The organism is Pseudomonas sp. 58(2021) (assembly GCF_017491585.1).
Classification (GTDB): Bacteria; Pseudomonadota; Gammaproteobacteria; order Pseudomonadales; family Pseudomonadaceae; genus Aquipseudomonas; species Aquipseudomonas fluorescens_BT.
In genome coordinates, this window is sequence record NZ_JAFGYZ010000003.1 from 173,015 (window position 1) to 230,685 (window position 57,671).

The window sequence follows — 57,671 nt, forward strand, 5'->3', positions numbered from 1 at the left end:
GAACGATCAGTCACGATCAGTCAGAACTGCCAGTTCAGGCTCAGGCCCACGCCGTGCTGTTTCTCGCGGCTGGCCAGTTGTCCGTTGTAATCCAGGTTCACCCGCACGTCGCGGCTCAGGGCCAGGCTGGCCTGTACGCCGACCAGCGCGGCGTCGCGCACCAGCGGTGAGCTTTCAACGCTGTACGGCGCGCTGCCGCTGGAGAAACGCAAATGTTGTTCGGATTCGATGTCGCCAAGGCTGTGCTGCCAGCCGAGGCGACCGCTGAGATCGAGCTTTTGCGAGCCTGACAGGTTGATCGTCTTGATCGCCCTGACGCCGAGAGTGCCGAGCACCGCATCGCGCTGGTCGCCATTGCTTTTCAGCGCGGCAGCGTCGCCCTTCTCGGTGAAACCGTCGCTGTCCAGGTGTACGTAGGCCAGATTGGCGAACGGCTCCAGAGCCAGCGGTTGCAGATTCAGTCGATACGCCGCTTCGCCGAACACCTGAGTGGTGGCGGCGTCGACCTTGGCCTTCTGCTTGGCGCTCACGTCGCCGTATTGCAGGTCGCGCTTCACGTCCGCGCGATGCCAGCTGTAGGCCACGCCGGTGCTCAGGCGCCAGTCACCGATAGCGTGGCCGGCGTAGGCACCGAGGTGATAGCTGTCGACCTTGGCCGAAGAGTGCGTGCCGGAGCCCATGCTCAACGAACTGTCGCTGTAACCGGTGACCAGACCGATGCGAGTCTGCTCGTCCAGCGCGCCGTCGACCCCTGCCAGCAGGCCGCCAATCGAGGTGCTGTAGCCGGCGGTGTCGTGTCGCGAATCGGTTGTCCCCCAGGCACCGAGGGCCTTGATCCAGCCATTGCTCTGCGAGGTGTTCGCGTCATGCAGGCGTTCACCCAGCGCATCGCGTAACTGGCGGCTGTCGTTGATCAGTACCGAACCGAGGGCCGGGTAGATTTCCCCGCTCAGTTGCTGGAACGCTTGCCGTGCATCGTGGGTGGTAGCCGACAGCAACAGGCTTTCGTAGACGGCATTGCCTGCGCCCATCCCCTCGACCGCGCTGGCCACAGCCCGCTGGTTCGGGGTCTGGCCGACACTGGCAAAAGATGTCGCGTTGCGTTCGACACTCAGCGTGATCCCGGTGCCGGTGGACGCGAGGCTGCCACCGATAAACAGGTAGTCCGGCACCACAGCGCCGAACTGGCCCTGAATGCCACCGGCGGCTTGCAGAACGTCGTACTGATGACCGAGCAGGCTTTTCGCTTCGGCGGTACTGAGCAAGGTCGGGCTGTTTTCCAGAGACAGGCTGACAGTGGCACCGCTGATGGTCGCCGTGCCGCCGGCGACGATGCGGTCACTGGCCGTCGGTGACAATTCCACCGCATAAGTCGAACCTGGTGTGAAGGTCACGTCGCCGGCGACGTTCAAGGTGGCGATGGAATTGCCCGGTGCCACACGACTGCCGTTATTGGCGATCAACGCGCCAACCCGTCCGGAACCACCGAGGGTGCCGCTGTCATTGACTGTGACCGCAGAGGTCAGCGAGCCGTTAACGGTCAGCAGGCCGCCATTGACCGTGGTCGGACCGCGATAGGTGCTGTCACCGGTCAACAGCAGGCGGCCGGCGCCGGACTTGATCAGACTGCCCTGATACACCCGATTGGCGGCGGCCGCATCCCGGGCCGTGCCGATGGCGTAATCGGTTTGATCCTGCTGACTCGCGCCCGCCGGAACACCGTTCTGCCAACCTTTGGCTTGCAGGGTTTGCTGCCACGCACTGTGTTCGGCGAGGTCTTCGCGCTGACGCTGGATCAGGGCCTTGTCGGAAATGTCATTGCTCCACACATCGCTCTGCCCGGCCGCCAGACGCGCCTCGAACGCGCCGAGCAATTGCCCCGGCCCGCCCATCGCCCGTTTCAGGTTGGCCACGCCCCAGCCGACTCGTTCGGTCGGTGCATCAGTCACCGAACCATCAAGTTGGGTGGCGGTGGTCAGCAGCACTTCCAGCGCCTGCTGATTGCTCATGTACGGGTAGCGCTCCATCACCAGCGCCAGGGCCCCGGTGGCGTGCGGCGCGGCCATCGAGGTACCGGACTTGATCGCGTAGCCACCGTCGGGAATGGTGCTGTCGATCTTCGCGCCCGGTGTGGTGATGCACCAGTATTTGGCGAGGCCGCACTGGTTGTATTTTTGCTGATTGCTCTGGTCCAGCCCCGATACCGCCAGCCAGTGGCCTTCCAGGTCCGGCTGAAAATACGGCAGCGCCGAACGCACGCTGGCGTTGGGATAACCGCTGTTACCGGCGCTGAACACATTGATCACGCCGCGGCGCGAAACATCGGAGGCGGCATCGAGCCAGGTCCCCTTGTTCCAGTGCTGGGCGTAAGCGGCATGCAGATCTGCAAGGGTTCGATAACTGACATCCGGTGGCTGACTGCCCCAGCTGTTGTTGATGGCCCGCACGCCGGCATCGGCCAAGGCATCGTACGCTGCTTTGAAGTAGCGCGGATCGGGATTGGGGCCGAACAGGAAACTGTCGTTCTTGTTGGTGTTGGCAACATAGATCTGCGCATTGAACGCCACGCCGTGCATGCCAATGCCATCACGCGAGGCACCCATGGTGCCGACCACGTGGGTGCCGTGGGAGTCATTGTTCGGATTGAGCGTGCCGTTGACGCTGAACAGCGAGCCATCGACATAGCTGCCGCGGCTCAACACCGGGTGATAACGGTCGCCGGCGAACTCGGGATGGGCGGCGTCGAAACCGGAATCCAGCGCACCGACCTTCACGCCTTTGCCGGTAATACCGGCGGCGTAGGCCTGATCGGCCTGCATCCGGCCCAGGCCCCAGTCGCGCAGGAACTCGGCGGATCGCCAACTGGCGGCGTCGCCGGGCTTGCCAGACTCAAGGTACTGCGCCTGGGCCTGGCTGACAGAAATTGCGAGCAACAGCGTGCCGACCGATGCCGGCTTGAAGCGTACGTCCATGTTCACCACTCGTTTTTGTTGTTTTGTGTAAAAGTTACGGCGTTATTGCGTCCGTGGGCCCTGCCCGAATGCTTCGTCCACCCGCGCCAGATCCTGCTCGCTCAAGGTGCCCGCGTAGTAATGCAGCTTGGTCCAGGCCATCAGGTAGTCGTAGCGTGCCTGGGCCAGATCGCGGCGGGTGGTAAATAGTTGTTGTTCGGCGTTCAGGGCGTCCAGATTGGTCCGCTCGCCGCCCAGAATGCTTTGTTTGGTCGAGACCACCAGTGCTTCGGCCGACGCAAGCGCCTTCTGATAGGCACGCAGCTTGTTGACGCCGGACAGGCAGGCACTGAACTGACGGCGCAGTTCGATGAGCGTCTCGCGGGTCTTGCCATCCAGTTCGTATTCGGCCTGTTCCATATTGCGACTGGCCTGACGGGTCGAGGCCGACACACCGCCACCGGCGTACAACGGCACGCTGACTTCGAAACCGATTGTGTTGGTCTCGTAGCGCTGGTTGTAGGTGTTGCCGCTTTCCGACTCGTTCTGGCGCATCGCGGCGTAGGCATTCACTTTCGGCAGATGCCCTGCACGATTGCGTTCGACCTCGTAACGGGCCACTTCCACGGCCTGGCGTTGCGACGCCAGATTCGGGTTGTTGCTGATCGCCAGTTCATGCCAGGTGTCGTAGTTGGCCGGCATCAGGGCGAACGTCTGGAAGTTCTGATCCAGGGGCGCCAGGTCAGTGATGTCCACCGCCGGCACGCCCACCAGTGCGCCGAGCTCGCGCAAGGCCGCATCCTGTTCGTTACGCGCCTCGATCTCTTCGGCGGTCGCCAGCTCATAGCGGGATTCGGCTTCGAGAATGTCGGTTCGCGTGCCCTCACCCTGCTTGAACATGTGCTCGTTCTGCTGGAACTGCTGCTCGTAGGCCTTTTTCTTGGCTTGGGCGATGTCGATCTGATCCTGGGCGAACAGGGCCTTGGTGTAGTTGTCCAGGACGCGAACCAGCAGCTCCTGACTCTTGCCGCGAAAGTTCTCGTCGGCAAACAGCGACTGCGCCACGCCTTTGCGATAGGCCGCGTAGGCTTCGTAGTCGAGCAATGGCTGCTGTAGCGTCAGGGTCGAGCCGTAACTGTTGTAGTTGCGCTCCTCGGTACGGTTTCGGGCACGCTCGTCGAGGGAAGTGGCCTTCGATGTGTTGTGGCCCTTGTTGTAGTTGTAACCCAGTTTTGGCAACAACCCGGCGCGGCCAATGGCCCGATTTTCAAGGCCTGCATCACGTTCCTTGATCGCGCCGAGAAACACCGGGTCGTTGCGTAAGGCCTGCTCGTAGATTTCGAACGGCCCCATGGCTGCCACTGCACTGTTGCCCGCGAGCAGCGCGAACGCTGCCGCCAGCATGGAAAGCTTATTCATACAGCCGAACATCCTTATTCTTCAGTCAATGCGGAGCCGGCCCGGTCGAGCAACGGTTTGAACAGATAGTTGAGGAGTGAACGTTCGCCCGTGCGCACGAACATTTCCGCCGGCATGCCCGGCTTGATGACCAGGCCATTGAGCTTCTCCATGGCCTGATCGCTGACGCTGCTGCGCAACACGTAATACGGCGCGCCGGTTTTCTCATCGACCATCTGGTCGGCGGAAATCAGGCTGACTTCGCCGGGAACCCGCGGCGTCTTGCTCTGGTTGAACGCGGTGAAGAGGATGTCCACCGGCAGGTGCGTGCCGACCTTGTCGATCAGGTTGATCGGCAAGTGCCCTTCCACTTCCAGACGGGTGCCTTGCGGGACGATTTCCAGCAGGGTTTCGCCCTGACGCACCACGGCGCCTTCGGTGTGCACGCCAAGATTGACGGCGATGCCGTCCGAGGTGGCGAGGATTTCGCTGTGTTGCAGGTCGAATCCGGCGGAGGTCAGTTGCTCGGACAGGGTGACGCTTTTCAGTTGCGCATCCGCCAGCTGGCTGCGGACTTCTTTCTGGTATTCCTCGCCGTGCTGTTGCAGTTTCAGGCGCGACTCGAGAATGCCCTGCTCCACGCGGCCGCTTTCGCCGGTGTTTTCCGCCAGTTGCTGCTGCACCTGCGACAGCTGACGCTGGTATTCCATCAAACGGTTGCGCGGGATGTAGCCGTTGTCCGCCAGCGGTTGCAGGTTGCTCAACTGCTGTTGCAGGGAAGCGGCCTGGGCATTGAGATCGGTACGGGCGCGGCGCATGCCGGCCAGCTGCGCAGTAGCGCCTTCGATGCTGGCACGCAGCGCAGCCTGCTCGCGGGAGAACGCTTCACGGCGGCTGCTGAACAGTTGTCGCTGGCCCTCCAGCACCAGGGCCAGACGCGGGTCGGCGTTGTCGCTCAGCTCTGGCGGAAACGTCACCTGCTTGAGGTTGTCACGCTCGGCCTGCCAGCGCGCCAGGCTGGCCCAGGCCATGCGGTACTGGGCCTGCAGCGATTGCACGTCGGCGGCAACCTGAGTCTGGTCGAGGCGGAACAAGGGCTGGCCCTGCTTCACGATCTCGCCTTCGCGCACCAGGATCCGGCTGACCACACCGCTGCTCATCGACTGCACGGCCTTGCGTTTACCGGATACCACCACCGTGCCTTGCACCGGAATCCCCTGATCCAGCGGCGCCAGTGCCGCCCAGGCAAAGAAACTGCCGGCGCCGGCCAGCGCCAGAATCCAGCCCATCCGGGCGAAGAACTTTGCGTCGCGCTCCGGGCGTTCGGTGATGTAGGCGTGTTCCATGTTCGCTTCGTTTTCTGTGTTCATGCTCGCGCTGCTCATACACCCGAGTTCCTTGTCGAGGGCTGGTACTGCCGGCTCATGCTGAGTCCGCCCGGTGCCTGCGCGGTTTTTTCTGTTTGTTGTGGCTGTTGTGGCGGGTTGCCGGACAGCGCCTTGAGTACGTCATGGCTCGGACCGAAGGCTTGCAGACGGCCCTCGTTGAGCACCAGCAGCTTGTCGGCCTGGGCCAGCACCGAAGACCGGTGCGTCACCAGCACCACCGTGGTGCCCTGGGCTTTGAGTTGCACGATGGCACTGGACAATGCCGCTTCGCCGACGGTGTCGAGGTTGGAGTTCGGCTCATCCAGCACCACCAGACTTGGCGTGCCGTAAATCGCTCGCGCCAGCGCCACACGCTGTTTCTGGCCACCGGACAGACCGCTGCCGTCCTCGCCCAGTTGCGTGTCGTAGCCTTGCGGCATGCGCAGGATCATTTCGTGGACCCCGGCCTGTTGTGCGGCGGCCACGACTTTCTGCGGATCGGTTTCGCTGAAGCGCGCAATGTTCTCGGCGATGGTGCCGCTGAACAGTTCGATATCCTGCGGCAGGTAGCCGATATACGGACCGAGTTGGTCGCGGTTCCAGCGGTGGATGTCGGCACCGTCCAGGCGCACTGTCCCGCCAAGGGTCGGCCATACACCGACCAGTACCCGCGCCAGCGTCGACTTGCCGGAGCCGGAGGCACCCAGCACGCCCAGCACTTCACCGGCCGCCAGATTGAAATTGATCATGTGCAAGGTCGCGGCCCGTTGCCCGGGCGGGCCGGCACTGACCTGTTCAAAGGTGATCTGGCCTTTCGGCGCCGGCAGTGCCATGGCGTCGTCGCTCGGCGGAAATGCCTGCAACAGGGAATCGAGACGGCGGTAGGCCAGCTTCGCCCCGCTCCACTGTTTCCACACGGCGATCAACTGGTCGATCGGGCTGAGCACCCGGCCCATGAGAATGGAGCCGGCGATCATCATCCCGGCGGTCATGTCGCCCTTGATCACCAGCAAGGCACCCAGGCCCAGCACCAGAGATTGCAGGCACAGACGCAAGGTCTTGCTCAGGGAGCTGATGACCGCGCCGGTGTCACTGGCCTGGTTTTGCAGACCGAGAAAGCGCGAATGCACCTGGAACCAGCGCTTGCGCAAGGAACCGAGCATGCCCATCGCCTGAATGGTTTCGGCGTTGTGCAGATGGCTGGTGGCCAACTGGCTGGACTTCTGTGAGAAACCGGCGGCTTCGCCCAGCGGCTTTTTGGTCATGTATTCGTTGAGGCACGCCAGGGCGATCAGCAGCAGCGCGCCGGCGGTGGCCAGCACACCGAGCCAGACGTTGAACAGATAAATCACGAACAGATAGACCGGGAACCACGGCGCATCGAAGAAAGCGAACAGCGCCGGCCCGGTGACGAACTGGCGAATGTGGGTCAGGTCGCCGAGGGACTGACCAGCGTTGCCTTCCCCCTTGAACAGGTTGCGCTCGAACGCGGCCTGATAGACCCGCAGGTTGAAGCGGCGCTCCAGCTGGCTGCCGATGCGGATCACGATGAAGCTGCGCACCACCTCCAGCAGGCCGATGAACGCAAAGAACCCCACGACCATCAGAGACAACATCGCCAGGGTGGTTTCGTTTTGCGAAGACAGCACTCGGTCATAGACCTGGAGCATATATATCGAGGGCACCAGCATCAGCACGTTGATCAGTGCGGTAAAGCATCCGACGCTGATCAGAATGCTTTTATAGTCACCCAGTGCCTTGAATAAGGGTGCGGTGGCTGGGGCCTTCGCCATCTTCATTGATTATTCCTGAAATGATATTCCCCGCCGTACTTGGCGAGTCTTCTATTAATTAGCCCGCGCTCGGAGCGGGACATACACCGACAGCATCCGCTTACACTTCAACAACAACTTTCGCGACCAAGTACCACGGCAGAGTTATTGAAGGCAGGCTTATAACTGTAACGAGGTGCCTTATATTTAAACTGCGTGCCGGTTCCGATAATCAAGGCTGCTTTGCAACTCGCTCCAGGGTAATCACCAGACCCGACTTCAAAGCACTCAGATAAAGCCCGTCACGTTGTCGGCTGAAAAACTGGATTCTTGAACCCTCTTTACCGGTGATGGAGAGCCCGTCGGGATCGGGAAACCAGCCGATGGCACTCTCTTGCAGCCACGCGCTCAGACAATCGGCGCCCTTGCCCAGGGTCTGATTGGCCTCAAGGTCGACCTGGCAGGTGTTCGACGGTTTGTCCTGCATCGCTAGCGCTTCGGGGGTGTCACTGCGGGCGCTCAGTGTCGCCTGCCACGGCCCGGCAAATACCGATGGGTCTTCGAGTCTCAGGCTGCTTGCCATGGTTGTTTCTCCAGAAATCATCATCAGCATCGGCAACAAGTACGCCGCCGCATTGCGGGTAAAAGCGAATTGGATCATAGGAAATTTCACTCCGGCACGTAGCCTTGCTCACCGGCCAAGACGATGCAAGCAAAGAAAGCGGCGCATGCGCGCCGCTTTCCCGGATCACATCACGCCACGATGTCGCTGATCGCTGCCTGGCCAACGGTGCTGACCTGGAAGTCCGCCACGCCGTGCCCGGAGAAATCCACCGACAACAGGCTGTTGCCGCCCGAGGAAGTCAGGATGGCATCGCCCGCCGCGCCGGTGAAGGCGCTGACGAAGTGCAGGCCCGAACCATTGGTGATCGCGCTCAGGTCGATTTTGTCCAGACCGCTGACAAAATCGAGGATCTGATCGATCGCACCCGGCTTGGAATCGGAGCTGGCCGCGAACAGGAAAGTGTCCGAACCCGAACCGCCCCACAGCTTGTCGGCACCGCCGCCGCCCCAGATGATGTCGTTGCCGGCACCGCCCTTGAGCTCGTTCGCGGCACTGTTGCCGATGATCAGGTCGTTGCCCGAACCGCCGATGGCGTTCTCGATGGTGACGCCCTTGGCGATGGACACGTTGCCCACCAGGCCGCCAACGTCGGAGAACGAGGCTTCATTGAGGTTGATCTTCTGGTTCTGGGTGAAACCCGAGAAGTCGAAGGTGTCCTTGCCGCCCGCATCCCACACCGAGAACACCAGCTTGTCCGTCGACGAAGTCGCGCTGAGGAAGTCGCGGCCAGCGTTGGAGTTGAAGCCGTAGGTGGTGTCACCGGTACGGGTGGTCAGGTTGGCGCCGTAGAGCTTCTGGATCGCTGCGATGTCATCCATCAGCGGGCCGGAGGCATAGGCTTCGACGCCGCCCTTGCTGAAGTTCTGGCTGGTGTTGCTTTCGCTCCAGTAACTCATGAGGCTGTAGCCGCGGGTGTCTTGCCCGTAGGAAGCGTCATTGTAGGTCGGGTTGCCCGTACCGGCGTTGTAGTCGCCCGGGTGGGACAGGCCCAGGGTGTGGCCGATTTCGTGGGTCAGCGTCTGACGCCCGTAGTTGTTCACACCTGGAGTTTTGTTGACGTCGTATCCACTGCCGGTCAGGTACCAGGACTGACCGTCATAGCCTGGCTCGGTGCCTGGCAGGAACGCGAATGCCGCAGCGCCTTCCTGACCGCCGCTGTAGTTGCCGAAGGTCATGTGGCCGTCGCCACCTCTGGCCGCTTCGGTAAACGTCACGTTGGCGACATCGGCCCAGGATTGCATGGCGAGCACCGCCTGGGCTTTTTGCAGGGAACTGAACTGACTGAAACCGGTAACGCCCAGGCCACCAAAGTTGGCGGTCTTGGAGGTCAGAAAGGTGTAAGTCAGTTCGATCTTGCCGCTACCGTCGAGGTCGTGCCAGGAGGCACCATCTCGCAGCAGTTGGGTGGCGGCTTGATCCACCGAGAAGGAGGGTTTGCCATTGACCGTGAGGTTGCCGCCACGATCGTACTGATGGCTGAAGCTATTGATCTGGTTATACGCCGAGCTTGGCGCAGCCAGGGGGGCCGCGTTCAGCTGGAAAGCCTGTTCGGCGGTATCAATAGCATTCGCTTTTACTTTCGACATAAACACACTTCCTTGTTTAGCAATGGAACAGTTTTTGTCCGATAGCGACAACCTCTGGCGAGATTGTCCTATCACTCGCCCAATGAAGGCATCAGAAACCTGACACAATTTGAAATCTGTCGTCTAGCGTTTTTTCGAGATCAAATTGAAGTCTTCCGGAAAAGTCCCGTAAACAAAGCGCGTGCCGCTGGAAGAATGTTGCAAGTGTGGTGAGTTTGCCTAATTGTCTGACGATTTCTTATTTAAATATTAAATATCGGTAAGTTGCTTTTTTGTTGGATACGTCTCACTTTCCCGCACTTTATTAGTGCGGTGCCAGCGAAGTGATATCAACCAATTAAATAGACGTTGCCAGCTATCGGAGCGGGATAACCCGCTCCGACAGATTGTCAGCTGCCGGTGCGGATCTTGTTCCACACCCGCGTGCGGATCCGGTCGATGTTCAGCGGCATCGCTTCCAGCGCAAACAGCTTGCCCATCATTTCCGGGCTGGGATAAACCTTGGTGTCGTTCTTGATGGCCGGGTCGATCAGGCTGTCGGCCTGTTCATTGCCGTTGGCGTAATGCACGTAGTTGCTGATGCCGGCCATGACGTCGGGCTGCAGCAGGTAATTCATGAAGGCGTACCCGGCCTTCTCGTCCGGGGCGTCGGCGGGCATGGCGACCATGTCGAACCAGATCGCGGCGCCTTCCCTGGGAATCGCATAGCCAATGTCGACGCCATTCTTCGCTTCTTTGGCGCGGTTCTCCGCTTGCAGGATATCCCCGGAGAAGCCGACCGCCACACAGATATCGCCATTGGCCAGATCGCTGGTGTACTTCGAGGAATGGAAGTAACTGACATACGGCCGCACTTTCATCAGCAGTGCTTCGGCTTTCTTGTAGTCTTCGGGATTCTTGCTGTGGTGCGGCAATCCCAGGTAATTCAGCGCAGCCGGCAGCAATTCCGGGCCATTGTCGAGGATCGCCACGCCGCACTTCTGCAGTTTCTGCATGTTCTCGGGCTTGAAGATCAGGTCCCAGGAATCCACGGGCGCGTTATCGCCCAGTACGGCCTTGACCTTGGCGATGTTGTAACCGATGCCAGTACTGCCCCACAGATAAGGGAAGCCGTGTTCATTGCCCGGATCGTTGGTCTGCAAGGCCTTGAGCAATACCGGATTGAGGTTTTTCCAGTTCGGCAACTGGCTCTTGTCCAGTTTCATCAGCGCCCCGCCCTGAATCTGCCGCGCCATGAAGTGGTTGGACGGAAACACCACGTCATAACCGGATTTACCGGTCATCAGCTTGCCGTCGAGGGTTTCGTTGCTGTCGTAGACGTCATAGGTGACGCCAATGCCGCTGGCCTTTTCGAAGTTCTTGGCGGTGTCCGGTGCGATGTAATCGGACCAGTTATAAACCTTGACCGTATCCGCGGCCTGAGCGAGGGACACGGCGAGCATCAAGGGGGCGAGAGCGAGGGTCTTTCGGATCATGGATCGATTCCTGTATTGGCTGTTGTTGTTGGCAGGCAATCAAAAGGATCAAAACGTCAGAAAATCAGGACATAGGTCTTGCGCACGGTCTCCTGGATGTCCCAGATCCCGAGCGTGTTGGCTGGCAACATCAGTGCGTCGCCACCTTGTATGTGCAGGGTTTCGCCGCCATCGTCCGGGGTGAACGTGCAGCGGCCGGAAATGAAGTGGCAGAACTCCTGGGCGGTGATCTGCCGCCGCCAGCGTCCGGGCGTACATTCCCAGACGCCGGTTTCGACGCCGTCGTCGCGCTCGACGCTGGTGGTCGATGCCACCGCGACCGGAGTGCCGAGCGGCACGGCCACCGGATTGGACTCGTCCAGTTGCAACGTGGGGGTGTTCTTGAATTGGGTGATGCTCATGGCGTTACCTGTCTGATAGTAAACAACGTTCAGTGCATGAAACCTTCCATGAACCCGGCCACCCGGCTGGCAAGCTTGCGCCGCCAAGGCGCCGTCGCCGGGTTGGCCAAGGTCTGGTCTTCGTGGACGAAGCTTTTGATGATCGCGTTGTAGCCGAGCCAGCGGCACGGCTCCGGCTCCCACGCTCGCAACGCGTGGATTCCACCGTCGGGGAGAACCCATGGCTGACGGGTCAGTTCGGTATCGCGCTCGAGGATCAGATCGGCCAGGGTGCGTCCGCCGAGGTTGCTGGCCCCCACGCCTTCCCCGCCATAACCGCCTGACAGCGCGATGCCGTTGGCCCGATCGCAGAGCATGTGCGGTTTGAAATGCCGTGACATGCCGAGGTTGCCGCCCCAGGCGTGGGTGATCTGTACGTTTTTCAGTTGCGGGAACAGTTCGCCGAACAGGTAGCGACGCAGTTCCACTTCGTCGCGGGTCAGGTCGAAGTTATGCCGCAGTTGGCCGGCGAACTGATAACCGCCACGGGCGCCGAAGATCAGGCGGTTGTCGGCGCTACGCTGGCCGTAAGTGACCTGACGGCTGAACTCGCTGAAAGCCTGGCCCCGATTGAGGCCGATTTCATCCCAGGTCGCAGCGGGCAACGGCTCGGTGGCAACAATCAGACTCTGCACCGGCAATTGATAACGGCCCAATGGTGGCAGCGTCACCGAATAACCTTCGATGGCCGGGACGATCCAGCGGCTGCGCACACTGGCCTTGTCGGTGCGCAGACTGCCCGCCTGCCAATGGATTACGGGGCTGTTTTCGTAGATTTTCACGCCCATGCCCTGAACGGTCCGGGCCAGGCCGCGCACCAGTTTTGCCGGCTGAATGGTCGCCACATGGGGTGCGTAGATGCCGCCGTAAGGTCTGGCGATACGGATTTGGCGAGCCAATTGCTCAGGATTGAGCCAGCGATAATCGTCGTCAGTCAGGCCCTGTGCATGCAGCTTGCTCAGGTACTCACGCAGACTGGCTTCCTGCTCGGGATAACGGGCCGCGCAATACAGCACTCCCCCCTTGCGGTAATCGCAGTCGATGCCCTCGCGTTCGAGGATGACCTCTACCTCATCGGGGATGCCGTGCAGCAGATCGAACGAAGCGCGACGCCGCTCGGGAGACAGGCCCGTCAGCAGGCGATCTTCGCCCAGCAGATTGCCCATCAACCAGCCACCGTTGCGACCCGAGGCCCCAAATCCGGCGGTTTGCGCCTCGACGATGGCTATATCCAGTCCCGGCGCCAGTTTCTTCAGGTAATACGCCGTCCATAACCCGGTGTAGCCGGCGCCGATGATCGCCACGTCGACGTCCAGGTCCTGCTCCAGTGCCGGGCGCGCGCTGAGCGGCTCGTCGAGTTGATCCATCCACAAACTGATAGTGCGCCACGCCGGCATGCAAGACTCCGCCAATCCAGATTTCGATGGCGTCGATCCTAGTGGCTGACCTCAAGGACTGTCTTGCGCGCGTGTCCGCAAAGAAATTTGTTTGGCGTAGGCCTTGGGCGACTGCCCGGTGTGCTGGCGAAAACAGCTGTAGAACGCCGACAACGAGTTGAATCCGGCAGCGAACGCCAGTTCATCAATGCGCAGCGGCGGCGCGGCGTTATCCAGCGCTTGCAGCAAATGCTGGAGTCGTGCCTGGTTGACGTAGCGATAGAAGCTTTGCCCCAGCACCTGATTCAGCAGATAAGAAATCTGATTGCGGCTGTAACCGCACTCCTTCGCCACGCGTTGCAGGTCCAGCTCGGGATCGAGGTACGGCTGCTGACGCTGGAAATACTGCTGCAGGTCTTCGGCCATGAAACTCAACTGGCGTGGCGACAGGCCCAGTCGGCTCGCCGCCGGACGCTGACTCGGCGTCGAGGTACTGGAGCCCTGCTCGCGCACCAGTGAAGCGTATTCGTTGACCCGCCAGATTTTGGCGTCCTTGACGGTAATCGCTTCGCTGGAACGGAACGACACCAGACCATTGCCGCCACGCAGGGTCACTTCGTATTGGATGAACGCCGTGTTGCCGTCGATGCGGATCCGGTCGCAATGCTCCAGCGCTTCGTCGGATTCACGGGGCATGCTGACGCGAACGTACTCACGCAACTCGTCGAGACCGAGCACGCGGTTCTGGAAAAAATCGTTGTACTGAATGTCCGGATGGTACAGCGCCATGACGCCGTCCAGATCCCGGTGTTTCCAGCACAGGTGATAGCGCATGACCGTTTCGGCCGTGGCCGGGGTCTGCTGCGGGCCATCATCATCGGCGTGCATAAGCGACTCTTGGCAAAAGAACCGAGCTTGCCCAACTTCGCGTGCGTCATCAACCAAGCGGCGCATAGTGGCATTTTGGCGACATTTTCATCAGCCGTGACTTACATCAAAAAAATCCCTGCAATCGCCAAACGGCCTGAAAAATCTCACAGGTTTTTCACATCCAGGTGCTACTTTTAAGGACAGTCACCGGTTGAGCCAATGAAGGCTCTTCCCACCTACCATGAGCAAACGGAAGCGCTCGATGAAGAAGGCGGGCAATACATGAACAAAGGGTCAAGCAAAGTCACGTTCCCCAATGCCTGCCAGCTGATGCGCTGGCATTTTCATCCTATGGGTTTCGAGGCCACGATGGACGCGCCGGGCAGCATGATTGCCCGCCTGTTCGACCGGGCCAGCGGCGAAACCATGATCGCCATTGCCGGCATTCCCTGTGCCACGGTGATGAATGCGGCGGATGTCGAGCGAATAATCGAGGCCGTTGAGGATGAGCTGGAGGCCTTCGTACCTCCGGATTCCCTCAAGAGTTACGCATAACCTGATGATTTAAAACAAAAAAGCCCGCCGAGTGCGGGCTTTTTCGTGGGCAATCGATTCAAGCGGTTTTCTTTTCCGATCGGTGATCGACGAAGAACGGCTTGCCCTTGGCGACCCGGTCCGACGCACGCGGCATGTTCACCGCTTGGGCATCCTGCGGCTCGACGTACCAGTAGCAATGGCTCACGGCACGGGTGATGCCGACGTAGGCCAGACGCAGGATTTCGTCCTTCTGCGCCGTGTCGTAAGGCTCGTTGTCACCGGCCTTGCCCAGTCCGGCCATGCGGTAGACCTGATTCTTGTAGGGCGAACTGGTGAGGTGCTGGCAGTCACCGAGCAAGAACACCGCATCGGCCTGCAAGCCTTTGGCGCTGTGATAGGTCAGCTGTTTCAAGCGTCGAGACTCGTACGGCAAGCTCGAATCAACATTAACTACTGACTGAATATGCTGTTTTATCAACGACTTATCGCTACTTTTTCGATAAAGCATCAGGATCGAATCGCCGTTCCTGTAATGCTCCGCCAGGCGCTGGCCGAGTGCCTGATCATCGCGCTCCAGCACGTTGACCGGTTGCAAAGGCTTCTCTTCGCCACTGGCTTTGGCTTTCTTGCCCGGGATCGCCGGTGCGGCACGGACAATGTGTTCGGCGGCATCGATGATGTGCTGATGGCTGCGGTAGTTGTCGCTGAGCATCACCCGCGTGGTACTGGGCGAGGGAAATTCCTTGTTGAACTCCATGAAGTAGCTTGGCGAACTGCCGCGCCAGCCATAGATCGACTGCCAGTCATCCCCCACGCACAACAAGGACGAACGCTGCGCCCCGCGTCCGACGTGCATGGCCGGGCCACGGCTGCGGATCTCTGCAAGGCTGGCGCGGATCCACGAGACGATCTGCGGTGAAACGTCCTGAAACTCGTCGATCATCAGGTGTGACATGGGGCGCAGCAGTTCATCGCTCAGTAGCTTGAGGTTTTCCGGCGAGTGCTCGCTGAACAGCGCGAACATGCGGTTGTAGGTCATGATCGGCGGTTTCTGATCGAGCAAGTGATCTTCCAGCGCACGCCAGAACAGGCTTAGCGCCTCGAAGAAAAACCGGTCAGGATCGTCCTTGGCGAAACTCATGCGACCAACGGCCTCCGGTACGTCCAGCCCCAGGTTCTCGATAAACCCGGCGGCGGCGACAAAACAGTCGAGCAACGGGGCAGACACGAGTTCGCCCTTGACCTTGTAATCGAACCCCGGACCGGCACTCGCATCGCCGGCCAGGGAAGCCAGAACTCGTCGTGAAGATTCATAACTGTCGAGCCATATCAATGGCTTACGACAGAAAGCTTGAAACAGGGTGCGCTTGACTGCCCATTCTGCACGGACCGTCAGCCTGGCATCGGGACGACAGACTTGCGGGTTTTCCTTCGGGTCGAAACCCAGGATGACCCAGGCATCGAGACTCGGAATATAGCCATGACAATGGAAGGTCGAGCCGTTGATGTCGAACGCCTGGCGGTTCGGGTCGACACCTTTTATCGGCCAGGCACCGGCACGAAACCACAGGTCTTCAATCACGTCGCACAGTTCTTCGTCGCGCCTGGCGGCAAGCTCGGTCACTGCCATGCGTTTTTGCACGTCGGGGTGATCGCGCTCCAGCTCCTTGAGCTGCAAGGCATGCCGGGACAACGGCTGGACCAGCTGGCGAAAGCGCTCGTTATCTGTGTAGAGGCGGTAATAGCAGGCATTGAGCTGCTGGCGCTGGGCGTCGTTGATCCGCAGATCGAACGGGTTGCTGTCGACGTCGTCTTCAGCACCCTGCGGCCGGTGGCTGAGATTCTCGAATGCCTGCAAGCGCTCGAACCCTGGCAGGCTGCGCACCATCGGCAGAATCCGCGAGTGAAAGGTGCGCACCAGATCCCGGGCGGTTTTCTGGCTGATGGCCTGTCCCCACAAGGCGAACAGTTCGATCAGTTTATTGATGAAGTCCTTGCGCGACTCCCGGGTGAAGGTCACCACGGTCATCGAGTCCAGCTCAAAGCCCAGATAGTGTGTCAGCAGCAGAATACGCAGCACCAGCGTGGTCGACTTGCCAGCCCCGGCGCCAGCGACTACCGACGTTGACGGCGTATCGCTGAAAATCATTTTCCATTGCGCAACGCTCGGCTGGGCACGGGCCGGCAGCAAACGGGCGACGTCAGCCTTCATACGTTTCTTCAGCTCGGCCGTCAGTGGCAGGCGCCAGTCATCGAACAGGTGGTTGTCGATGCTCGGCGCACGATGCTCAGTGCTGCGGCTGTCGCGGATCAACAGGACCTGACGGCCCTCTTCCAGCCCCTCAGCCTTGCCTTCCTTGTAGCCGTAATCGAACCCCGCGGTGTGCCCGCTGCGAAAGCCGTCGGCCTGACCGTGCAGCCACGATGCCCGATGCTGGGCGCGTAATTGCGTCAGACCATGCCCGAGGAAACGCGCCGCCAGGCGTTTGAACCACGGCATCTCGGCCAGGGGACGAAGTTCGGGAGGAAGATCGGGGGTATTTTGCGCCACGCTGACGGACTCCAGAGGCTGAGGCTGTTGAGGGCTATGGTGTCTGCATTTGCCGTTGAGTTCTAGCGAAATGCTTACAGGTCATTGAGTTAGGCGATGAACTGAAGGCTGCATGAGAGCGTTTCGAGATTTATAACATCAGTAATTTCGATGGGAATGCGGCACTTTTTACGCTTTTTCTCGATTATTGGTTGATAGATGATGCTCGCCATCAATCACCGGTCTCGCTTCGTGGCTGCGGCCGAAACGCCCCATGACGAACCTTTTGAGGAGAAGATCATGCTTGAACTCAGACCCTTCAGCTCGCTGGGCGGCGCCCATCACGGCTGGCTGGATGCCCATCACCATTTTTCGTTCGCCGAGTACTACGATCCGCAGCGCATGAGCTGGGGCAATCTGCGGGTATGGAACGATGACATCATCGCCCCGGGAACCGGCTTCCCCACTCACCCGCACCGGGACATGGAAATCATCACTTACGTGCGCGAAGGTGCGATCACCCACCAGGACAACCTGGGCAACAAGGGCCGCACTGAAGCCGGCGACGTTCAGGTAATGAGCGCCGGCACCGGCATCGCCCATAGCGAATACAACCTGGAAGCGACCGCCACCAAAATCTTCCAGATCTGGATTCTGCCGACCGAAACCGGTGCACCGCCTTCCTGGGGCGCCAAACCGTTCCCCAAAGGTGAGCGCGAAGGTTTCGTGACGCTCGCCAGCGGCAAGGACGGTGACGATGAAAGTCTGCGGATTCGCGCCAACGCACGTTTGGTGGCGGCCACTGTCAAGGCCGGGGAAACCGCTGAATATCGACTCGACGAGGGGCGTCGCGCCTACCTTGTACCGGCCACCGGTGTGATTGAAGTCAACGGCTTGCGTGCACAAGCTCGAGACGGTGTGGCGGTGAGCCATGAATCGGTATTGAGCGTCACCGCGATTGAAGACTGTGAAATCGTGCTGGTGGATCTGGCCTGATCGGCTAAATGACGGGCAAAAAAAGGGCGACCTCTGAGGTCGCCCTTTTCTATTCAGCACTGATCACTGGGTGGAAATTGCACCATCGACCAGCGTTTGCGCTTCGGCCACCAGTTGCTTGAGGTGGTCATTGCCAATGAAGCTTTCGGCGTAGATCTTGTAGATGTCTTCGGTACCCGACGGACGTGCAGCGAACCAGCCGTTCTCGGTCATGACTTTCAGACCGCCGATGGCCTGATCGTTGCCCGGGGCCTTGCTGAGAATGCTCTGAATCTTTTCGCCGGCCAGTTCGGTGGAAGTCACCTGCTCCGGCGACAACTTGCTCAGCAGGGCTTTCTGCTCCGGGTTGGCCTTGGCGTCTACACGCACCGAGAACGGTTCGCCCAGCTCATCGGTCAGCGCACGATAGGCCTGGCTTGGATCGCGGCCGGTACGGGCGGTCATTTCAGCCGCCAGAAGCGCCGGGATCAGGCCATCCTTGTCGGTGCTCCAAACGCCACCGTCCTTACGCAGGAACGAGGCGCCAGCGCTCTCTTCACCGCCGAAACCCAGTGAGCCGTCGAACAGACCGTCGGCAAACCACTTGAAGCCGACCGGCACTTCGTACAGGCGTCGGCCCAGGCGCTTGGCCACGCGATCGATCAGGCCACTGCTTACCACGGTTTTACCCACGGCAGCATCGGCGCGCCATTGCGGGCGGTTCTGGAACAGGTAGTCGATCGACACCGCCAGGTAATTGTTCGGCGCCAACAGACCGCCGGACGGCGTAACGATGCCGTGACGGTCGTGATCAGGATCGCAGGCGAACGCGACATCGAAGCGCTCCTTGAGACCGATCAGGCCCTGCATGGCGTGGCTCGACGATGGGTCCATGCGGATCTGGCCATCCCAGTCGACAGTCATGAAGCGGAACGTCGAATCGACTTCCTTGTTCACCACGTCGAGGTCAAGACGATAGTGCTCGGCGATGGCTGACCAGTAGCGCACCCCTGCTCCACCCAGAGGATCGACGCCCATACGCAGTTTGGCACCGCGGATGGCATCGAAATCGATGACATTGATCAGGTCGGCCACGTAGGTGTTGACGTAATCGTGACGATGCGTGGTCGGGGCTTTAAGCGCCTGCTCGTAGCCGATGCGTTTAACGCCTGCCAGCTTGTTGGCCAGCAGTTCGTTGGCCTTGGCTTCGATCCACTTGGTGATGTGGGTGTCGGCCGGACCGCCATTGGTTGGGTTGTATTTGTAGCCACCGCTTTGTGGCGGGTTGTGCGACGGCGTGATCACGATACCGTCAGCAAGGCCGGTGGTGCGGCCGCGGTTGTAGCAAAGAATGGCGTGGGACACGGCCGGCGTCGGGGTGTATTCGTCGCCTTCGGCGATCATCACGGTCACGCCGTTGGCTGCCAGCACTTCCAGGGCACTGGCTCCGGCCGGCGTAGACAGCGCGTGAGTATCGATGCCGACGAACAGCGGGCCGGTGATGCCCTGGGCTTCGCGATACAGACAGATCGCCTGGCTGATCGCCAGAACGTGCCACTCGTTGAAACTCAGGTCGAAGGAGCTGCCCCGATGCCCGGAAGTGCCAAATGCCACGCGCTGGGTGGAAATCGAAGCGTCAGGCTGCCCGGTGTAATACGCCGTTACCAGTCGCGGGATATCGACCAACAGTTCTGCCGGTGCCGGTTTGCCCGCAAAAGGACTGAGTGTCATGCAAAACCTCTGAAATAGAGTGGTTCAGGAAATTACAGCGGAGTTTACTGGCAGTTTGACCGTAGTGCGATGGTATCTATCCCGTGCATCCCCGATGTTTTTTAACAGCTCAGTCACCGGGGGCCAGCCGCAATGCATCGCCAAGCAGACCGACGACCCCGGCCAGCTCAGGCCCGCTGCTGCCGATTGCACTCAGGCGCATGTGCTGCCCATGCATGCCCTGGGTACTGAACAGCTCCCCCGGCGCGATTAACACGTGTTGTTTGAGCAGGCGCTGAAACACCGCCCCCATCACCACCCGACGGGACGAGCGCACCCAGATCGTCGCCCCACCCTGCGGCTCGTCGATGTGCAATGCATCGCCCAGCCCGTCTCGCAGCAGCTCGATCAACTGCGTTCGGCGCTCCTTGAGCAGACGCTTGAGCACCGGCAAGTGTTGATCGACACGACCGCTTGCATACAGGCGGGCAATGGCTTTCTGGCGAATCGGCGAGAGACGGAACGAACGCAGCAGGAAGTGCCGTTGCAGATCGGCCCGCCACTGGCGAGCAAGTACAAAGCCGTAAGGGGCTTCGACACCGATCACCTTTTCAAAAGTCGAGAAAACCAGCAGGCGATCGGGGTCCAGCAGATCACGCAGAGGTCGCCGATCACTGTCATCTCTCAGCTCGCTGTAGCTGTCGTTTTCCAGCACCCAGATGCCGTGGCGCGTGAGCAGGCTCGCAATAGCCTCGAGATTATCCTGAGGAGCCAGACTTCCGTGGGGCATGTTCAATTGCGACGACAGCAAGACCAGCCGTACTGGCTCGGTTTCCAGCAACAATGCCAATTGCTGTGGATCGAACACCCCGCCGGGCTGCACCGGCAGCTCGATGATCCGCACATCCGCAGACTGAAGCAGGCGCAATATCATCCAGTCACAGGGCGACTCCACCACCACGGTAGCGTGGCGCAGCTCAAGGACAGCGATCAGGATCTCGAGAACCCCTCTTGCGTCGGCGCCAATATAGACATCTTCGGCATGCCAGCAATGGGTCGGTGAGGAGGTATAACGGGCGGCAAGCAACGTGCGCAGCTCCAGTTCGCCACAGGGCTGAACCACGGCCTGAGGTTGCCGGGGGTACTGGCGCATCAGCTCCCGCTCAAGCGTCAGCAGCGGACCATCCAGCGGTTGTACCGATGCCGGGTCATCTGCGCTCAGCACGCGCATCCCCGAACATCTGGCATTGACATAGACGGTTTCCAGCAGGTCGCTGCCCCGACCGGGCGGCATGACCGTACTGGCTGCTCTTGCGAAATAACCGGACTTGGCAACGGAGTAAACCCGACCTTCCTTTTCCAGCAAGGCATAGGCGTATTGAATGGTTGAAATCGAGACGCCCAGCCGTTCGGCCAATTGCCTCAGGGATGGCAATCGAATCGCACCTTCGCCGCCAGGCTCTTCGATCAACTGGGTGAGGTATCGATAGACGGCCTGGTAGGCGAAGTCGGTTTCACGTGCGGCATTCATGAGCGGGCATCCGCCGGCATGTTTTCGCCTTCAGGCAATACACTCACGCTCAACCTTCCGCGGAGCGGTCGCCCACGGCAACCTCGACGTCGGAGAGCTCCGGAGCCCGCCTGACCTGCTCATCCATGGGAATGGAATCCATGGCATACAACCGGCTGATCAGGTGTACGGGCAACCCGCTGACTTCGGTCATCCATTGCAGAACCTGCTCCGGCGCATGCAGCCCTTGCATCGCCCGGTGCAGATCCGGCATGGCGATCAGCATGCCCGGATGGCAAGTGCGCAGAAAACGTTCAAGGCCGGCACCGCCTTCGATAAAAGGCGCAAACAACAGACAGACGAGTTGCGATTCACTGATTCCGACATTTCTGTTCAGTGCGGCCATCGCCACCGATCGGTGTTCGGTCAGATCGGACAGGTTGCCGAATGACGCCAGAAACCGCTCGCAAATCTGTTCGGGAACGTTCCTGCGGCGCATCGAAGCCAGACAATGCTGCACATACTCCGAGACGCCCGCCTCGTAGCTGCGCCCTTCGACATGACAGACTTGCAGGCCGTGCAGGTAGGCAGCGATTACAGGGTCTGTCGACTCGTCGGTGCCCGTTTCGATCTGCAGTTCATTGGCCTGAAAACCAAGAAAATCGCTGAGCAACGGCCACCGCTCGTCCATCTTGCCCACCACGATATCGTCGATGCCGATGTAACTGGTGCGCCGACAGGCTTCGAACTGGCCAAGCGGGCGCCAGGGCTGCAGGTCGGCTTCCGGGTAGAGTTCCCGATAGTAATCGCCGCCCATGCCATCGAGCAGGCTGAACAATTCATCGAAACCGTTGCCCCGCTTTGGCAGTGCACCGATGCCGGCTTTGCGAGCCGCCCGGTCGAGGCCATGCAGAAAAGCCTCCTGACTGCGTGCAGAGTCACTGCTGAGCAGTGCATCGACGCCGTTGTTCCATCGAGCGACCTGGCCGAAAAACTCGCCCGTTGCCAGGTAGTTGTCGTCCCATAGATAAAGCTCTTCATTCCAGCACCGACGATGGCCGACCATCAGCAAATTGATGCAGCTTGCCTCGCGCCCCACCTCCGAGACGGGTGCCTGGTGATTGAAGGGCAACACCTCTCGATGATCGACCATCAACAGTTCGACCCTGGGATCATCATAAAGAAACAGTGCACTGAAGCTGCGATGCATGTTGTGCAGTGCCGACGCGGGTACGGCACCTCCACGCAGCGTCGCAACCCGCAGCTGAAGGGTGCCCGGAGCGCGCCCGGCGATGCTCAATTGGGCGGCGCGCATAAGGGCCAGGCTGTAACAACAGTCTCGGGTTCCGGATTGAGTCACCAGCACCTTGAATTCGCCGATACGATCCATGCCCCCGGCCGCTACCGCCAGCCGCTGAATCAACAACTGCAATGCCGTGCGCTCGGCACGGGAAAAGAAACTCAGCAATCGCTGCAATACTTGCTGGTAGACATAATTCATTGCCTGATCATGGATCGTGCTCATCAGTACTTCACCCGATATCAAAGGTTTCATATTGCGCAGCCAAGAACATCGGACGCGCAATCATTCTTCATTAATTAATAGACGCTAAAATGCTAACACTTAAAGTTTTGTAGTTATTTGAAACAGTTGCACTTGAAATAATTCACGCCCGCGACACGATTGGCGCAACCCCCTGTCTTTACGGAGGTTTCCCTGGCTTCAAGTTTTCTTAGGAAAATTCTTACAATGACCTGCGCACGATGAGCACAGGAAAAAAAGAAGGGATTACATAGCCGCCCTACAGCAATTAAACAGAAACCGGAACATCGATCTTCAACAGCCGTTTGGTATTGCACAAAGCAAATAGAATGCACAGACATCGCTCATTCCTTGAGATGAAAGTAGTCATTCAATTATCAGGGTCTGGAGGGCGATTAGAAGATACAGATCACGAGTAAAAACCAGTTCAGTTGCTGAACGTCCCCAGGCATCGCGCCCAGGGTTTCTCATGGTCTGAAGGAAAGAACGCACAAGAGTCCGTGGGCCACGGACTCTAAAGGTAAAGGTCAGGCAGGTTCGACTTGCAGCGCAACGCGCTCACGGCAAGGGCATTCATCCATGTAACGATGCGCTTCGACAAACTCGTTGAACGGGAAGACTCGCGTCTTGAGCGGCACCAGCACGCGATCGGCCGTCAACTGATTGATGTCGCGCAGGGCACGTTGCAGCGCGACGTGATCCTGGACGATGCCCAGCTCCGGCTTCCCGGTGAAGTTGCCGATGCAATGCACGAAGAACTGGATGTTCTTCTGGAACGCTGCGCAGGCCGGGAATGGCGTCTGGTTGCCACCCTGCAGGCCATACAACACCAAGCTGCCACGAGGTGCCAGCACATCGCCCAGCAGTGACATCTGAGGGCCGCCGAGACCGTCGAACACGACGTTGACGCCGCGGTTGTCGGTAATCTTGTTGACCCGCATCAACAGGTCTTCTTCTTCGGTGACGATCACTTTCTCGGCACCCAGAGACAGCAGGTATTCGCGCTCTTCTGCGGTTTTTGTAGCGGCAATCACTCGCACGCCCAGCGCCTTGCCCAACTGGACAAAGGACGGACCGGCGCAATGACTGGCGTCAGTGACCAGGGCAAACTGTCCGGGTTTGACGCGTGCCAAATCGACGTAACCGAAGTACGCGATCAACAGCGGCGTGTAATGCACGCTGGCTTCGATCGGGTTCAGCACGTCCGGATAACGGGTCAGCGCGGTACGTGGCAGAACGATCAGTTCGCCGTAGACCGGATAGTCGTTGGGACTTTCCGCCGGGAAACTGGCTACCTTGTCACCGACGATGAGGTCTTCGACACCGTCGCCGATCGCCGTGACCACACCGGCCATCTCATGGCCCAGGCCGGACGGCAGGCGTGCCTGGGACGATGCCAGATTCTGACGCCAGAGTGTGTCGTACCAGCTGATGCCGATTGCCTCGACACGCACCTGCACTTCGCCAGGACCTGGCTGAGCGGCCGCATGCTCTTCGCATTTGAGCACCTCGGCCGGACCAAACTTGTGAAAACGGATCGTGCGGGACATCGCAAACCTCGTCAAAGTAACCTCTAATGCCCTGAACTCTATCTGGGCTTTCCAGCCAAGACCATCAGTGGCTATTAATAGTCGACATGCCTGTCATTGATTCCGCAGTATGGCCAGCATTGAGAAAATCCATGAAAAAACTGCCACTGCCTTCTCAGTAAAGCTGAATTACCCGGTGCAGACTACCAGCCTTTCCCCGTAAGATTCATGCCGGCCATTGTTCTCATATGGCTGCCCTCGTCAAGCTTGATGACTCTGCCAGGACTCCAGATGAATCGTAATGACCTGCGTCGTGTCGACCTGAACCTGTTGATCGTATTCGAAACCCTGATGCACGAACGCAGCGTGACCCGCGCTGCGGAAAAACTGTTTCTCGGCCAGCCGGCGATCAGCGCGGCGCTCTCGCGCCTGCGTGGTCTGTTCGATGATCCGCTGTTTGTACGCACCGGGCGCAGCATGGAACCATCCGCTCGGGCGGTGGAAATCTTTGCCCTGCTCTCCCCGGCCCTGGATTCGATTTCGACTGCCGTGAGCCGCGCGGCCGAATTCGACCCGGCCACCAGCACGTCGGTTTTCCGCATCGGCCTGTCGGACGACGTCGAATTCGCGTTGCTGCCCATGCTGCTCAAGCGCCTGCGCGCCGAGGCGCCGGGCATCGTGCTGGTGGTCCGGCGCGTCAACTACATCCTGATGCCTGGCCTGCTCGCCTCCGGCGAAATCTCCATCGGCGTCAGCTACACCACCGACCTGCCGGCCAATGCCAAACGCAAGGTCTTGCGCCGCAGCCAGCCAAAACTGCTGCGCGCCGACACCGTACCCGGGCCGCTGAGCCTGGACGACTACTGCGCCCGCCCCCATGCGCTGGTGTCGTTCGCCGGCGACCTCAGTGGCTTTATTGATGAGGAGTTGGAAAAACTCGGACGCAAACGCCACGTGGTACTGGCCGTACCGCAGTTCAATGGCTTGAGCACGTTGCTGGCCGGAACCGATATCGTCGCGACCGTGCCGGATTACACGGCTGATGCGCTGACGTCTGCGGGTGGCGTTCGGGCGGAAGATCCGCCGTTGCCGACGCGCACGTTCGAACTGCATATGGCTTGGCGCGGGTCGCAGGATAACGATCCGGGGGAGCGGTGGTTGAGGTCGCGGATTCAGATGTTCTTCGGCGATCCGGACAGTCTCTGAGCAACCTTTCCGAAACCGCTTTGCTGTCGTCAGCAAAGCGGTTCAAAAACTCAAACACAAGCCCCGGATCAAGCCACGCGATTGACCGACAGACAGTAGATCAACAGCGCCAGCGCCGCCAGCGTGCCACCCACGATCCCCACATAAGCAAAGCCGAGCTGGCTGCCCACCCAGCTCCCCATCAGGGCCCCGCCACCAATACCGATGTTGTAGATCCCTGAAAACAGCGCCATCGCCACATCGGTCGCGTCGGGTGCCAGCACCAGGACCCTGGACTGCAGCGCCAGGCCGAATCCCATGATTGCCATTCCCCAGAACACGCTCAGTGCGCACAGGTACGAAACGCTACCGCTCAAAGGCAACAGCAGCACCAGGCACAACGCAAGCAACGAAACGGCGACGATCAGAAAACGCGGCGGGCTGTAGCGGTGCAGCCAGCTGAACAGCAGGGACCCGAAAATACCCGCGCCGCCGAATAACAGCAGGATCAGCGTGACCGTCTCGCCACTCATGCCCGCCACGACCTGCACGAAAGGTTCGATGTAGCTGTAGGCGGTGAAATGCGCCGTCACGACCATGGCCGTCAGGACGTAGATCGCCATGAGCGCAGGTCGCTTCAATAAAATGGGCAGACTTTTGAGCGAGCCAGAGTTCTGGCTCGGCAGCAACGGCAAGACCCTGGCCAGCCAGAACACCAGCGTAGCGGCCAGCACTGCGATCACGATAAAAGTGGTTCGCCAGCCCATCGCCTCGCCCAATATCCGGCCAAGGGGAATGCCGAGCACCATCGCCAGTGAAGTGCCGGTTGCCAGCAGGCCCAACGCTTGAACCTGCTTGCCCGGCGGCGCCAGGCGCACAGCCAGTGAAGCGGTGATGGACCAGAACAGCGCATGCGACAACGCCACGCCAATCCGGCTTACCAGCAGGACAGCGAAGCTGGTCGCCAGACTCGACAGGATGTGACTGAGGATGAATATCCCGAACAGTACGATCAACAGCTTGCGCCGCTCGACATTGCGCGTCAGCAGCATGATCGGAAGTGACGTCAGCGACACCACCCATGCATAAATGGTCAACATCAGGCCGACCTGAGCCGATGTCATGTCGAAACTGCTGCCAATGGAACTCAACAGACCGACAGGGACAAACTCGGTGGTGTTGAAGACGAACGCAGCCAGCGCCAGCGCAATGACCGCGTACCAATTGCCGCTGGTGGTCGTCGTAGAATTGCTCATTTGAAAGTCGTGCCCATCTGTCGGTTTTGCGTACACCAATTGCCGGAAAGCCTCAGACGACAGGTGGTTCGATGGCGACTTTACTATAAAGAAACGGCGACTTGTCCGTTGGTGGCGAAACTCTTGGCGCGAGCACCTCGCTGTTCTTTCTGCAATGCGCGTTATCGGTCGGAGCTGGTGATCCGGACGCCCCTCGCAAGCTCGTCATTTCGGTGCACATCGTGAGTGCTGGCAAAGTGCCTAATGACAAATTCGGCAATAAAGTTTAACGTGTCGCCGCCCCGATACATGGCAGTTCGGGTATACGCACTCAGTTAAGGAAAACGATGGCAATGGTCTATTGTCGTGCTTGCGCCAAGGAGCTTCACGAATCGGCGCTCACCTGCCCCCAATGCGGGGCTCCCCAGCAGGCCTCGGTGCCGCAAACTCAAGCCGAAGCTCCCTGGCTCGCCATCGTTTCATTGATCATCGGAATTATCAGCGCACTCACTTTGTTCGATGATTCCGAATGGGACAGAGACGCGATTGTCGGTGTGGGAGTTCTCAGCATTGCTGGTCTCCTTTGCGGCATCGTCTGCATCAACCAAAAACATCCAGGAAGAAACCTCGCGATTGCCGGCATTATTTTGTCAGGCCTTACCGCGTTCGTTTTGTCCTGCCTATCGATTGAATAATTTTAGGGAAAAAAATATGAGCATGGTTTTCTGCCGCGGTTGCGCCAAGGAAATTAGCAGCCTGGCCGTGGCTTGCCCACAGTGCGGAGCGCCTCAGGCGACCCAACAGTCCTTTGCAAGCGGCCCCGCCATCACGACGGGCAACCCCTATATGGAAGCGTTGAAGAACTACGCCGAGTTCAAGGGGCGCGCCACCCGTCGCGAGTACTGGATGTTCATCCTGATCAACATGGGTATCTGCATTGTCATCGGTGTTCTCGATGCAATCCTCAATACCAAGGGCGTCCTTTACAACCTGTACAGCCTGGCGATGTTGCTGCCAAGCATCGCGGTCGGTGCACGCCGCATGCACGACACCGACCGCAGTGGCTGGTGGTTGCTGTTGCCGATCGTCAACCTGGTGTTTCTGGTGCAGGACAGCCAGCCAGGTCCGAACCGTTTCGGGCCGAACCGCAAAGGCATCAACTGAGTCACCCGCTACACGCTGATAGAGACGGCCGCCATGGCCGTCTCTTTGCATCTGCCGCAAAGAATGCCTGTCGATCTCATCCTTGCAGGTCGCGCAACACAGATTTGTCATCGACCATATTGATAGCCCCCTAACGAAAGGTGCATGCTAGAGGACTTCGCTCGGTCTTATATCATTCCGAATGATAGTTACCTTCGTGTCATTCGATTCGTTTGCTATCTACCTGCCGAGCATCATCCGCCCATCTTCAATACATTGGCGGATGCATCCATGGAACAATCACTCAAACATTTGCGCTTCCCGTTGGCTCTGTTGGCCGTGATGGTGATGAGCGCCTGCGGCAAGACTCCAGAAACCGCCGCCGCCATGCCTGCTGCCAAAGTCAGCGTGGCCAAGGTGCTGGAACAACCCGTCAACGAGTGGGACGAATTCACCGGGCGCCTCGAGGCGCCGGAAACCGTTGAAATCCGTCCACGGGTCTCCGGTCAGATCGACGAAGTCGCCTTCACCGAAGGTGCACTGGTGAAGAAAGGCGACCTGTTGTTCCAGATCGACCCGCGTCCGTTCCAGGCTGAGGTTCGCCGTCTTGAAGCACTGGTCGCCCAGGCCCGCGCCAACGCCACCCGCAGTGAAAACGAAGCTGGCCGTGGCGAACGCCTGCGTGCCAGCAACGCGATTTCCGCCGAACTGGCCGACTCGCGCACCAGCGCTGCACAAGAAGCACGTGCCGCTGTCGGCGCCCTTCAAGCGCAACTGGATCTGGCCAAACTGAACCTGAGCTTCACCCGTGTAACCGCACCGATCAGTGGCCGTGTCAGCCGTGCCGAGATCACCGCCGGTAACCTGGTGACCGCCGACACCACCCCGCTGACCAGCGTGGTTTCCACCGACAAGGTCTACGCCTACTTCGACGCGGACGAGCGTGTGTTCCTCAAATACACCCAACTCGCCCGTCAGGGTCAGCGCGGTGCAACCACCCCGGTGTACATGGGCCTGTCCAACGAAGACGGCAACCCGCACCTGGGCCAGATGAACTTCGTCGACAACCAGGTCAACCCGAAAACCGGCACCATCCGTGGTCGCGCCGTCTTTGACAACAGCGACGGCACCTATACCCCGGGCCTGTATGCGCGTCTGAAACTGGTCGGCAGTGGCACCTACAACGCCATGCTGATCAACGACGAAGCCGTTGGCACCGACCTCGGCAAGAAGTTTGTGCTGGTGATGGATGGCGACAACAAGACCGCCTACCGCGCCGTCGAACTCGGTCCGAAGATCGAAGGCCTGCGTATCGTGCGCAGCGGCCTGAACAAGGACGACACGATCATCGTCAAGGGTCTGCAACGGGTTCGCCCAGGCTCCCCCGTTTCGCCTGAAGTGATTCCGATGGCCAGCGAGCAAACCATTGCCGCTCTCGCTCAACAACGACAAGCGCTGGAAGCCAGCAACCTGCCCAAAGTCGCACCAGCCAAAGGCGCGCCGGGTTCGGTTGTGAAACTGGCTGCTGCGACCCCACGCGGTTAAGGGACGACAACTCCGATGAATTTTTCCCAATTCTTCATTTCACGGCCGATCTTCGCAGCGGTGCTGTCGCTGTTGATCCTGATTGCCGGTGCGATTTCGCTGTTCCAGTTGCCGATCAGCGAATACCCGGAAGTCGTGCCGCCCACCGTGGTGGTACGTGCCAACTTCCCGGGCGCCAACCCAAAAGTCATCGGTGAAACCGTGGCGGCTCCGCTGGAGCAGGCCATCACCGGCGTCGAGAACATGCTGTACATGTCCTCGCAATCCACCGCTGACGGCAAGATCACCCTGACCATCACCTTCGCCCTGGGTACCGACCTGGACAACGCGCAGGTGCAGGTGCAGAACCGCGTGACCCGGACCGAACCGAAGCTTCCGGAAGAAGTCACGCGCATCGGTATCACCGTCGACAAGGCCTCGCCCGACCTGACCATGGTTGTGCACTTGACCTCGCCGGACAAACGCTACGACATGCTGTACCTGTCCAACTACGCGATCCTCAATATCAAGGATGAGCTCGCTCGCCTCGGTGGTGTCGGTGACGTGCAGCTGTTCGGTATGGGCGACTACTCGCTGCGTGTATGGCTGGATCCGAACAAGACCGCCTCGCGCAATCTGACTGCCACAGATGTAGTGACCGCCATTCGTGAGCAGAACCGTCAGGTGGCCGCCGGCCAATTGGGCGCCCCTCCTGCGCCAACTGCGCAAAGCTTCCAGCTGTCGGTCAACACTCAGGGCCGTCTGGTCTCCGAGGAAGAGTTCGAGAACATCATCATTCGCGCAGGCGACAACGGTGAAATCACTCGCCTGAAGGATATCGCCCGCGTCGAACTGGGTTCCAGCCAGTACGCCCTGCGCTCGTTGCTGAACAACCAGCCAGCCGTAGCGATCCCGATCTTCCAGCGCCCGGGGTCCAACGCCATCGAAATCTCGAACGAAGTTCGCGGCAAGATGGAAGAACTGAAGAAAAGCTTCCCGCAAGGCATGGACTACAGCATCGTCTATGATCCGACAATCTTCGTGCGCGGCTCCATCGAGGCGGTGGTTCACACCCTCTTCGAAGCACTGATCCTCGTGGTTCTGGTGGTGATCCTGTTCCTGCAGACCTGGCGCGCCTCGATCATTCCGCTGGTGGCGGTGCCGGTATCGTTGATCGGTACGTTTGCGGTGATGCACCTGTTCGGCTTCTCGCTCAACGCACTGTCGCTGTTCGGCCTGGTACTGGCGATCGGTATCGTGGTGGACGACGCCATCGTGGTGGTGGAGAACGTCGAGCGGAACATTGAACTGGGGCTCAACCCCTTCGATGCAACCAAAAAGGCCATGGGTGAAGTAACGGGTCCGATCATTGCCACGGCGCTGGTGCTGTGTGCGGTGTTCGTACCGGCGGCATTCATCTCGGGTCTGACCGGCCAGTTCTACAAGCAGTTCGCGTTGACCATCGCGATCTCGACCGTGATCTCGGCCTTCAACTCACTGACCCTGTCGCCAGCGCTGGCCGCTGTGTTGCTCAAAGGTCACGACGCGCCGAAAGACCGATTCTCGCGAGTGCTGGACAAGATCTTCGGTGGCTGGCTGTTCCGTCCGTTCAACCGCTTCTTCGACCGCGCCAGTCATGGCTACGTCGGCACCGTGCGCCGGGTTATCCGTGGCAGCGGCATCGCCCTCTTCCTGTACGCAGGCCTGATGGTGCTGACCTTCTTCGGGTTCTCCAGCACCCCAACCGGTTTCGTACCCGGCCAGGACAAGCAATACCTGGTGGCCTTCGCGCAACTGCCGGACGCCGCGAGCCTGGACCGCACCGAAGACGTGATCAAACGCATGTCCGACCTGGCACTGAAACAGCCGGGCGTGGAAAGCGCCGTAGCGTTCCCGGGCCTGTCGATCAACGGCTTCACCAACAGCCCGAACGCCGGCATCGTGTTCGTGACCCTCAAACCGTTCGACGAGCGTAAAGACCCGAGCATGTCCGCCGGTGCGATTGCCGGTGCCTTGAACGGCCAGTACGCCGGGATCCAGGAAGCCTACATGGCGATCTTCCCGCCGCCACCGGTACAAGGTCTGGGCACCATCGGTGGTTTCCGCCTGCAAATCGAAGACCGGGGCAACCTGGGCTACGAAGAGCTGTACAAGGAAACCATGAACATCATTGCCAAGAGCCATAACGTTCCGGAACTGGCCAACCTGTTCACCAGCTACACCGTGAACGTGCCGCAGGTCGATGCTGCCATCGACCGCGAAAAAGCCAAGACCCATGGCGTGGCCGTCAGCGACATCTTCGACACCCTGCAGATCTACCTGGGTTCGCTGTATGCCAACGACTTCAACCGCTTCGGGCGCACCTATCAGGTCAACGTTCAGGCCGAGCAGCAGTTCCGCCTCGAATCCGACCAGATCGGCCAGCTGAAAGTACGCAACAACAAAGGCGAAATGATCCCGCTGGCGACCTTCATCAAGGTCAGCGACACCTCGGGCCCGGATCGCGTGATGCACTACAACGGCTTCATCACCGCTGAAATCAACGGTGCAGCAGCACCCGGCTACAGCTCCGGCCAGGCCGAAAAAGCCATCGAGAAATTGCTCAAGGATGAACTTCCGAACGGCATGACCTACGAGTGGACCGACCTGACCTACCAGCAGATTCTGTCCGGCAACACTGCGTTGTTCGTGTTCCCGCTCTGTGTACTGCTGGCGTTCCTGGTGCTCGCCGCTCAATACGAAAGCTGGAGCCTGCCACTGGCGGTGATCCTGATCGTGCCGATGACCCTGCTGTCGGCCATCACGGGTGTGATCATTTCTGGCGGTGACAACAACATCTTCACCCAGATCGGTTTGATCGTACTGGTGGGGCTGGCCTGTAAGAACGCGATTCTGATCGTCGAATTCGCCAAGGACAAACAGCAGGAAGGTCTCGACCCGCTGGCCGCTGTACTGGAAGCCTGCCGTCTGCGTCTGCGGCCGATCCTGATGACCTCGTTCGCGTTCATCATGGGTGTGGTGCCACTGGTGTTCTCCAGCGGTGCCGGTGCCGAGATGCGTCACGCCATGGGTGTGGCGGTGTTCTCCGGGATGCTCGGGGTGACCTTCTTCGGTCTGCTGCTGACGCCGGTGTTCTATGTACTGATCCGCAACTTCGTGGAGCGCGGTGAAGCCCGCAAAGCGGCCAAGGCGCAGAATCTTCAAAAGCCACTGGAGGCGCACCAATGAGTCTGAAAGTCTTCCTGCCGAGCCTGCTGGTGCTGGCCCTGAGTGCCTGCGCAGTCGGCCCCGACTACAAGACCCCAGCCACGGAGGCGGCCAACATCACGGCCGCCACCGACGGCGCCGCCGGCCAGAAGAACTTTGACCGTTCGAAGTTCGAAGGCATCTGGTGGCAGCAGTTCGACGATCCGACCCTCAACCAGTTGGTGACTCAATCGCTGCAAGGCAACCGTCAATTGCGCGTGGCGTTCGCCCGCTGGAAAGCCGCCCGGGCGATCCGTGACGACGTCAGCAATGACGCGATGCCGACCATCACCAGCCGCGCCAGCAGCGATCTGGCCAAGGGGCAGATTCCCGGCCAGACCACCAAGCGGGTCAACAGCGAACGCTACGACCTGGGTCTGGACATGGCCTGGGAGGTCGATCTGTTTGGCCGCATCCAGCGCAACCTGGAAGCCAGTGAAGCCGATCAGCAGGCAGCCGAAGCCGATCTGTACCAACTGCAAGTCACCATGATTGCCGAACTGGTGGACGCCTACGGTCAACTGCGCGGTGCACAGTTGCGGGAAAAGATCGCCGTGGCCAACCTGGAAAACCAGCAGGAGTCGCGCAAGATCACCATCAGCCTGCGTGATGCCGGCGTTGGCGATCAGCTCGATGTCGAGCGTGCCGATGCCCGTCTGGCGTCGGTCGAAGCCAGCGTGCCGCAATTGCAGGCGGAGCAGGTTCGGCAGAAAAACCGCATCGCCACCCTGCTGGGTGAACGTCCGGACAAGCTGACCGTCGACCTGAGCCCGAAAGACTTGCCAGCCATCGCCAAGGCATTGCCGATCGGTGATCCGGGCGAGCTGCTGCAACGTCGTCCGGACATCCTCAGCGCCGAACGCAAACTGGCTTCGGCCACGGCGCGTATCGGTGTGGCCAAGGCCGACCTGTTTCCTCGTGTCAGCCTCAGCGGTTTCCTGGGTTGGACCGCCGGGCGTGGCTCGCAGATCGGTTCCTCGGCGGCCAACGCCTGGGCACTGGGCCCGAGCATCACCTGGGCGGCGTTCGACCTTGGCAGCGTGCGGGCCCGCCTGCGCGGCGCCGATGCCGATGCCGAAGGCGCACTGGCGACCTACGAGCAACAAGTGCTGCTGGCCCTGGAAGAGTCGGAGAATGCCTTCAGCGATTACGGCAAACGTCAGCAACGCCTGATCTCGCTGATCCGCCAGAGCGAATCAAGTCGCAAGGCTGCCGATCTGGCTGAAATCCGCTATCGCGAAGGCACCACGGATTTCCTCGTGCTGCTCGACGCCCAGCGTGAGCGCCTGAACGCCGAAGACAGCCAGGCCCAGGCCGAAGTCGATCTGTATCGCGGCATCGTCGCGATCTACAAGGCCCTCGGTGGCGGCTGGCAACCGGAAACGGTCGCCAGCAAGTAACAGGATTTTAAAGAGCTCCTTTGGTTGGCCGCAACCAACCAATTTTTTGCCCCGCGTATCATTCGGTCGCGGGGCTTTTTTGTACCCGTCTTTCGTGGTTTTCCAGAACGGTGACGGTGGCTGTAGTGCCTGCCCTGAGCCGGTCCTTGCCCGCATAGTCGGAGTCGATGCCGATGCGCACCGGTACCCGTTGTGCCAGTTTCACCCAGGTGTAGCTGGGGTTGATGTTGGCCAGCAATCGACTGCCCGGCGCGTTCTCCCGGTCGGCGATGGCGAATGCGATGCTTTGTACGGTGCCGCCGAATTTCTCTCCACTCATCAATTCGATCCGAACCCTGTCGCCCTCCTCGATCCGTGGCAATTTGGTCTCTTCGAAGTAACCACTGACGTAGAACGAGTCGCTGTCCACCAGTGCCAGCAATGCGCCGCCGGCCACCGCGTAGTCGCCCTGCCGGGTCAACAGGTTGGTGACGTAGCCGCTGACCGGCGATTCGACTCGGGTACGCTGCAAATCCAATTCCGCCTGGGTCAGTGCCGCAATCGCCAATTGCACGTTGGCCTCAGCCAATCCCAGATTGGCCTGGTTACGCAGCAGGTCAGCCTGGGCCACAGCCACATCGGTGCTGGACTTTTCCCACTCTTCACCGGAAATCGCAAAACCCTGTTTGAGTGTACGTCTGCGTCGTTCCTCACTCTCGCGCTGTTTGAGCAAGGCCTCGCTGGCCACGATGGACGCCCGGGACTGACCCAGGGTGGCCTTGGCCACCTCGACCGAACGCCTGGCATGTTCAACCGCCAGACTGTAGCGGGCCGGATCGATCTCGAGCAGCAGTTGCCCCTTTTCAACGTGCTGGTTGTCCTGCACCGCCAGACTGACGATGCGACCCGAAACATCCGCCGACAGTGTCACCACATCTGCCCTCACCCGCGCATCCCGCGTCCAGGGAGCCCGTGTGTAATGCTCCCAGGCGAACCAGCCGAGCACGATGGCCAGCAGCACCACTGCCAATGTCGTCAATCGGGTGAGCAACGTCTTCAAGGCATCAGGCTCCCATCAGCAGAATCAAAGTGGCACAAACGCAGGCGTACAGCGCGCCTTCGAACAACGCTTCGTGCCAGACCAGACGCAGCACGCCGAGGCGACGCAATACCCAGTCCAGCAATAGAAAGACCGGTACGGCGAGGATCAGCGCTTGGGCGATTGGTGGCAGGTAAACCCCACCGATCTCGAAATCAATGGGCAAGGCTCGGTTCTCCTTCAGGGGCGTTGTGTTGCAGATACTCGCCATGGCGCTGAAGAAACGACACGACGATCAGCAACGCCACACGCATGCGGAACACAGACCACAGATGTTCATGGGTCGCGGCATGCAGATCATCCAGTTCGTCGCCCAGTGCATGCAGCGTCGTCAACAAGGGTTTCAGGTCGGTGTCTGCCCGACCGGCGACGAATCGCCCGGTCTGGCGCAAGGCTGTCGTCAGTCGTTGACCGAAGGCCTCCGAAAGCAAAGCGTTGTTCTGCATCTGCTGCCTCAGTTGGTGAATCGCAACGCCGAGTGCCACGCAGGCGAGGCTGATTTCATAACGTCTCTGCATGTCCGGATCATTGGCTGCGGGCAATAGCCCCAACATGGTCGTCAGACGATCGACCATACGGCTTTCAAAAGCGAACTGCTGCTCGTCGGTGACGGGCGATTGGGTGAATTGATACACCTGTTCCCGTGCTTCGTTGTAGAAGCGACGGATTCGAAGCACCGGGCGGAACGGAAAAATCCACGCATAGACGATCAGGGCCAGCATCGCCGCACTGACGTAAGCGCCGGCAAACTCGAACCATTGAATGGCAGTGTTCTGACCGGTACCAACGTTCTGCGGCCCGAGCATCAGGAAACTCGACAAACCCAGCCCCATTCCGATACCTGCGGTGGCCGGACTGGCCAGCCCGACCGCAATCACATACAGCAGCGGCGCAAGCAGCAAGGCCAGCCATTCAAAGTCGCTGACCGCCGGCACCAGCATGAACTGGTACAGCGCCGAAACCACCAATGCCAGACCCAGTCCGCGGGCGTAACTCTGCGCGGCTATCAAGGGGCGCGGGAACGTCGCCATCAGCGAACACAGAATCCCGACCAGAATCATTCCGCCACGTGCGCCATCCCAGGCTGTTTCGATCCAGATCAACCCGGCGATCAACAAGGCGCTGAAGGCACGAATGGCATTCATGGTTGCCAGGGTGAAATCCAGATGCAACGGGCTGGCTTGACCACGAAACATGCAACTGGCCTCCCGCCCCTCCTGTATGGCTTCGCTCAGTTCGAGAATCTGCTCGATCTGCTGCAACAGCCGCGCCTGCTCCCAACGCAATGCCCAGGCCAGCGAGCGCAGGGTCGCACTCATTTCTTCCGTCTGCTGTTCGGCCCTGTAGGCCAGTTCCTCGAACTGCTGCTGCAGAATAACCAACCGATGTCTTGTTTCTTCCGGCAATGAACGCCCGTATCGGGCCAGTTCATCGAGAAACGCCAGCTCATCGGCGCGCAATCGCTGAACCTCCAACGGCAAGTCGCCCTCCCATCGCTCGGTGAGCAACTGGCGTTGATGACGCAGGGCGGTCAGACGTGAGGTCAGCAACATCAGTTGATTGCCCAGCAGTAGCACCAGATTGTTGGCGCTGCGCAAGCGTGGGGCGTCGAAATACAGGTGTCGCCGCAGGCCCTCCAGTGCGCTGATTTCTCCGAGCAACTGCATTTGCCGGCGCTGGAATTCGGCTTCGCTTTCTACAGTGCGGATCACCGCAGCGGCATGGGTAGCGACCAGTTTGATCACCTGATCGACTTTCGCGAAGTAGTTGCGCGAAACCGCCTCCGGACGGGCCGTCAGCAAGCTGACGATACACACGCAGGCCACGGCCAGCAGCGTTTCCGTCACCCTCGTGACCGCCAGCAGGAATGTACCGTCCTGATCCGGGATCGCCAGCAGCGCCACCACCACGGCGGTATAGCCACTCAGCACAAAAGCCTGTGAACTGGTGTAACGCAACAGCGTGCCGCCGGCTGTGCACAGGGCCAGCCACAACGCGAGGGTTGTAATGAACGGCAACGGCGCCTGGGGAAAGATCGCCATGATCAATACCGCCACCGCCGCGCCGAGGGTGGTGCCGATGACTTGCCCGAAACTGCGGGCCAATGCCATCCCGGCCAGCGGCTGGCTGATGATGACCACAGCCATGATCGACCACTTGGGCTGATCCAGATCGAACAGAAACGCCAGGTACAGGGTCAGCAACCCCGCCGCAATGGTGCGCAGGGCGAACAGCAACACCGTCTGACCAGGATGGATCACTGCCTTGAAGTAACCGAACAGGGCTTGCATGGACACGCTCATCGAAGGAACTTCATCAATCGTAGTCAATGCTTCGAGAGCTGGATGATTTCCGCAGCCGACAGATCTTGTAGGCCGATTCAACATCCGTGGTGGGCCATATCAGGCTCAGTGTTTGACTCACGGCGTCGGCTGACCGAAGCTTGCCCCCTCTGCGTCAATAGAAAGTTTCGGATACCTGCATGCCTCAGTCCCGCCGCTACTTCCTCATCAGTCTTGGCCTCGTGGTCATCCTCGTGGTTGCGTGGCTGTCCCTGCGCAACACCGCTCCGGTGGTGCCGGAGGCGATCAGGCACGGTTACAGCGAAGCGCTTTCCGCCGCCCGTGCCGGGCAACCGGGCGCCGCACGCCTGCTGTATCAGCAACTGGGGCGCCCCGACCTGTCGGTCAGGCGCCGCGTCTGGCTGCATGCCGAACTGCCCAACTACCCAAGCCCTCAAGCCTTGAAGCTGGCAGATGCCGATCTGCAGAACACGTCGCCCGAAGTGCGCATGGCAGCGATCAGGAGTGTGACCGGCCTGGTACCGGGTGGGCAACGCAGCCTTCTGCTGGGCCCGTTGCTCGACGATGAAGATCAAACCGTACGATTTGCCGCGATCAACGCCTTGCTCGGCTTGTCGCCGGATCAACTGGGCCTGTATTTCGCGCCGTTGCAGCAAGGTATCGACAGTTGGGAGCAGGCCCTGCAAAGCCAGCCGGAAAGCGCCGACAACTTCGTCCAGCTGGCGCGCCTGCACCTGCACAATGCCGAGCTCAAACAGGCGCAGGAAGATCTCGATCAGACCCTGCGCCTGGACCCCGGCAACCTGCCGGCGCTGGTGATGCAGATTGAAGTGCTCGACCGCCAGGGCCAGAGCGATGCCACCCGCCAGCTATTGGCCAGACAGCTGAAGGCCCAGCCTGACTCCGCCTATCTGCAACATGCATTGGGTCTGTGGCTGCTGCATCACGATCAACGCGAGTTTGCGCTGCTCGGTCTGTCCAAGGCGGTGGAGCTGGAGCCCGATAACAAGGACTATCGCTACGACCTCGCCACCACACTGCACACCGCCGAGGAACTTGAAGCGGCGCAGAAACAATTGCAGGAAATCGTTCAGCGCCACCCCGCCAATCGCAAGGCCCGGGTGCTGCTGATCAATTACTGGAAGGAAAGCGGTCAGTTGCAGAACGTGCAGATTCTGCTGGCACAGCTCGAACAGATGAACCCGGACGACCCGGCCTTGCAGCAGGGTCTTTGAACGCCTCCAGAAGGTTGCCGGCAAGAAATTCGGAACCGCCATCCCGGCCCGGGGTCAAGTGAACAGGCAGCCCTTGATGGCGTACACCGCCAGCTGCCGCGTTTCCCCTAGTCATGAGAGGGCATTTTTTGTCTACATCGAACGCGTTGATCAGTGCCAAAGCCGCCACCGGCATCGAAGGGCTGGACGATATCCTGGCCGGTGGCTTGTCTCGCAGTCATGTCTTTCTGCTGGAGGGCGAGCCCGGTACCGGTAAAACCACGGTCGCATTGCATTTTCTTCTCGCCGGCGCGCGCGCCGGGGAACGCTCGTTGTACATCACGCTGTCGGAAACCGAGCGGGAGTTGCGCCAGGGCGCGCTGTCCCACGGCTGGGAACTGGACGAGAACATTCACATTTTCGAACTGACTCCGCCGGAAAGCCTGCTCAATGCCGAACATCAGCAGAGCCTGCTGTATTCCTCGGATCTTGAACTGGGCGAAGCCACCCGACAGATTTTTGAAGTGGTCGAGCGCTTCAAACCGACCCGGGTGGTGCTCGACAGCCTCTCCGAGATTCGCCTGCTGGCACAAAGCTCCTTGCGTTATCGTCGACAGATCCTGGCGATCAAGCATTATTTCGTGCGCTATGACGCAACGGTACTGCTGCTGGACGACCTGACCACCGAGTCCCTCGACAAGACCGTCCACAGCGTGGCCCACGGCGTGATCCGCCTCGAAGAACTGACCCCCAACTACGGCGCCGAACGCCGGCGTGTCAGGGTGGTCAAGTATCGAGGCCAGAAATATCGCGGTGGCTTTCACGACTTCACCATCATGGGCGATGGCGTGCATGTGTTCCCGCGCCTGGTCGCAGCGGAGCATCGTAACGATTACCCGCGCCTGCAACTGAGCAGCGGGATCAACCAAATGGACGCGCTGCTGGGGGGCGGAGTCGAGACCGGTTCCAGCACGCTGATCCTCGGCCCTGCAGGTACCGGCAAATCATTGATCTCGATGATTTTCGCCGCAGCGGCAGTCACTCGTGGCGAAAAAGCCGCGCTGTTCATTTTCGATGAAGAACTGGGCCTGCTGTTCGAGCGCATGAAAAACATCGGCATCGACCTCAAGGCCCTGCAAGCCACCGGCAATCTGCTGATCGAACAAGTCGATGCCGCCGAACTGTCTCCCGGCGAGTTCTCTCACCGGGTGCGTCGCTGCGTCGATGACGGTGACATCAAGACGGTGGTGATCGACAGCATCAACGGTTATCAGGCCGCCATGCCGGAAGAGAACGCGCTGGTCCTGCACATGCACGAGCTGTTGCTGTACCTGAATCGCAAGGGCGCCGCGACCTTCATGACCGTGGCCCAGCATGGGCTGGTCGGCGACATGCAGGCGCCGGTGGACATCACGTACCTGGCCGACACGGTGATCCTGTTGCGCTACTTCGAAGCCCTCGGCAAAGTCCGTCGGGCCATTTCGATCATCAAGAAACGCACCGGCAGTCATGAATCGACCATTCGTGAATACCGCATTTCTACCCAGGGCATGACCATCGGCGAACCTCTGGAAGCTTTCCAGGGTGTGCTGCGCGGTGTGCCCTCATACTTCGGCGCGAGCAAGCCGCTGCTCAAGGAAGACAACTTGTGACCGTCACCGTGCCGCTGTCGGAACGGGCGCTGATTCTGGCGCCCCTGGGTCGTGACAGCCAGATTGCGCTGATGATCCTCAACGAGGCCGGGTATGGTGGCCTGATCACCCCGGATCTGGCCAACTTGTGCAGCGAACTGGAACCCGGCGCGGGTTTGCTGTTGATCGCCGCCGAAGCCCTGCGCGGTCCGGAGCTGGAAACCCTGTTGCGGTATCTTGAGCAACAGCCTGCCTGGTCCGACCTGCCGATCGTATTGCTGACCCATCATGGTGGATCCGAACAGGGTCCGTCTTCGCAGCTCAGTGATTTGCTGGGCAACGTGACCTTTCTCGAGCGCCCTTTTCATCCGGCGACGCTGGTCAGCATGATTACTGCCGCCCTGCGCGGGCGACGACGACAGTACGAGGCCCGCGACCGCCTGATTGATCTGAGCGAAAGCGAACGGCGCCTGCAGTCAACCCTCGAAACCCTTGAGCAACAGGTTGAAGAACGCACGGCGCAATTGCGACATAACGAAGAAGCCCTGCGCCAGTCGCAGAAAATGGAAGCGGTCGGCCAGCTTACCGGCGGTATCGCCCACGACTTCAATAACATGCTGACCGGCATCATCGGCAGCCTGGAGTTGTTGCGCCGACGCCTGGCTCGCGGGCGCCTGGAAGATCTCGACAGCCTGATCGATCTGGGCGTGACCTCCGCCAACCGGGCAGCCGGCCTGACCCACCGTCTGCTGGCATTTTCCCGGCGGCAGTCGCTGGATTCCAAAGCCGTGCAGATGAATGATCTGGTGAAGTCGATGGGCGAGCTGCTGCAGCGCAGCCTCAACGAAAGCATCCAGCTGGACATGCGCCTGCACGAACAATTGTGGGTGGCGGAAGCCGACCCCAATCAACTCGAAAGCGCCCTGCTCAATCTGGTGATCAACGCACGCGACGCCATGCCCGACGGCGGTCATCTGGTGGTCGAGACAGGCAATCAGGTGCTGGATCGCGAATTCACCGCGACCTACAACAACCTTTCACCCGGCGACTATGTCGTGTTGAGCGTCACCGACAACGGCTGCGGAATGCCGCAGAGCGTGATCAGCCGCGCATTCGATCCGTTTTTCACCACTAAACCCATCGGTCAGGGCACCGGGTTGGGCCTGTCGATGATTTATGGCTTCAGCAAGCAATCCGGTGGCCATGTCTCGATCGATAGCGAAATCGACAAAGGCACTACGGTCAAACTCTATCTGCCGCGCTTCCAGGGTGAGTCCCTGCCCCACGTTCCAGTGGGCATGGAGCAGGCGCCGGATGCCGTGGAAGGCGAAACGGTGTTGATCGTCGAAGACGACCCGGCCGTGCGCGTGCTGGTCAGCGCGGTATTGAGTGAACTGGGTTACGGATTTGTCGAAGCCAGCGACGCCGACGGCGCGGTGCCCATCCTGGATTCGGCGCAGCGCATTGATCTGCTGATCAGTGATGTCGGCCTGCCGGGCATGAATGGCCGGCAACTGGCGGAAATCGGCCGACAGTACCGTCCAGAGTTGAAAGTCCTGTTCATCACCGGTTACGCCGAGCACGCGGCGGTACGCGGCGGGTTTCTTGATCCGGGCATGCAGATGATCACCAAGCCGTTCACGTTCGATCTGTTGACGGCGAAGGTGCGGGAGATGATCAAGAGCTGAGGCGGTTGACGCCTCAGGCCAGCAACTCCTGAATCTTCTCCTGCAACACGTCCAGGTCGAACGGTTTTTCCAGGATCGGTGCCCGGCGGGTGATCGGGCTGCCGGTCTCGCGGATTTCCTGCGGATAGCCGCTGATGAAGATCACTTTCAGATCAGGGCGCAACTTGACGGCGGGCTCGGCGATCTGCACGCCGGAAATTCCTCCAGGCAGGCGAAAATCAGTAATCAACATGTCCAGATGCGGCTTGCTCGCCAGAATCTCGAACGCCTGCTCGCCGTTTTCGGCCTGCAATACGCGATAGCCCTGCCCCGACAGATAGTCCGTCAGCACCATCAGGATCACCGGTTCGTCCTCGACGACGAGTACTACATCTTGTGCATCTACGCTCATGGGAAGCCTTTGTTCGGTCAATAGCTGCTGATACGACCGTGTGGTCACTCAGAGGTTGCGTTTGTTTTGCCGTTTTCCTGGAGCGGCAGACAAACGCGAAACAGGGCGCCCTCGTTGATCTTGCTTTCGACGACGATGGAGCCGCCATGGGCGGCGACGATCTGCTCGGAAATGAACAGACCCAGCCCGAGTCCGGCCACCACCGTCTTGGCGGAAACCCGTTCGAACTGCTGAAAAATGCGTTTCTGGTTCTCTTCACTGATGCCGATGCCCTGGTCCTGAACTTCGACCCGGGCCTCATAGCCTTCGCGATAGACCCGTACCTGGATCGGGCTTTTACCGCCGTAACGCAATGCATTGGTCAGCAGGTTCGACACGACCTGCTCGATTCGGAACTCGTCCCACTGCCCTTCCACCGGCTCGGTAGCGGTAAAACTGACCTCAGTCTCGGCGGCTTCGATCTGCTGGGCAAAGTTTTGCAGCAGATTGCCCACCAGTTGCGCGAGATCGAAGCGGCTCGGTCGGATCGACAGCTTGCCGGTGCGGATCCGCGAGACGTCGAGCATGTCCTCGATCAGCCGGATCAGGCTTTTGATCTGACGCTCGTCGCGGTCGACCATGGCGTGCATCTTGTCGAGGGTAAACGCGGCGGCATTGTCCCGGGCCAGGTGCATCTTGCGCAGTTGGGTTTCGAGGATAAGGCCGTTGAGCGGTGTGCGCACTTCGTGGGCGACGATCGACATGAAATCGTCGCGCATGCGCACCGCCTGCTCCAGTTCGCCCTGAGTGCTTTGCAGTTGCTGTAACAGTGCTTCCTGCTCGCGACGGCTCTGCTCCAGGGCTTCGACCTGTTGTTTCATCGCCTTGCTCTGGCGGTACAGGTCGACGAAGACGTTGACCTTGCTCTTCACCGCGTGGATATCCAGCGGCTTGTGCAGGAAGTCCACCGCGCCGCTTTCATAACCCTTGAACGCGTAGTTGAGTTCACGGCCGGCGGCGCTGACGAAAATGATCGGGATATTCTTGGTCTTCTCGGTGCCGCGCATCAGCTCGGCCAGCTCGAAGCCGTTCATGCCGGGCATCTGCACGTCGAGAATGGCCATGGCGAATTCGTGTTGCAGCAGCAGCGACAGCGCTTCGTCCGCCGACAGCGCCTTGTAGACGGTGCGGTCTTCGCGTTTGATCAGCGCTTCGAGGGCCAGAAGGTTCTCGGGCAGATCGTCGACGATCAGCAGTTTTGCCTGGATATTACTCAGCATGCGATTCGTTCCAGCTCGACAAGCAGACGGCCGATGCCGTGTATGGGAAGGATGTAGTCCGGTTGATGCGTCTTCAGCGCCGCACGAGGCATGGTGGCGACCTGCGCCTCGTCGGGGTCCTGCACGATGGTCAGCCCGCCCAGGCGTTTGACTTGCGCCAGTCCCCGCGCGCCATCGTGGTTGGCGCCGGTCAGCAACACGGCGGCCAGCGACGGCCCGTAAGCGTCGGCAGCGGACTCGAACAGGAAGTCGATCGAAGGCCGTGAATGATGCAAACGGTCTTCAAGGCTCAGCGACAGACTGAAATCCTGCTCCACCGACAGGTGATAACCCGGCGTCGCGAAGTACACGGTGCCGGGGGTGATGTCCTGTTTATCGATGGCTTCCGCGACCGGCAGCGCCAGCCGTCGGGCGAAGACCTCGGCGAGCTGGCTGCGACGCTCTTCCGGCAAATGCAGGACGATGATGATCGGCAGCCCGAACCCGGCGCGCAGCGAGCCAAGCATGCTCAGCAGGGCCTCGACGCCACCTGCGGAAGCCCCGACCACAATCGCCTCGATCCGAGGCAAGTCCGCTGCACTGTTCATGATTTGCGGTAGATCCGTTCTTGTTTCACCAGCGGTTCGAACTGGTTGGAATAGCCGGAAAAATCCAGGGTTTCCTTGCTGCCCAGCACCAGAAATCCACGATGGCACAACGATTCATGAAATAACCCGAACGCTCGATCCTGAAGTTTTTTATTGAAGTAAATCAACACGTTACGACATGAAATTAACTGAGTTTCGGAGAATACACTATCGGTCGCCAGGCTGTGATCGGCGAAGGTCACGTTCTCGCACAGGCTCTTGTCGAAAATGGCGTAGCCATAGGCAGCAGTGTAGTAGTCGGCGAACGAGCGCTGACCACCGGCCTGCTGATAGTTGGCGGTGTAGGCGCGCACGTTTTCCATCGAAAAGATCCCCTGCTTGGCTTTGTCCAGCGAGCGCGGGTTGATGTCGGTGGCGTAGATGATCGTGCGGTCCAGCAGGCCCTCTTCGCGCAGCAGGATCGCCATCGAGTAGACCTCCTCGCCAGTGCTGCAACCGGCGATCCAGATCTTGATCGACGGATAGGTCTTGAGCAGCGGCACCACTTCCTGGCGGATCGCCAGGAAGTGCGACGGATCGCGGAACATCTCGCTGACCGGAATCGTCAGCAATTGCAGCAACTGCATGAACGCCGTCGGGTCGTGCAGGACTTTCTCCTGCAAGGCCGAGATGGTCGCGCATTCGAACTGGCTCAGCGCATGTTGCACCCGGCGCTTGATCGAAGCGCCGGAGTAATCGCGAAAGTCGTAGCTGTACTTGAGATAAATCGCCTCGATCAGCAACCGCAGTTCGATTTCACTGTTCCGTTCAACGGAATTACTACGTTCCACTAAATGCGTTCCATCTTCGGTAACCACACGCGAATCAGCGAGAACAGGCGATCCAGGTCAATGGGCTTGGCCAGGTAATCATTGGCGCCCGCCTGCAGGCAGCGCTCCTGATCGTCCTTCATGGCCTTGGCCGTCACCGCGATGATCGGCAGCTTGCGCCAGCGCGGATCCTTGCGGATTTCCATGGTGGCTTCAAAACCATCCATTTCCGGCATCATAACGTCCATCAGCACCAGGTCGATGTCCTCGACTTCATTCAGTTTTTCAATCGCTTCACGACCGTTTCGGCCGATCACCACGACTGCACCTTTGGTTTCCAGGGCGCTGGTCAGGGCGAAGATGTTGCGCACATCGTCGTCCACCAGCAGCACTTTGCGTCCCTCGAAGACCTTGTCGCGGCTGCGAGCGGTCTTGAGCATCTTCTGCCGTTCATGGGACAACTGCGATTCGACTTTGTGCAGAAAGAGTGTGACCTCATCCAGCAAACGTTCCGGCGAGCGAGCGCCCTTGATGATGATCGAGCGCGAATACTTGCGCAGCTCCGCCTCTTCATCGCGGGTCAGATTACGTCCGGTGTATACGATCACCGGCGGGAACGAACAGATGTCCTCGGTGGACATGCGTTTGAGCAGGTCGTTGCCGAGCATGTCCGGCAGCTTCAGGTCGATGACCATGCAATCGAAGATCGTCGTGCGCAGCAGCTCCAGCGCGTCTTGCGCCAGGCCGACGGCAGTGATTTCGATGTCGTCGTCGCCGATCAGCCGCGCGATACTTTCCCGTTGCAGATCGTCGTCCTCGACCAACAGCACGCGTTTGACCTTCTGGGTCAGTTTGGCCTCGAGACGGGCGAACACGTCCTTGAGTTCTTCGCGGGTGGTCGGCTTGACCGCGTAACCAATGGCGCCCATGTGCATCGCCGCTTCGACGCGGTCTTCCACGGAGATGACGTGCACCGGGATGTGTCGGGTTTCGGCGTGTTCTTTCAGGCGTTGCAGGACGGTCAGACCCGAATGATCCGGCAGGCGCATGTCCAGCAGGATCGCGTCCGGCACAAACTCTCTCGCAAGGTCATAGCCTTCATCGGCGCCGTGGGCGACCAGGCACTGATAGCCCAGTTCGTGGGCCAGATCGTAGAGGATGTGGGCGAAATTCGGCTCATCTTCCACCACCAGAATGCAACGGGTATTGAACGGCGCCTTGTTGCGGTCATCGTTGAAGCGCGGGATGTCGATGGTCGCCAAAGGCGAAACCGCTGCGACCGGCGCGATGACCGGAGCAGGGACCGGCGGACTTAAAGTCAATGGCACAACCGGCATGTCACCCGGCTCGCGGTATTGCTGCGGCAACACCAGGGTGAAAGCACTGCCCTGCCCCGGTGCGCTGCTGACGCTGATCGAACCGCCCAGCAGTGTCGCCAGATCCCGGGAAATCGACAGGCCCAGGCCAGTGCCGCCGTATTTGCGGTTGGTGGTGCCGTCGGCCTGGCGGAAGGCTTCGAAAATGCTTTCCTGCTGATCCGCCGCGATCCCGATCCCCGAGTCGCGCACGATGAAGGCGATGCGATCGTCCGGCTGGCCGGCGATGGTCAGGCTGACGGTGCCCTGCTCGGTGAATTTCACCGCGTTGGACAGCAGGTTCTTGATCACCTGTTCCAGACGCTGGCGGTCGGTGAACAAGGTGATCGGCGCATCGGGCTGCAACTCCACGGTGAACGTCAGTTTCTTGTCCGCCGCCAGCGGTTCGAACACGCTGCGCAACCCGTCGGCCAGGCGCGCCACGCTGGTGTTCTCCGGCAAGACTTCGAGTTTGCCGGCCTCCACCTTGGAAATGTCGAGAATGTCGTTGATCAGGTTGAGCAGGTCGTTGCCGGCAGAATAGATCGACTCGGCGAACTTGACCTGTTCAGCGGTGAGGTTGTCCTGCGGGTTTTCCGCCAGCAGCTTGGCCAGGATCAGCGAACTGTTCAGCGGCGTGCGCAGTTCGTGAGACATGTTGGCCAGGAACTCGGACTTGTACTTGCTCGAGCGCTGCAATTCTTCGGCGCGTTCTTCGAGTTGTACCTGGGCCTGATTGAGTTCGGTGTTCTTCTGATCCATGGCGTCGCGCTGCTCGGCCAGGGTCAGGGCCTGTTCGGCCAGTTGCTCGTTGGTCTGTTCCAGCTCGACTTGCTGGGTTTCCAGATGCGCCTGGGACTCCTTGAGAATCCGCGACTGTTCTTCCAGCTCTTCATTGGCGGTTTTCAGCTCTTCCTGCTGCACCTGCAACTCTTCATTGAGTTGCTGGGTTTCGGCCAACACTTCCTGCAGACGCTGGCGATAACGCGCCGCTTCGATGGACGTGCCGATGTTGCCGGCGATCAGTTCCAGCAGCGCCACATCACGGTCGGTGAGTGGACGCAGGAAACCCAGTTCGATCACGCCGTTGACCCGTTCGTCATCACTGGTCGGCACCACCAGCACACTGTGCGGCAGACCTTCACCCAGACCGGAACTGACCTTGAAGTAGTCGGACGGTACCGAGTCGAGACGAATCAGCCGAGCCTGCTGGGCAACCTGCCCGACAAGACCTTCATTGCTGGAGATCAATTGATCCTGTTGTTCCTGTTCGCGAGAAAAACCGTAAGTTGCCACGCGTTTGAGGCCGCCATGTTCTTCGCGCACATACAGCGCGGCCACTGCGGTGCCGAGGTACTGGGCACAGAACTGCAGAATGTTACGTCCCAGCAGATTGACCGTCAGTTGCCCCAGCACTTGCTCGGCAAGCTGAGTCTGGCCGTTGCGCAACCAGGCTTGCTGTTCCAGGCGTTTGGCGCTGGCCTCTTGCGCCGCCAGGGTCGCGCCGTAGCTTTGTGACAGGTTGAGCAGATCGCGCCGGCCGACGTAGGCCAGCAGGCCACTGATGCCGGCCACAAACAGCAAGTAAAGGCTGATGCTCCAGATCGTGGTGCGGCGCACGTCCTCGTTACGTGAAGCCCGCAACAACTGTTCGGTTTCAATCACATCTTCGAACTGTTTACGTATTTCGTCGGTCAGGCGCTTGCCCTTCCCCGTTTTGACTGCCGACTTGTAATCACCGCTGGAGCGTTGCAGATCGATCATCGATTGCGCATACGTCGCCCACTCGGTTTGCAGCGCCTGAAGACGACGCAGGCGGTCGGTTTGAGCCGGGTTGTCCGCAGTCAGTTCAAGCAAGGTATTGAGTGCCACGGCGATGCGCGGCTTCGCCGTTTCGTACGGATCGAGAAAATGCTCGTCGCCGCTGAGCAGATAGCCACGCATTCCCGTTTCCAGGTCCACGGTGAGTTTTACTGCTTCGTTGGCGTTATTGATCACCCGGTCGGTGTGCTCCACCCACTGGATCACCGACAACAGATAAGTAATCAGTGAAACAAAGAACACGGCACTGACGACGCCGACGCCCAACGGCAAACTGACGTTGCGGGTCAGGAGTTTGCGAAACCGTTGCTCATCAACCGAAGACGGAGAGGACATGTGGCAGCCTTGTCGAACTGTTGAAAAACAGGGAGTTTGCCCCAAAACGGCGGCATGGATCCATTTTTCTCACAGAGATAGCACCGTTTTCCCACATTTGCCTGCGCCGAATCCCAAGCCAGCGGTTATCCTTGCCCAACCGTTTGCGCCTACTCTTTTTTTGTATTCATTCGGGAACTTGTGGCCATGCGCCACTTACTCATGCAAGAGCCCGGCATTTTTGATCGACCGGCGCTCCTGCCCCCCATTTTTTGAGAGCCGCCATTATGTCCAGCCCTGTGTCCACCATCCTTGTAGTAGAAGACGACGCCATCGTGCGCATGCTGATCGTCGACGTGCTGGAGGAATTGGAATTCAAGGTTCTGGAGGCGGATGGCAGCGAACAGGCGCTGGCAATTCTCGAGGATGTGAATCAGCACATCGACCTGATGATGACCGACGTCGGCCTGCCGAATATGGATGGCCGTCAACTGGCCACCGAAGCCCGCAACATTCGCCCCGCACTGCCGATTCTGTTTGCCAGCGGTTATGCCGAGACTATTGAAGTACCGGCAGACATGCACGTGATTGGCAAGCCGTTTTCCATTGATCAATTGCGCGACAAGGTGAAAGCGGTTCTTGGGCAATCCTGAACGCTGAACCGGGAACTTGCACTCCAGGCACCCTCTTCGGGCAGACTTGCAACCTGCCCTGACCAACTTTGAAACCAACTGCAGCTATCCACCAACTAAAGCGCGCATTTACTCTGACGCCGCCCCGTAGTTGAAGATTTGTTGCATCCCCAACATTTGCACAAACAGCGAGGTCACTACCAATAAACAATTAAAGGATAACTTGTTAATGCAACTTTCACAGGACGGAAATCTGCTGAGCGCCGACAGTCCGGCATTGGATTCTGGTTATATTGTCGAACGCCAAAAACTTGATCTCGCAGAGAAGTCCAATATCGTATTGGCGCTTTCCGATCTGATCGGGGACCGCGCAAGTGCCGAAATCATTGATCTGCACTTCATTACGGTGCCCCGAACATCGAATAGCGCTTTTGATAACGCCCAGGAATTTGCCCGCGTCGCTCTTGCGAAGATGCTGGAGACCGAGGACTTTCTTTTTCTCGCCGAAAAACATGCACTGCCCGGCGACACCATTGTCTGCATCAATGAACAGGCTCGACTCAGCGTCTCGGCGGGTGGCACCTGGATCGACTTGACGGGTGACAATGTCATCAGTGCAGATCTGCAAGATGAAATCCTCATGGTCGGAGAGTGTGCAGTACGCACCGGTGGTTACGTATTTTCCACCGAGGTCTTCGGCCTTGAGCAATGGCTTAACTTCCATCAATACACCCTCCCGACAACCGTCGCCGAAACACGCAGTCTGATTGCCTGGCTCGAATTCCAACTGCCGACCAGTCCGGTAACGGGGGATTATCACGAATTGCTGTTGGCGCCGGTTGAGTCGCCCTTCCATCTTTCAGCGACCGAGCGTCAAACGATCAAACAGATCGCCAAGGACACGACAAAGGGTCGAGTCAGCCTCCTGCAACATATCGCTACCCCGGATTTCAAGGCACTTGCGGTTGCGTCGAGTCGCGAACGTGCCGGCATTCATCTGGACCAGTTGCTGCAGACACCGAATGCCTGGGCGTTGGGAATCCTTCTGCATGACCGGCTCGGCTGGCATCTGGACCAAGGCAACCATGAAGCGGCTTTGCGACAGATCAAATGCATGGTTGCAACAGCGCTGATTCTGGATCTCGGACTCGAGGTCGAGCGACACGCAAAAGTCATTGCCGGTTTTCAGCTGTATCACCCGGACAATGTCTCGAAAACTGCACCGCAGGTGGTTGAAGCGTTGGAATGGCAACTCACTCGCGAACTGCAACTGGATCCGCTCTACGCACCATTGGCCGCACACCTTCTGCTGGCCTGCGCTGCGCCACAGTTGCTTGTGCAGCAGGCTCCCGCCGAACTGACGATCGGTAAACCCGGCTGGGTGATCGTGTCCCAGGCCGTTGCGCTGGTCGAACTCACGGCGCCAGGCGCATCGCGCCTGATGACCTATGACCGGATCAAGGCGTTTTCCGAACTGATTCCTGTCAGTGCTGCCCAACGCACGCTGCATGAGTTGGCGACCATTACGCCCATCATCCAATGGGCAATGCTCAACGGCATATTGCCCGGTACTACCGAAGATGATGACGTAAACGCCTTTACAACCGCCGCCAACCGTTTCAGCCAATATGCGCAAGCGTTGAACGAAGTCGAAACCGGTATTGCGATAGTTCCGCCTGATCGACGGCAACTCGCGCTTCAAGAGCTCAAACGCGTCTTGCCAGATGGCAGTTACTTGGAGCAACCGGCATTCAAGGCCAACTTCGATGTTGCGCTTGACGAGCGCAGTGCGCTGGAATGGCTGGCGCTTATTGTTCCCTCCAGCGAATGGAGTGTGAAAGACACTTCTGCTGTAGGGAGGCTGCGTCTCTCGATTCTAGACCTTTACATGTCGGGTGATCTGGTGGTCAACGGCAAACTGACCGACAAGTTTGACAGCGCCAGATACTTCAACCCGCCACGGAATGCCTTTGCCCGACTCGGTGAACTGAAACCGATCGACGCCTTATTTGAAAAATCATTCGAGCAATACCATCTGACGCTAAAGAAAAGTCAGGCCTCCATTCTCAAAATGGCAGTGTCCAACTTGCCCGAACGTGACAGGACAATGATCGCCAATGGTTTTATTACGTTATATACCGTCAGGGAATCGGTAAATCCGCTCAACCCATTTGAAGAAACTCAGCGACATCGTGAAGCGGCCAAGGGGCGCTACGGCCTGATTATCGGATGCCAGCACGAAAAGGCGTTTCGCTGTTATGAGCTGTTTACCCTCAGAGGGTTGTGTCGTGAACGCCCGGAGCTGGCCGCCCTGTTACGGTCCAGGGGTACACTGTTCGAAGAGCCTTCGCTGGGGTATGACGGCCAGGACACGGACTTCCAGCCCAAGAACCCTGCACAACGATGGCCGATCGACTTTAATGCCTACCTGAAGGGCGACGCGCCGAAACAGGGAGTCTGGTCCGAAGTGGTCGTAGAAAAACTCTGGAACTTCGTCCTTGCCTCAGATGAAGTCCAGCCAGTCCCACTGTTTTTTTCCCGTGCCTTGGACGCCCTGGCCGAAGGCGTTCTGGGCAATCACCCGGTCGCGACGCGCGACGAACTGTACTCATCGCTGTATCAACAGACCGAACTGCAAAGGATTCGCGCTAAAAACGCTCAGATCAATGAAGCTGTGATCAATGTGATCGTGCCGTTCAAAAAATGTATTGAAGACATCCGCTCAGGCGATGCGCCCCGGGTATCCGAAGGCATCGGTGGTTGCATTCTTGACGGCCTGGCGTTGCTGGGGCTGGTGGTCGGCTTTGGCGCCACGATTGTCGGCATCGCGGGCAAGACAACCTCGACAACCGCCAAGGCTCTGAGCATCGCCAAAGCGGCTGCCCACCTCTCGGTATCGTTCCTGAATCCCCTGGATGGCTTACCGACGCTGGCTTTACAAGGCGGGCGCCTGGCCAAACGAGGCGTTCTGCTTTTGAGCAAACACGGGCTCAACGTGGTGGAAACCGCCACGGGCCAACTGCGTAAACTGACGGGGAGCGCGCAGTCCTACGACCTGGTCAGGGCCGCGCAAAAAAACGACTTGTTTCAAGGCACCTGGAAAGCGGCGGATAACGTGGAGGATACGATCAACCTGCTGGCACTCCAGCGCAACAACGACTGGTATGCGCTGAACCTGAGAGTCGGTGGCGCTTGGGGGCCGAAGCTGAGAAACCTGAAGGTGTCGCCTCTGGCGCCGCTTCGCCGGTTCTTCGGCCTTGCCAAACCTTTTGACTATTCTCGGGCAATCGTGAAGAGGGCAATGCCTTTTGCGAAGCGCAAAATCGATAACGCATTGAGTCTGTTGGCGCAGACACCAAACGACGACACGCGCTGGGTGATTAAACATATATTCGGTAGCGATACCGATGATGTCCTGCAACATGTGGCGATGAATCTCAAATCGATGCGTCAGGATCTGGATTCGGTCACCGTCGCCAACATGTCCTTCAGAAAGGGTTCAGATGCCTATGCAGCACTGCGACCGGCAGCGTACAAACGCTGGCAGGCCCGTGTACAGGCGGGTACGCATCGACAGAAGCCAGTCCCGACGTTTCTGGATATCTTCCCCGAAGGACTGGATGACTATTACCGCATGTCGAAATATGACGACAGCCGTGTGGCCGATATCGTGATTCACGAACTGGCGCACGGCGCCCCCGACACCCTGGATCTTTACTACGGAATAGTGAAAGAGAGGGCCACCGGCCCCGCCGAGTTTGACGTGGCCGGTTTGCTCCAGCTAGGAAGTGCCACCGATACGAAGGCGCTGCACCCCAGGAATCTTTCCAACCTGCAGCATAAGAGCGCATACGCACAAGGGCTCGAAGCATTCGATTCCATTTCCAGTACGTTGCCCGAAGTGGTTCGAAAACACCCCGCACTCTTTAATGCCGACTCCTATTCATTGGCAGTTTCCATGCTCGATCAGGCAAGCACTCACCGAGAAGCCTTCCTGATCAATCTCGCGAAGATCAACAAGGGTGTGAAAAACACTTCCGATCTCGGTTTCATCAAGGGTTCATTGCGGGTCAACCTGGCCAAGGCCTCGAACTGAGAAAAAGCGGATCGGCGAGCGCGCGCATTGTGTTTTAATTCGCGCGCATTTTTTTCGTCTCTTCGTCCCAGGAATCGTTTCTCATGAGTCAGCCCGCAACCAAAGTCCTCGTCATTGGTTACGTCTGGCCGGAACCCCGTTCCTCCGCTGCGAGCGGGCATGTGATGCAGATTCTCGAAACGTTCCTGCAGCAAGGCTGGCAAATCACCTTTGCCAGCCCGGCCGGCACCGGTGAACATCGCGCCGACCTCAGCGCGCTGGGCATCCGCGAAGTCCCGATTGAGCTGAACAACAGCAGTTTCGACGTTTTCATCAGCGAATTGGCACCGGATATCGTGCTGTTTGACCAGTTCATGATCGAAGAACAGTTCGGCTGGCGCGTGGAAAAACACTGTCCCGACGCCCTGCGTGTTCTGGAGACTTCAGACCTGCAAAGCCTGCGACATGCCCGACACCAGCGATTGAAAGATCGGTTGAAACTCAGCGATGACACCAACGATTTCCAACAATTGTTCGCCCCCGCGCTCGCCGAAGAATTTGAACTGATGGCCGAGACGGATCTGGCCAGGCGCGAGATCGCCGCGCTGTATCGTTGTGATCTGAACCTGATGATTTCACAAGTGGAAATTGAGTTGCTGGTGCAGCAGTTCAAATTGCCGCCCCAGCTGATGCATTGGTGCCCCTTGATGGTCGAGCCGCCGAGCACGCCAGCGAAACCCTTTGAGGATCGCGCGCACTTCCTCAGCATCGGCAATTTCCGCCACGCTCCGAACTGGGATGCCGTCCTGTGGCTGAAATCGACAGTCTGGCCGCTGATTCGCAAGCAACTTCCGAAAGCGCAATTGCATATCTACGGTGCGTATACGCCGCCGAAGGCGACAGCCCTGCACAATGCGGCCGAGGGTTTCCACATCATGAATTGGGCAGAGGATGCATTGCAGGTCATGTCCGATGCCCGGGTTTGCCTGGCACCGCTGCGTTTCGGCGCAGGCATCAAGGGCAAACTGGTCGATGCAATGCTCTGCGCAACCCCGAGTGTCACCACGCCGGTCGGAGCCGAAGGGATGCAGGCGGATCATCCCTGGCCGGGCGCTGTCACCGGCACGGCCCAAACATTCGCCGAAGCGGCGGTCCGGCTGTATAACGACCGGGACCTCTGGCAAACCGCACAGGCGCAGGGGCAAGCCCTGCTGGTCGACCGATACCTGCAAACGGTTCACGGGCCCGCACTTATCGAGAAAATTAAGTATTGCCGCGAAAATCTGTCGCAACTCAGAAGGAACAACTTCACCGGCAGCATGTTGCGCCACCATTCACACAAGAGCACCCAATATATGGCTCAGTGGATTGAAGCCAAGAACCAGAACAGATAACTTGGCTGGACAACTATACAAACAATACCCAACAACTTGCATCACTCCCTGCATGGCCAACTAACAAGTTAGGCATTATAAACATCCTGCACGTACGGCCTTGACTGTTTTATCGGGCCGTACTTTATAAAAACTTATGCAGGATGCACTGATGAGCACTAATAACTGGATGGGCTCGACACCCGCCATTGATACACTGTCGATATTCGAACTGACATTGCCCGGCACCCACAATGCCGGCAGTGACTGGCGCGCCTCGTATCCGTTCTTCGGCCCTCCGCGCCACTGGCTCGTCTGCCAGCATGACTCCTTTCTTGCCCAGCTCAATCACGGTTCCAGGGCGCTGGATATTCGTCTGACCCATAACGGCGGCGGCAAAGGTCCGGAAAAATTCGTCGCCCACCATAACGGCTTCCAAAACTCTCGAACCCTGGCGAACCTGATCGCCGACGTCAATAAGTTCCTGGACAACAACCCGGATGAGTTCATTATTCTGGACTTTCACAGTCTGGACGGCGCCGACTTCGATTACGACGACTTCAATAAGATCATGATCCATTATCTGGGCCATCGTCTTGTCCCGCGCAACAACTTCTACCTGAGCCTGCGTGAACTCAAGCAAGTCAGTGCGCAACAACGTGTGTTCGCGGCTGCCACGTCACATTGGCAACTGGACTACAAAATATTCCACACTTTCATCAATCACCGATGGTCGGGAAACAACATTACCAGTCCCGATGATTTGAGGCAGTACATTGGCAGCGTCCTGCAAAACTCGACAGACAACAGACGTCTCTGGTCGCTGTCCGCCACCAGTTACACCGCGTTTGGTGGCCCGGTCGACATTCATGACGAATTGAACGAGTGGTTCGATCTGGATAAAAGCGACTGGGCACTGAAGTGCAACATCATCAACGTCGACTTCATGGAAGAGTCGGACCTGGTGGAGTTCTGCCGAATTGCCAGCTTGATGAAGGCCCGACAGCGCGCGCTTTGAGCGGCACTGAAAACTGGCGTAACCCACGCGCAAAGAGGCATGATCGCCGGGCGATAACAGGAAAAGCGCCTTGCCATGACCCGAACCGCCCGCGTGACCGACCCCTCCTACGAGCTGATGGATGACCACAACGGGTTGTCCATCATCTATCGCCAGCACGGTTTCCCCTGCCCGCTGGTGCGCTGGCATTTTCACAAGGAGTACGAGCTGCACCTGATCGTCGCCAGTTCCGGCAAAGTGTTCATCGGCGACTACATCGGCAATTTCTACCCGCAGACGCTGTTCCTGACCGGCCCCAATCTGCCGCACAACTGGATCAGCCAGGTGGCCGAAGACGAAGTCGTCGAGAAACGCGACATGCTGGTCAACTTCACCGATGAGTTGTTCGAAAGCGGTCATCAGGTGTTCGCTGAACTCAAGACCCTGGCACCACTGCTTGAGCGTGCGCAGTACGGCATCGAGTTCCGCTCACCGCAGACGATTAGCCAAGCCATGACCCTGATGCAACGCATCGCCGATTCCAACGGCATCACCCGTCTCGGGCACTTTTTCATCCTGATGGAGTTGCTCGCTGCCTGCGACGACTACCAACTGCTGTCCGGCGCAACCACCCCGCAACTGGCCGATGAGCACAACATCGACCGCACCAACCGCGCAGTCGATTACATCTTCGCCCACTACGCTCGCGAACTGCCGCTGGAGGAAGTCGCCGAGCACCTGGGCATGAAACCCACCTATTTCAGCCGCGTGTTCAAGCAGGCCACCGGGCGCAATTTCATCGAATTCGTCAATCGCCTGCGCATCAGTAAATCCTGTGAACTGCTGGCGGATGGCGACAAACCGGTGACCGAGGTGTGTTTCGAGTCGGGCTTCAACAATATTTCCAATTTCAACCGGCGCTTTCAGCAGCTCAAAGGCATGACGCCTTCGCATTATCGGCGGCTGGTGGTGCAACGCCTGACCGAGCAAAACCACGGCTGATCGCCGAAAACCTGTACGGATTCATGGCTGTCGCCCTTCTGAAACGCCCTTACCTCCGCTTATCGCGCCAATCCAGAGTGCAAAAAAGTATCGATTCAAGTGCTAGGGATGATTTGTCAGCCCTGCGTTAGAAGGCTGTAATCAGTGCACATTCTTCCCCCGCCGGAAGAACACAAAAACAATAACTGTCCTTCTGCTCCCGCCGGGTGCAGAAAAGGAGTGCACGATGCAACCCACTGCAAAAGCTCTGCTTGCCCTCACCTGCATGACCCTCAGCAGCGTCAGCCTTGGCGCCCAGACCCTGACCATCGCCACCGTCAACAACAGCGACATGATCCGCATGCAAAAGCTCTCGAAAACCTTCGAGACCGAGCATCCGGACATCAAGCTGAACTGGGTGGTACTGGAAGAAAACGTCCTGCGTCAACGGCTGACCACCGACATCGCCACCCAGGGTGGCCAGTTCGACGTGCTGACCATCGGCATGTACGAAGCCGCACTCTGGGGCGCCAAGGGCTGGCTGGAGCCAATGAAGGATCTGCCGGCCAGTTATGCCCTCGACGATGTGTTCCCGTCGGTGCGTGAAGGGCTGTCGGTCAAGGGTTCGCTGTACGCGCTGCCGTTCTACGCCGAAAGCTCCATCACCTATTTCCGCACCGACCTGTTCAAGGATGCAGGCCTGACCATGCCGGAGCGTCCGACCTGGGAACAGATCGCCGGCTTCGCCGAAAAACTCACCCACAAGGACAAGGAACAGTACGGCATCTGCCTGCGCGGCAAGGCCGGTTGGGGCGAGAACATGGCGCTGATCACCACCGTGGCCAACGCCTACGGCGCGCGCTGGTTCGATGAGCAGTGGAAACCGGAATTCAATGGCCCGGAATGGAAGAACGCGCTGAATTTCTACGTCGACACCATGAAGAAATCCGGCCCGCCGGGAGCCTCCAGCAACGGCTTCAACGAAAACCTGGCGCTGTTCAACAGCGGCAAATGCGCAATCTGGGTCGATGCCAGCGTCGCCGGCTCGTTCGTCACCGACAAGACCCAGAGCAAGGTCGCCGATCATGTCGGCTTCACCTTTGCGCCGCATCAGGTCACCGACAAAGGCTCGGCGTGGCTGTATTCGTGGGCGCTGGCGATTCCGACCAGCTCCAAGGCCAAAGATGCTGCCAAAGCATTCAGCGCCTGGGCCACGTCCAAGGAATACGGCGAAC

At 59.3% G+C, this 57,671-nt stretch carries 41 protein-coding genes (1 of these 41 cut by a window edge); 17 read left to right on the top strand and 24 right to left on the bottom strand.

The features are described from left to right. Window positions 1–20 precede the first annotated feature (20 nt). The 10 genes from J5M72_RS04505 to J5M72_RS04550 all read right to left on the bottom strand — a co-directional run bounded on the left by J5M72_RS04505 (window position 21) and on the right by J5M72_RS04550 (window position 13,878). Window positions 21–2,972, bottom strand: a complete 2,952-nt coding sequence (locus J5M72_RS04505; protein WP_207864301.1) for an autotransporter serine protease — start codon at window positions 2,970–2,972, stop codon at window positions 21–23. A gap of 42 nt (window positions 2,973–3,014) precedes the next feature. After that, the gene (locus J5M72_RS04510) at window positions 3,015–4,382 is read right to left on the bottom strand and encodes a TolC family outer membrane protein (RefSeq protein ID WP_169430378.1); all 1,368 of its coding nucleotides are present in this window, start codon (window positions 4,380–4,382) and stop codon (window positions 3,015–3,017) included. Window positions 4,383–4,384: 2 nt separating this feature from the next. After that, complete coding sequence (locus tag J5M72_RS04515; protein ID WP_207864303.1) at window positions 4,385–5,734, bottom strand: HlyD family type I secretion periplasmic adaptor subunit; 1,350 nt, start codon at window positions 5,732–5,734, stop codon at window positions 4,385–4,387. Further along, entirely contained in the window at window positions 5,731–7,515 is a 1,785-nt protein-coding gene (locus tag J5M72_RS04520; RefSeq protein WP_207864305.1) for a type I secretion system permease/ATPase, read from the bottom strand. Before J5M72_RS04520 ends, J5M72_RS04515 begins: the two co-directional genes overlap by 4 nt. A 205-nt stretch (window positions 7,516–7,720) precedes the next feature. Continuing rightward, window positions 7,721–8,149: an AprI/Inh family metalloprotease inhibitor gene (locus J5M72_RS04525; protein ID WP_207864307.1), complete on the bottom strand. Its 429-nt coding sequence runs from the start codon at window positions 8,147–8,149 to the stop codon at window positions 7,721–7,723. Window positions 8,150–8,241: 92 nt separating this feature from the next. Further along, window positions 8,242–9,699: a serralysin family metalloprotease gene (locus J5M72_RS04530; protein ID WP_169430374.1), complete on the bottom strand. Its 1,458-nt coding sequence runs from the start codon at window positions 9,697–9,699 to the stop codon at window positions 8,242–8,244. 389 nt (window positions 9,700–10,088) lie between these two features. Beyond that, a complete protein-coding gene (locus J5M72_RS04535) occupies window positions 10,089–11,174 on the bottom strand; it encodes a polyamine ABC transporter substrate-binding protein (protein ID WP_207864309.1) in 1,086 nt (361 codons plus the stop codon). Between the two features lie 56 nt (window positions 11,175–11,230). Continuing rightward, window positions 11,231–11,575 carry a cupin domain-containing protein gene (locus J5M72_RS04540; protein WP_207864311.1) on the bottom strand — a complete coding sequence of 115 codons (345 nt, stop codon included), beginning with the start codon at window positions 11,573–11,575 and terminating at the stop codon, window positions 11,231–11,233. Between the two features lie 29 nt (window positions 11,576–11,604). Beyond that, window positions 11,605–13,011, bottom strand: a complete 1,407-nt coding sequence (locus tag J5M72_RS04545; protein WP_207864313.1) for an FAD-dependent oxidoreductase — start codon at window positions 13,009–13,011, stop codon at window positions 11,605–11,607. 51 nt (window positions 13,012–13,062) lie between these two features. Next, complete coding sequence (locus J5M72_RS04550) at window positions 13,063–13,878, bottom strand: helix-turn-helix domain-containing protein (RefSeq protein ID WP_169430370.1); 816 nt, start codon at window positions 13,876–13,878, stop codon at window positions 13,063–13,065. 264 nt (window positions 13,879–14,142) lie between these two features. Between J5M72_RS04550 and J5M72_RS04555 the strand changes: the two genes are divergently transcribed. Next, a complete protein-coding gene (locus J5M72_RS04555) occupies window positions 14,143–14,415 on the top strand; it encodes a DUF1652 domain-containing protein (RefSeq protein ID WP_207864523.1) in 273 nt (90 codons plus the stop codon). A 58-nt stretch (window positions 14,416–14,473) separates the two neighbouring features. On the opposite strand, the gene J5M72_RS04560 is transcribed toward J5M72_RS04555, so the two are convergent. Further along, entirely contained in the window at window positions 14,474–16,948 is a 2,475-nt protein-coding gene (locus J5M72_RS04560) for a UvrD-helicase domain-containing protein (RefSeq protein ID WP_207864315.1), read from the bottom strand. Between the two features lie 279 nt (window positions 16,949–17,227). Here J5M72_RS04560 and J5M72_RS04565 point away from each other — a divergent pair, with 279 nt between their 5' ends. Then, the gene (locus tag J5M72_RS04565; RefSeq protein ID WP_207864317.1) at window positions 17,228–17,923 is read left to right on the top strand and encodes a pirin family protein; all 696 of its coding nucleotides are present in this window, start codon (window positions 17,228–17,230) and stop codon (window positions 17,921–17,923) included. Between the two features lie 63 nt (window positions 17,924–17,986). Here the strand turns inward: J5M72_RS04565 and pgm are convergent, their stop codons facing one another. The 4 genes from pgm to J5M72_RS04585 form a co-directional block, all read right to left on the bottom strand. Then, window positions 17,987–19,633: a phosphoglucomutase (alpha-D-glucose-1,6-bisphosphate-dependent) gene (gene pgm, locus J5M72_RS04570; protein WP_207864319.1), complete on the bottom strand. Its 1,647-nt coding sequence runs from the start codon at window positions 19,631–19,633 to the stop codon at window positions 17,987–17,989. A gap of 109 nt (window positions 19,634–19,742) precedes the next feature. Beyond that, the gene (locus tag J5M72_RS04575) at window positions 19,743–21,143 is read right to left on the bottom strand and encodes a PLP-dependent aminotransferase family protein (RefSeq protein ID WP_169430366.1); all 1,401 of its coding nucleotides are present in this window, start codon (window positions 21,141–21,143) and stop codon (window positions 19,743–19,745) included. 49 nt (window positions 21,144–21,192) lie between these two features. Continuing rightward, on the bottom strand, window positions 21,193–22,647 hold the full coding sequence (locus J5M72_RS04580) for a hypothetical protein (RefSeq protein WP_207864525.1): 1,455 nt from the start codon (window positions 22,645–22,647) through the stop codon (window positions 21,193–21,195). A gap of 545 nt (window positions 22,648–23,192) precedes the next feature. Next, window positions 23,193–24,215, bottom strand: a complete 1,023-nt coding sequence (locus J5M72_RS04585) for a zinc-dependent alcohol dehydrogenase family protein (protein WP_207864321.1) — start codon at window positions 24,213–24,215, stop codon at window positions 23,193–23,195. A 270-nt stretch (window positions 24,216–24,485) separates the two neighbouring features. On the opposite strand from J5M72_RS04585, the gene J5M72_RS04590 reads away from it, so the two are divergent. Continuing rightward, window positions 24,486–25,400, top strand: a complete 915-nt coding sequence (locus tag J5M72_RS04590; protein WP_085709803.1) for a LysR family transcriptional regulator — start codon at window positions 24,486–24,488, stop codon at window positions 25,398–25,400. 68 nt (window positions 25,401–25,468) lie between these two features. Here the strand turns inward: J5M72_RS04590 and J5M72_RS04595 are convergent, their stop codons facing one another. After that, window positions 25,469–26,635: a sugar transporter gene (locus J5M72_RS04595; RefSeq protein WP_207864323.1), complete on the bottom strand. Its 1,167-nt coding sequence runs from the start codon at window positions 26,633–26,635 to the stop codon at window positions 25,469–25,471. A gap of 326 nt (window positions 26,636–26,961) precedes the next feature. Here J5M72_RS04595 and J5M72_RS04600 point away from each other — a divergent pair, with 326 nt between their 5' ends. The 5 genes from J5M72_RS04600 to J5M72_RS04620 all read left to right on the top strand — a co-directional run bounded on the left by J5M72_RS04600 (window position 26,962) and on the right by J5M72_RS04620 (window position 33,927). Further along, window positions 26,962–27,309 (top strand): DUF4190 domain-containing protein, encoded by a 348-nt coding sequence (locus tag J5M72_RS04600; RefSeq protein ID WP_169430362.1) that lies wholly within the window; start codon window positions 26,962–26,964, stop codon window positions 27,307–27,309. Between the two features lie 16 nt (window positions 27,310–27,325). Continuing rightward, a complete protein-coding gene (locus J5M72_RS04605) occupies window positions 27,326–27,778 on the top strand; it encodes a DUF805 domain-containing protein (protein WP_169430361.1) in 453 nt (150 codons plus the stop codon). Window positions 27,779–28,048: 270 nt separating this feature from the next. After that, window positions 28,049–29,302: a multidrug efflux RND transporter periplasmic adaptor subunit MexE gene (mexE, locus tag J5M72_RS04610; protein ID WP_207864325.1), complete on the top strand. Its 1,254-nt coding sequence runs from the start codon at window positions 28,049–28,051 to the stop codon at window positions 29,300–29,302. 15 nt (window positions 29,303–29,317) lie between these two features. Next, complete coding sequence (locus J5M72_RS04615) at window positions 29,318–32,509, top strand: efflux RND transporter permease subunit (protein WP_207864327.1); 3,192 nt, start codon at window positions 29,318–29,320, stop codon at window positions 32,507–32,509. Then, window positions 32,506–33,927, top strand: coding sequence for a TolC family protein (locus tag J5M72_RS04620; protein ID WP_169430358.1), 1,422 nt, complete (start codon window positions 32,506–32,508; stop codon window positions 33,925–33,927). Before J5M72_RS04615 ends, J5M72_RS04620 begins: the two co-directional genes overlap by 4 nt. Window positions 33,928–33,985: 58 nt before the next feature. Here J5M72_RS04620 and J5M72_RS04625 read toward each other — a convergent pair whose 3' ends face one another. The 3 genes from J5M72_RS04625 to J5M72_RS04635 are packed head-to-tail and all read right to left on the bottom strand — an operon-like array spanning window position 33,986 to window position 37,296. Then, window positions 33,986–34,966: an HlyD family secretion protein gene (locus J5M72_RS04625; protein ID WP_169430357.1), complete on the bottom strand. Its 981-nt coding sequence runs from the start codon at window positions 34,964–34,966 to the stop codon at window positions 33,986–33,988. A 4-nt stretch (window positions 34,967–34,970) separates the two neighbouring features. Beyond that, a complete protein-coding gene (locus J5M72_RS04630; protein WP_207864329.1) occupies window positions 34,971–35,171 on the bottom strand; it encodes a DUF1656 domain-containing protein in 201 nt (66 codons plus the stop codon). After that, on the bottom strand, window positions 35,161–37,296 hold the full coding sequence (locus tag J5M72_RS04635; protein WP_207864330.1) for an FUSC family protein: 2,136 nt from the start codon (window positions 37,294–37,296) through the stop codon (window positions 35,161–35,163). Before J5M72_RS04635 ends, J5M72_RS04630 begins: the two co-directional genes overlap by 11 nt. A gap of 191 nt (window positions 37,297–37,487) precedes the next feature. On the opposite strand from J5M72_RS04635, the gene J5M72_RS04640 reads away from it, so the two are divergent. The 3 genes from J5M72_RS04640 to J5M72_RS04650 all read left to right on the top strand — a co-directional run bounded on the left by J5M72_RS04640 (window position 37,488) and on the right by J5M72_RS04650 (window position 41,841). Further along, window positions 37,488–38,543, top strand: coding sequence for a tetratricopeptide repeat protein (locus J5M72_RS04640; RefSeq protein WP_207864332.1), 1,056 nt, complete (start codon window positions 37,488–37,490; stop codon window positions 38,541–38,543). 128 nt (window positions 38,544–38,671) lie between these two features. Continuing rightward, complete coding sequence (locus J5M72_RS04645; protein WP_207864334.1) at window positions 38,672–40,174, top strand: ATPase domain-containing protein; 1,503 nt, start codon at window positions 38,672–38,674, stop codon at window positions 40,172–40,174. After that, a complete protein-coding gene (locus tag J5M72_RS04650) occupies window positions 40,171–41,841 on the top strand; it encodes an ATP-binding protein (RefSeq protein WP_169430352.1) in 1,671 nt (556 codons plus the stop codon). The genes J5M72_RS04645 and J5M72_RS04650 overlap by 4 nt, the downstream gene beginning before the upstream one ends. 13 nt (window positions 41,842–41,854) lie before the next feature. On the opposite strand, the gene J5M72_RS04655 is transcribed toward J5M72_RS04650, so the two are convergent. From J5M72_RS04655 to J5M72_RS04675, 5 genes are read right to left on the bottom strand one after another with little or no spacing between them, the layout of a single operon-like run. Then, window positions 41,855–42,232, bottom strand: a complete 378-nt coding sequence (locus J5M72_RS04655) for a response regulator (RefSeq protein WP_007954537.1) — start codon at window positions 42,230–42,232, stop codon at window positions 41,855–41,857. Window positions 42,233–42,276: 44 nt separating this feature from the next. Continuing rightward, entirely contained in the window at window positions 42,277–43,491 is a 1,215-nt protein-coding gene (locus J5M72_RS04660; protein ID WP_169430351.1) for a hybrid sensor histidine kinase/response regulator, read from the bottom strand. After that, entirely contained in the window at window positions 43,485–44,078 is a 594-nt protein-coding gene (locus tag J5M72_RS04665) for a chemotaxis protein CheB (protein WP_169430350.1), read from the bottom strand. Before J5M72_RS04665 ends, J5M72_RS04660 begins: the two co-directional genes overlap by 7 nt. Further along, window positions 44,075–44,908, bottom strand: a complete 834-nt coding sequence (locus J5M72_RS04670; RefSeq protein WP_039768267.1) for a protein-glutamate O-methyltransferase CheR — start codon at window positions 44,906–44,908, stop codon at window positions 44,075–44,077. The genes J5M72_RS04665 and J5M72_RS04670 overlap by 4 nt, the downstream gene beginning before the upstream one ends. Then, complete coding sequence (locus J5M72_RS04675; RefSeq protein WP_207864336.1) at window positions 44,908–48,399, bottom strand: response regulator; 3,492 nt, start codon at window positions 48,397–48,399, stop codon at window positions 44,908–44,910. Before J5M72_RS04675 ends, J5M72_RS04670 begins: the two co-directional genes overlap by 1 nt. Before the next feature lie 266 nt (window positions 48,400–48,665). On the opposite strand from J5M72_RS04675, the gene J5M72_RS04680 reads away from it, so the two are divergent. The 6 genes from J5M72_RS04680 to J5M72_RS04705 form a co-directional block, all read left to right on the top strand. Beyond that, window positions 48,666–49,031: a response regulator gene (locus J5M72_RS04680; protein ID WP_207864338.1), complete on the top strand. Its 366-nt coding sequence runs from the start codon at window positions 48,666–48,668 to the stop codon at window positions 49,029–49,031. A 208-nt stretch (window positions 49,032–49,239) separates the two neighbouring features. After that, window positions 49,240–53,106 carry a hypothetical protein gene (locus tag J5M72_RS04685; RefSeq protein ID WP_207864340.1) on the top strand — a complete coding sequence of 1,289 codons (3,867 nt, stop codon included), beginning with the start codon at window positions 49,240–49,242 and terminating at the stop codon, window positions 53,104–53,106. A gap of 83 nt (window positions 53,107–53,189) precedes the next feature. Further along, entirely contained in the window at window positions 53,190–54,479 is a 1,290-nt protein-coding gene (locus J5M72_RS04690; RefSeq protein ID WP_169430346.1) for a glycosyltransferase family 4 protein, read from the top strand. A gap of 151 nt (window positions 54,480–54,630) precedes the next feature. Beyond that, on the top strand, window positions 54,631–55,476 hold the full coding sequence (locus J5M72_RS04695; RefSeq protein WP_169430345.1) for a phospholipase: 846 nt from the start codon (window positions 54,631–54,633) through the stop codon (window positions 55,474–55,476). A gap of 75 nt (window positions 55,477–55,551) precedes the next feature. Beyond that, the gene (locus J5M72_RS04700; RefSeq protein ID WP_169430344.1) at window positions 55,552–56,457 is read left to right on the top strand and encodes an AraC family transcriptional regulator; all 906 of its coding nucleotides are present in this window, start codon (window positions 55,552–55,554) and stop codon (window positions 56,455–56,457) included. Between the two features lie 226 nt (window positions 56,458–56,683). Then, window positions 56,684–57,671 carry the 5' portion of a sugar ABC transporter substrate-binding protein gene (locus J5M72_RS04705; RefSeq protein WP_207864342.1) on the top strand. The gene runs 323 nt beyond the window's last position, so only the first 988 of its 1,311 coding nucleotides appear in the window; it begins with the start codon at window positions 56,684–56,686; the stop codon falls past the right edge of the window.

Coding starts and splice junctions, on each gene's coding strand:
- J5M72_RS04565 (WP_207864317.1), top strand. CDS start 17,228: ATGCTTGAACTCAGACCCTTCAGCTCGCTGGGCGGCGCCCATCACGGC.
- J5M72_RS04510 (WP_169430378.1), bottom strand. CDS start 4,382: ATGTTCGGCTGTATGAATAAGCTTTCCATGCTGGCGGCAGCGTTCGCG.
- J5M72_RS04520 (WP_207864305.1), bottom strand. CDS start 7,515: ATGAAGATGGCGAAGGCCCCAGCCACCGCACCCTTATTCAAGGCACTG.
- J5M72_RS04700 (WP_169430344.1), top strand. CDS start 55,552: ATGACCCGAACCGCCCGCGTGACCGACCCCTCCTACGAGCTGATGGAT.
- J5M72_RS04665 (WP_169430350.1), bottom strand. CDS start 44,078: ATGAACAGTGCAGCGGACTTGCCTCGGATCGAGGCGATTGTGGTCGGG.
- J5M72_RS04585 (WP_207864321.1), bottom strand. CDS start 24,215: ATGTCCCGCACGATCCGTTTTCACAAGTTTGGTCCGGCCGAGGTGCTC.
- J5M72_RS04515 (WP_207864303.1), bottom strand. CDS start 5,734: ATGAGCAGCGCGAGCATGAACACAGAAAACGAAGCGAACATGGAACAC.
- J5M72_RS04620 (WP_169430358.1), top strand. CDS start 32,506: ATGAGTCTGAAAGTCTTCCTGCCGAGCCTGCTGGTGCTGGCCCTGAGT.
- J5M72_RS04525 (WP_207864307.1), bottom strand. CDS start 8,149: ATGATCCAATTCGCTTTTACCCGCAATGCGGCGGCGTACTTGTTGCCG.
- J5M72_RS04580 (WP_207864525.1), bottom strand. CDS start 22,647: ATGAGCACGATCCATGATCAGGCAATGAATTATGTCTACCAGCAAGTA.
- J5M72_RS04640 (WP_207864332.1), top strand. CDS start 37,488: ATGCCTCAGTCCCGCCGCTACTTCCTCATCAGTCTTGGCCTCGTGGTC.
- J5M72_RS04545 (WP_207864313.1), bottom strand. CDS start 13,011: ATGCCGGCGTGGCGCACTATCAGTTTGTGGATGGATCAACTCGACGAG.
- mexE (WP_207864325.1), top strand. CDS start 28,049: ATGGAACAATCACTCAAACATTTGCGCTTCCCGTTGGCTCTGTTGGCC.
- J5M72_RS04680 (WP_207864338.1), top strand. CDS start 48,666: ATGTCCAGCCCTGTGTCCACCATCCTTGTAGTAGAAGACGACGCCATC.
- J5M72_RS04550 (WP_169430370.1), bottom strand. CDS start 13,878: ATGCACGCCGATGATGATGGCCCGCAGCAGACCCCGGCCACGGCCGAA.
- J5M72_RS04695 (WP_169430345.1), top strand. CDS start 54,631: ATGAGCACTAATAACTGGATGGGCTCGACACCCGCCATTGATACACTG.
- J5M72_RS04530 (WP_169430374.1), bottom strand. CDS start 9,699: ATGTCGAAAGTAAAAGCGAATGCTATTGATACCGCCGAACAGGCTTTC.
- J5M72_RS04600 (WP_169430362.1), top strand. CDS start 26,962: ATGGCAATGGTCTATTGTCGTGCTTGCGCCAAGGAGCTTCACGAATCG.
- J5M72_RS04540 (WP_207864311.1), bottom strand. CDS start 11,575: ATGAGCATCACCCAATTCAAGAACACCCCCACGTTGCAACTGGACGAG.
- J5M72_RS04685 (WP_207864340.1), top strand. CDS start 49,240: ATGCAACTTTCACAGGACGGAAATCTGCTGAGCGCCGACAGTCCGGCA.
- J5M72_RS04505 (WP_207864301.1), bottom strand. CDS start 2,972: ATGGACGTACGCTTCAAGCCGGCATCGGTCGGCACGCTGTTGCTCGCA.
- J5M72_RS04660 (WP_169430351.1), bottom strand. CDS start 43,491: ATGCTGAGTAATATCCAGGCAAAACTGCTGATCGTCGACGATCTGCCC.
- J5M72_RS04655 (WP_007954537.1), bottom strand. CDS start 42,232: ATGAGCGTAGATGCACAAGATGTAGTACTCGTCGTCGAGGACGAACCG.
- J5M72_RS04605 (WP_169430361.1), top strand. CDS start 27,326: ATGAGCATGGTTTTCTGCCGCGGTTGCGCCAAGGAAATTAGCAGCCTG.
- J5M72_RS04635 (WP_207864330.1), bottom strand. CDS start 37,296: ATGCAAGCCCTGTTCGGTTACTTCAAGGCAGTGATCCATCCTGGTCAG.
- J5M72_RS04595 (WP_207864323.1), bottom strand. CDS start 26,635: ATGAGCAATTCTACGACGACCACCAGCGGCAATTGGTACGCGGTCATT.
- J5M72_RS04555 (WP_207864523.1), top strand. CDS start 14,143: ATGAACAAAGGGTCAAGCAAAGTCACGTTCCCCAATGCCTGCCAGCTG.
- J5M72_RS04675 (WP_207864336.1), bottom strand. CDS start 48,399: ATGTCCTCTCCGTCTTCGGTTGATGAGCAACGGTTTCGCAAACTCCTG.
- J5M72_RS04535 (WP_207864309.1), bottom strand. CDS start 11,174: ATGATCCGAAAGACCCTCGCTCTCGCCCCCTTGATGCTCGCCGTGTCC.
- J5M72_RS04575 (WP_169430366.1), bottom strand. CDS start 21,143: ATGAATGCCGCACGTGAAACCGACTTCGCCTACCAGGCCGTCTATCGA.
- J5M72_RS04590 (WP_085709803.1), top strand. CDS start 24,486: ATGAATCGTAATGACCTGCGTCGTGTCGACCTGAACCTGTTGATCGTA.
- J5M72_RS04615 (WP_207864327.1), top strand. CDS start 29,318: ATGAATTTTTCCCAATTCTTCATTTCACGGCCGATCTTCGCAGCGGTG.
- J5M72_RS04690 (WP_169430346.1), top strand. CDS start 53,190: ATGAGTCAGCCCGCAACCAAAGTCCTCGTCATTGGTTACGTCTGGCCG.
- pgm (WP_207864319.1), bottom strand. CDS start 19,633: ATGACACTCAGTCCTTTTGCGGGCAAACCGGCACCGGCAGAACTGTTG.